This window comes from Asticcacaulis benevestitus DSM 16100 = ATCC BAA-896 (assembly GCF_000376105.1).
In the GTDB taxonomy this organism is placed as follows: Bacteria; Pseudomonadota; Alphaproteobacteria; order Caulobacterales; family Caulobacteraceae; genus Asticcacaulis; species Asticcacaulis benevestitus.
In genome coordinates, this window is sequence record NZ_AQWM01000006.1 from 57,331 (window position 1) to 114,362 (window position 57,032).

Annotated in this window: 57 protein-coding genes, 2 tRNA genes, 1 pseudogene and 1 riboswitch (2 of these 61 only partly in view); of the genes and pseudogenes, 18 read left to right on the forward strand and 42 right to left on the reverse strand. The window is 56.2% G+C overall.

Annotation, left to right across the window (positions count from 1 at the left end):
• The 6 genes from kdpA to B060_RS0109665 all read right to left on the reverse strand — a co-directional run.
• On the reverse strand, positions 1-583 hold the beginning of the coding sequence (kdpA, locus tag B060_RS0109635) for a potassium-transporting ATPase subunit KdpA (RefSeq protein ID WP_018081573.1). It extends 1,148 nt beyond the left edge of the window; the window shows 583 of its 1,731 coding nt (coding positions 1-583); it begins with the start codon at positions 581-583; its stop codon lies off the left edge, out of view.
• Positions 584-595: 12 nt separating this feature from the next.
• On the reverse strand, positions 596-688 hold the full coding sequence (gene kdpF, locus B060_RS0109640; RefSeq protein WP_018081574.1) for a K(+)-transporting ATPase subunit F: 93 nt from the start codon (positions 686-688) through the stop codon (positions 596-598).
• Positions 689-1,119: 431 nt separating this feature from the next.
• On the reverse strand, positions 1,120-2,475 hold the full coding sequence (locus B060_RS0109650; protein WP_018081576.1) for a gluconate:H+ symporter: 1,356 nt from the start codon (positions 2,473-2,475) through the stop codon (positions 1,120-1,122).
• 221 nt (positions 2,476-2,696) lie between these two features.
• On the reverse strand, positions 2,697-2,990 hold the full coding sequence (locus tag B060_RS26495) for a hypothetical protein (protein WP_018081577.1): 294 nt from the start codon (positions 2,988-2,990) through the stop codon (positions 2,697-2,699).
• Between the two features lie 463 nt (positions 2,991-3,453).
• Positions 3,454-5,067, reverse strand: a complete 1,614-nt coding sequence (locus B060_RS0109660) for a glycoside hydrolase family 43 protein (protein WP_018081578.1) — start codon at positions 5,065-5,067, stop codon at positions 3,454-3,456.
• A complete protein-coding gene (locus B060_RS0109665) occupies positions 5,064-6,329 on the reverse strand; it encodes an MFS transporter (protein ID WP_026172727.1) in 1,266 nt (421 codons plus the stop codon). The genes B060_RS0109660 and B060_RS0109665 overlap by 4 nt, the downstream gene beginning before the upstream one ends.
• Before the next feature lie 535 nt (positions 6,330-6,864).
• Between B060_RS0109665 and B060_RS0109670 the strand changes: the two genes are divergently transcribed.
• Positions 6,865-7,626: a FadR/GntR family transcriptional regulator gene (locus tag B060_RS0109670; protein WP_236621622.1), complete on the forward strand. Its 762-nt coding sequence runs from the start codon at positions 6,865-6,867 to the stop codon at positions 7,624-7,626.
• Positions 7,627-8,312: 686 nt separating this feature from the next.
• On the opposite strand, the gene B060_RS0109675 is transcribed toward B060_RS0109670, so the two are convergent.
• From B060_RS0109675 to B060_RS0109685, 3 genes are read right to left on the reverse strand one after another with little or no spacing between them, the layout of a single operon-like run.
• Positions 8,313-8,867 carry a non-canonical purine NTP pyrophosphatase gene (locus tag B060_RS0109675; RefSeq protein WP_026172728.1) on the reverse strand — a complete coding sequence of 185 codons (555 nt, stop codon included), beginning with the start codon at positions 8,865-8,867 and terminating at the stop codon, positions 8,313-8,315.
• Positions 8,867-12,583, reverse strand: a complete 3,717-nt coding sequence (locus B060_RS0109680) for an adenosine deaminase family protein (RefSeq protein ID WP_018081582.1) — start codon at positions 12,581-12,583, stop codon at positions 8,867-8,869. The genes B060_RS0109675 and B060_RS0109680 overlap by 1 nt, the downstream gene beginning before the upstream one ends.
• Before the next feature lie 8 nt (positions 12,584-12,591).
• Positions 12,592-15,252: a hypothetical protein gene (locus tag B060_RS0109685; RefSeq protein ID WP_155847781.1), complete on the reverse strand. Its 2,661-nt coding sequence runs from the start codon at positions 15,250-15,252 to the stop codon at positions 12,592-12,594.
• Positions 15,253-15,779: 527 nt separating this feature from the next.
• Between B060_RS0109685 and B060_RS27580 the strand changes: the two genes are divergently transcribed.
• The 4 genes from B060_RS27580 (at position 15,780) to fic (ending at position 17,826) form a co-directional block, all read left to right on the forward strand.
• A complete protein-coding gene (locus tag B060_RS27580) occupies positions 15,780-16,022 on the forward strand; it encodes a hypothetical protein (protein ID WP_155847780.1) in 243 nt (80 codons plus the stop codon).
• Positions 16,019-16,120 carry a hypothetical protein gene (locus tag B060_RS27155; protein ID WP_236621621.1) on the forward strand — a complete coding sequence of 34 codons (102 nt, stop codon included), beginning with the start codon at positions 16,019-16,021 and terminating at the stop codon, positions 16,118-16,120. Before B060_RS27580 ends, B060_RS27155 begins: the two co-directional genes overlap by 4 nt.
• A 19-nt stretch (positions 16,121-16,139) precedes the next feature.
• On the forward strand, positions 16,140-16,586 hold the full coding sequence (locus B060_RS24185) for a nucleotidyl transferase AbiEii/AbiGii toxin family protein (protein WP_018081587.1): 447 nt from the start codon (positions 16,140-16,142) through the stop codon (positions 16,584-16,586).
• Between the two features lie 118 nt (positions 16,587-16,704).
• Positions 16,705-17,826, forward strand: coding sequence for a protein adenylyltransferase Fic (gene fic / locus B060_RS0109710; protein WP_018081588.1), 1,122 nt, complete (start codon positions 16,705-16,707; stop codon positions 17,824-17,826).
• 198 nt (positions 17,827-18,024) lie between these two features.
• Here fic and B060_RS26500 read toward each other — a convergent pair whose 3' ends face one another.
• The 5 genes from B060_RS26500 to B060_RS0109730 form a co-directional block, all read right to left on the reverse strand.
• A complete protein-coding gene (locus tag B060_RS26500; protein ID WP_236621620.1) occupies positions 18,025-18,237 on the reverse strand; it encodes a helix-turn-helix transcriptional regulator in 213 nt (70 codons plus the stop codon).
• A gap of 241 nt (positions 18,238-18,478) precedes the next feature.
• On the reverse strand, positions 18,479-19,396 hold the full coding sequence (locus B060_RS0109715; protein ID WP_018081589.1) for a HEPN domain-containing protein: 918 nt from the start codon (positions 19,394-19,396) through the stop codon (positions 18,479-18,481).
• A 98-nt stretch (positions 19,397-19,494) separates the two neighbouring features.
• The gene (locus B060_RS0109720) at positions 19,495-20,037 is read right to left on the reverse strand and encodes an RNA polymerase sigma factor (protein WP_236621619.1); all 543 of its coding nucleotides are present in this window, start codon (positions 20,035-20,037) and stop codon (positions 19,495-19,497) included.
• A gap of 640 nt (positions 20,038-20,677) precedes the next feature.
• The gene (locus tag B060_RS0109725) at positions 20,678-20,941 is read right to left on the reverse strand and encodes a conjugal transfer protein TraD (RefSeq protein WP_018081591.1); all 264 of its coding nucleotides are present in this window, start codon (positions 20,939-20,941) and stop codon (positions 20,678-20,680) included.
• 16 nt (positions 20,942-20,957) lie between these two features.
• Positions 20,958-21,287: a conjugal transfer protein TraD gene (locus B060_RS0109730; protein WP_164468322.1), complete on the reverse strand. Its 330-nt coding sequence runs from the start codon at positions 21,285-21,287 to the stop codon at positions 20,958-20,960.
• Positions 21,288-21,458: 171 nt separating this feature from the next.
• Here B060_RS0109730 and traA point away from each other — a divergent pair, with 171 nt between their 5' ends.
• The 3 genes from traA (at position 21,459) to B060_RS0109750 (ending at position 26,764) form a co-directional block, all read left to right on the forward strand.
• Positions 21,459-24,383: a Ti-type conjugative transfer relaxase TraA gene (gene traA, locus B060_RS0109735; RefSeq protein ID WP_018081593.1), complete on the forward strand. Its 2,925-nt coding sequence runs from the start codon at positions 21,459-21,461 to the stop codon at positions 24,381-24,383.
• Positions 24,384-24,400: 17 nt separating this feature from the next.
• On the forward strand, positions 24,401-25,084 hold the full coding sequence (locus B060_RS0109740) for a DUF6118 family protein (protein ID WP_018081594.1): 684 nt from the start codon (positions 24,401-24,403) through the stop codon (positions 25,082-25,084).
• 873 nt (positions 25,085-25,957) lie between these two features.
• The gene (locus B060_RS0109750) at positions 25,958-26,764 is read left to right on the forward strand and encodes a hypothetical protein (RefSeq protein ID WP_018081595.1); all 807 of its coding nucleotides are present in this window, start codon (positions 25,958-25,960) and stop codon (positions 26,762-26,764) included.
• A 272-nt stretch (positions 26,765-27,036) separates the two neighbouring features.
• On the opposite strand, the gene B060_RS0109755 is transcribed toward B060_RS0109750, so the two are convergent.
• Positions 27,037-28,398, reverse strand: a complete 1,362-nt coding sequence (locus B060_RS0109755; RefSeq protein ID WP_018081596.1) for a caspase family protein — start codon at positions 28,396-28,398, stop codon at positions 27,037-27,039.
• Between the two features lie 32 nt (positions 28,399-28,430).
• Positions 28,431-29,273, reverse strand: a complete 843-nt coding sequence (locus tag B060_RS0109760) for a C1 family peptidase (protein ID WP_018081597.1) — start codon at positions 29,271-29,273, stop codon at positions 28,431-28,433.
• A gap of 271 nt (positions 29,274-29,544) precedes the next feature.
• Here B060_RS0109760 and B060_RS0109765 point away from each other — a divergent pair, with 271 nt between their 5' ends.
• Positions 29,545-30,417, forward strand: coding sequence for a hypothetical protein (locus B060_RS0109765; RefSeq protein ID WP_155847777.1), 873 nt, complete (start codon positions 29,545-29,547; stop codon positions 30,415-30,417).
• A 106-nt stretch (positions 30,418-30,523) separates the two neighbouring features.
• Positions 30,524-30,652 (forward strand): annotated as a pseudogene (locus B060_RS27990) (IS3 family transposase); the annotation flags it as partial.
• An 88-nt stretch (positions 30,653-30,740) separates the two neighbouring features.
• Here B060_RS27990 and B060_RS0109770 read toward each other — a convergent pair.
• Positions 30,741-31,415 carry a hypothetical protein gene (locus B060_RS0109770; RefSeq protein WP_018081599.1) on the reverse strand — a complete coding sequence of 225 codons (675 nt, stop codon included), beginning with the start codon at positions 31,413-31,415 and terminating at the stop codon, positions 30,741-30,743.
• A 33-nt stretch (positions 31,416-31,448) separates the two neighbouring features.
• Here B060_RS0109770 and B060_RS26505 point away from each other — a divergent pair, with 33 nt between their 5' ends.
• Positions 31,449-32,114, forward strand: coding sequence for an HIT family protein (locus tag B060_RS26505; RefSeq protein WP_081606827.1), 666 nt, complete (start codon positions 31,449-31,451; stop codon positions 32,112-32,114).
• A gap of 10 nt (positions 32,115-32,124) precedes the next feature.
• On the opposite strand, the gene B060_RS0109780 is transcribed toward B060_RS26505, so the two are convergent.
• From B060_RS0109780 to B060_RS0109845, 14 genes are all read right to left on the reverse strand, one after another.
• A complete protein-coding gene (locus B060_RS0109780) occupies positions 32,125-32,544 on the reverse strand; it encodes a hypothetical protein (protein ID WP_018081601.1) in 420 nt (139 codons plus the stop codon).
• 15 nt (positions 32,545-32,559) lie between these two features.
• The gene (locus B060_RS0109785; RefSeq protein WP_018081602.1) at positions 32,560-33,117 is read right to left on the reverse strand and encodes a dCTP deaminase; all 558 of its coding nucleotides are present in this window, start codon (positions 33,115-33,117) and stop codon (positions 32,560-32,562) included.
• 15 nt (positions 33,118-33,132) lie between these two features.
• Positions 33,133-34,464 (reverse strand): FAD-dependent thymidylate synthase, encoded by a 1,332-nt coding sequence (locus B060_RS0109790; RefSeq protein WP_162149132.1) that lies wholly within the window; start codon positions 34,462-34,464, stop codon positions 33,133-33,135.
• Between the two features lie 99 nt (positions 34,465-34,563).
• Positions 34,564-35,784, reverse strand: coding sequence for a tyrosine-type recombinase/integrase (locus B060_RS0109795; protein ID WP_035423397.1), 1,221 nt, complete (start codon positions 35,782-35,784; stop codon positions 34,564-34,566).
• A gap of 161 nt (positions 35,785-35,945) precedes the next feature.
• Positions 35,946-36,021 (reverse strand) — tRNA-Phe (locus tag B060_RS0109800).
• Positions 36,022-36,129: 108 nt separating this feature from the next.
• Positions 36,130-36,366: a DNA gyrase inhibitor YacG gene (locus tag B060_RS0109805; protein WP_018081605.1), complete on the reverse strand. Its 237-nt coding sequence runs from the start codon at positions 36,364-36,366 to the stop codon at positions 36,130-36,132.
• Positions 36,363-37,370, reverse strand: a complete 1,008-nt coding sequence (locus B060_RS0109810) for a ribonuclease E/G (RefSeq protein ID WP_018081606.1) — start codon at positions 37,368-37,370, stop codon at positions 36,363-36,365. The genes B060_RS0109805 and B060_RS0109810 overlap by 4 nt, the downstream gene beginning before the upstream one ends.
• Complete coding sequence (locus B060_RS0109815) at positions 37,367-37,966, reverse strand: Maf family protein (protein WP_026172731.1); 600 nt, start codon at positions 37,964-37,966, stop codon at positions 37,367-37,369. The genes B060_RS0109810 and B060_RS0109815 overlap by 4 nt, the downstream gene beginning before the upstream one ends.
• Before the next feature lie 7 nt (positions 37,967-37,973).
• Positions 37,974-38,195, reverse strand: a complete 222-nt coding sequence (gene infA, locus B060_RS0109820) for a translation initiation factor IF-1 (RefSeq protein ID WP_018081608.1) — start codon at positions 38,193-38,195, stop codon at positions 37,974-37,976.
• A gap of 169 nt (positions 38,196-38,364) precedes the next feature.
• Positions 38,365-38,883 (reverse strand): porin family protein, encoded by a 519-nt coding sequence (locus tag B060_RS0109825; RefSeq protein WP_026172732.1) that lies wholly within the window; start codon positions 38,881-38,883, stop codon positions 38,365-38,367.
• A gap of 299 nt (positions 38,884-39,182) precedes the next feature.
• Positions 39,183-39,647, reverse strand: coding sequence for a UPF0262 family protein (locus tag B060_RS0109830; RefSeq protein ID WP_018081610.1), 465 nt, complete (start codon positions 39,645-39,647; stop codon positions 39,183-39,185).
• Positions 39,648-39,730: 83 nt separating this feature from the next.
• Positions 39,731-40,204, reverse strand: coding sequence for a DUF2948 family protein (locus B060_RS0109835; RefSeq protein WP_018081611.1), 474 nt, complete (start codon positions 40,202-40,204; stop codon positions 39,731-39,733).
• Positions 40,205-41,497, reverse strand: coding sequence for a UDP-N-acetylglucosamine 1-carboxyvinyltransferase (gene murA, locus B060_RS0109840; RefSeq protein WP_018081612.1), 1,293 nt, complete (start codon positions 41,495-41,497; stop codon positions 40,205-40,207).
• A gap of 89 nt (positions 41,498-41,586) precedes the next feature.
• A complete protein-coding gene (locus tag B060_RS0109845) occupies positions 41,587-41,778 on the reverse strand; it encodes a hypothetical protein (protein WP_018081613.1) in 192 nt (63 codons plus the stop codon).
• Positions 41,779-41,936: 158 nt separating this feature from the next.
• On the opposite strand from B060_RS0109845, the gene B060_RS0109850 reads away from it, so the two are divergent.
• Positions 41,937-42,011, forward strand: a tRNA-Thr gene (locus B060_RS0109850).
• A gap of 430 nt (positions 42,012-42,441) precedes the next feature.
• Here B060_RS0109850 and B060_RS0109860 read toward each other — a convergent pair.
• From B060_RS0109860 to B060_RS0109870, 3 genes are all read right to left on the reverse strand, one after another.
• Positions 42,442-42,885 carry a hypothetical protein gene (locus B060_RS0109860; protein WP_018081615.1) on the reverse strand — a complete coding sequence of 148 codons (444 nt, stop codon included), beginning with the start codon at positions 42,883-42,885 and terminating at the stop codon, positions 42,442-42,444.
• A gap of 147 nt (positions 42,886-43,032) precedes the next feature.
• Positions 43,033-43,422: a D-Ala-D-Ala carboxypeptidase family metallohydrolase gene (locus B060_RS24195; RefSeq protein WP_023447352.1), complete on the reverse strand. Its 390-nt coding sequence runs from the start codon at positions 43,420-43,422 to the stop codon at positions 43,033-43,035.
• A gap of 1 nt (position 43,423) precedes the next feature.
• The gene (locus B060_RS0109870) at positions 43,424-44,248 is read right to left on the reverse strand and encodes a hypothetical protein (RefSeq protein WP_018081616.1); all 825 of its coding nucleotides are present in this window, start codon (positions 44,246-44,248) and stop codon (positions 43,424-43,426) included.
• A 48-nt stretch (positions 44,249-44,296) separates the two neighbouring features.
• Here B060_RS0109870 and B060_RS0109875 point away from each other — a divergent pair, with 48 nt between their 5' ends.
• The gene (locus tag B060_RS0109875) at positions 44,297-45,334 is read left to right on the forward strand and encodes an IS110 family RNA-guided transposase (RefSeq protein WP_035423395.1); all 1,038 of its coding nucleotides are present in this window, start codon (positions 44,297-44,299) and stop codon (positions 45,332-45,334) included.
• 235 nt (positions 45,335-45,569) lie between these two features.
• Here the strand turns inward: B060_RS0109875 and B060_RS24200 are convergent, their stop codons facing one another.
• On the reverse strand, positions 45,570-46,010 hold the full coding sequence (locus tag B060_RS24200) for a DUF2793 domain-containing protein (RefSeq protein WP_155847776.1): 441 nt from the start codon (positions 46,008-46,010) through the stop codon (positions 45,570-45,572).
• Positions 46,011-46,074: 64 nt separating this feature from the next.
• The gene (locus B060_RS0109885; protein WP_018081619.1) at positions 46,075-46,584 is read right to left on the reverse strand and encodes a DUF4112 domain-containing protein; all 510 of its coding nucleotides are present in this window, start codon (positions 46,582-46,584) and stop codon (positions 46,075-46,077) included.
• Positions 46,585-46,677: 93 nt separating this feature from the next.
• Between B060_RS0109885 and B060_RS0109890 the strand changes: the two genes are divergently transcribed.
• Positions 46,678-47,622 (forward strand): endonuclease/exonuclease/phosphatase family protein, encoded by a 945-nt coding sequence (locus B060_RS0109890; RefSeq protein ID WP_018081620.1) that lies wholly within the window; start codon positions 46,678-46,680, stop codon positions 47,620-47,622.
• On the opposite strand, the gene B060_RS0109895 is transcribed toward B060_RS0109890, so the two are convergent.
• The 5 genes from B060_RS0109895 to B060_RS0109915 form a co-directional block, all read right to left on the reverse strand.
• On the reverse strand, positions 47,597-48,151 hold the full coding sequence (locus B060_RS0109895) for a hypothetical protein (protein ID WP_155847775.1): 555 nt from the start codon (positions 48,149-48,151) through the stop codon (positions 47,597-47,599). The genes B060_RS0109890 and B060_RS0109895 overlap by 26 nt on opposite strands.
• 87 nt (positions 48,152-48,238) lie before the next feature.
• Positions 48,239-49,087, reverse strand: coding sequence for a 23S rRNA (adenine(2030)-N(6))-methyltransferase RlmJ (gene rlmJ / locus B060_RS0109900; protein ID WP_018081622.1), 849 nt, complete (start codon positions 49,085-49,087; stop codon positions 48,239-48,241).
• A 9-nt stretch (positions 49,088-49,096) separates the two neighbouring features.
• On the reverse strand, positions 49,097-49,894 hold the full coding sequence (locus B060_RS0109905) for a class I SAM-dependent methyltransferase (protein WP_018081623.1): 798 nt from the start codon (positions 49,892-49,894) through the stop codon (positions 49,097-49,099).
• A gap of 193 nt (positions 49,895-50,087) precedes the next feature.
• Positions 50,088-50,441 carry an MmcQ/YjbR family DNA-binding protein gene (locus B060_RS0109910; protein WP_018081624.1) on the reverse strand — a complete coding sequence of 118 codons (354 nt, stop codon included), beginning with the start codon at positions 50,439-50,441 and terminating at the stop codon, positions 50,088-50,090.
• Positions 50,442-50,455: 14 nt separating this feature from the next.
• Positions 50,456-52,126, reverse strand: a complete 1,671-nt coding sequence (locus B060_RS0109915; protein ID WP_018081625.1) for an amino acid kinase family protein — start codon at positions 52,124-52,126, stop codon at positions 50,456-50,458.
• Positions 52,127-52,318: 192 nt separating this feature from the next.
• Here B060_RS0109915 and B060_RS27160 point away from each other — a divergent pair, with 192 nt between their 5' ends.
• Positions 52,319-52,963, forward strand: a complete 645-nt coding sequence (locus B060_RS27160; protein ID WP_155847774.1) for an acyl carrier protein — start codon at positions 52,319-52,321, stop codon at positions 52,961-52,963.
• A 26-nt stretch (positions 52,964-52,989) separates the two neighbouring features.
• Complete coding sequence (locus tag B060_RS0109930; RefSeq protein ID WP_018081628.1) at positions 52,990-53,904, forward strand: DMT family transporter; 915 nt, start codon at positions 52,990-52,992, stop codon at positions 53,902-53,904.
• Here B060_RS0109930 and B060_RS0109935 read toward each other — a convergent pair.
• The gene (locus B060_RS0109935) at positions 53,897-54,661 is read right to left on the reverse strand and encodes a hypothetical protein (protein ID WP_018081629.1); all 765 of its coding nucleotides are present in this window, start codon (positions 54,659-54,661) and stop codon (positions 53,897-53,899) included. The genes B060_RS0109930 and B060_RS0109935 overlap by 8 nt on opposite strands.
• Positions 54,662-54,842: 181 nt before the next feature.
• Positions 54,843-54,993: riboswitch (SAM riboswitch) on the forward strand.
• 81 nt (positions 54,994-55,074) lie between these two features.
• Here B060_RS0109935 and metX point away from each other — a divergent pair.
• On the forward strand, positions 55,075-56,058 hold the full coding sequence (gene metX, locus B060_RS0109945; protein WP_018081631.1) for a homoserine O-succinyltransferase MetX: 984 nt from the start codon (positions 55,075-55,077) through the stop codon (positions 56,056-56,058).
• 1 nt (position 56,059) lies between these two features.
• Positions 56,060-57,032 carry the 5' portion of a cystathionine gamma-synthase gene (metB, locus tag B060_RS0109950; protein ID WP_018081632.1) on the forward strand. Its footprint extends 197 nt past the window's final position, so 973 of the gene's 1,170 nt are visible here — the first part of the coding sequence; it begins with the start codon at positions 56,060-56,062; its stop codon lies beyond the right edge, outside the window.

Consider the following 57,032-nt stretch of genomic DNA (forward strand, 5'->3'; position numbering starts at 1 on the left):
CGGCGAAAACCAGGGACAGAGGCAGGAGCACATAGAGATTGGCGCGGACCATATCGACCCAGAAGTTGCCAATGCCTGAGGCCGACTTGCGGGAAAGTCCGCGGATCAGCGCGATCATAACCGCCAGGCCGACGGCCGGAGTGACGAAGTTCTGTACGGTCAGGCCAACCATCTGGCTGAAATAGCTCATGACGGCTTCGCCGACGTAGGATTGCCAGTTGGTGTTGGTGACGAAGCTGACGGCCGTATTGAACGACAGGTCCGGCGTCAGGCCGGGCAGTTTCTGCGGGTTAAGCGGCAGCAGGTTCTGGAACACCAGCACGGCATAGAGCAGAACGAAGCTGATGGCGGAGAAGACCAGCGTGGCGATGGCATAGTCTTTCCAGCTCATATCCTTGTCGCGATCAATGCCGCTTAAGGCGTAGAAACCGTTTTCCAGCCAGCCGAGCACCGGCGACATAAAGGTCTTTTCACCCTGGAAAACCTTGGCCATGTAGCCGCCCAGCGGCACAACGCACGCCAGCAGCACAGCCATATAGAGGGCAAGCTGTAACCAGCTGTTGCCCGTGATAAATTGGGACATTGTGGCCTCGATTTAAGGGAAAATTTCGGGTTTGATGAGGGCGACCAGCAGGTAGCCCAGCAGGGCCACGACGATGACCCCGGCGCCGATATAGAGCGCGGTCATTGGCCGCTCTCCCGCAGGCGTTCGCACAGGCCCACAAAAAGGGCGCAGACGACGAAAAACGCCACCCCGCCCGCGAGATAGATAAAAGTCATGACGAAAGCCTCCTGGAGGTCTGATGGACTGCAGGTGCTTTAGACGCGATCACATATAGGTAGTGTATAAAGCCGGATCGGCCGCGTATAGATTTTGTATAGGTCTCACGCGCCCTGTGCTGGCTTCAGACACGATATCCCTGTCTGTCCCGTCAGGGGACAACCGCATAAAGGCTATGATGCGTGATAATGAACAGGGTTTTGCCGTCGGCGCCACCAAAGAGCAATTGCAACGGGCGCGACCACTCCCAGAAGCCACAGGTGACGTCCGCGCCATTTCAATTGCCGTACCTTCATCACGTCTTCCTTTGCGCGCCCGAATGATCGAGCCATGTTATGTCATCCAACAAACTGGTTCAGCACGAGAACGCAGATCAATCCGACAATGCCCACGAGCCCCTCCATCAAGGTCCAGGTTCTGAGGGTGTCCCTGACCGACAGTCCGAAATATTCCTTGAACATCCAGAAACCCGAGTCATTGACGTGGCTGAACATCAGGCTCCCCGCCCCTACGGCCAGAACCATCAGGTTCGGGTTGACGCCCGACGACGCCACTAGAGGCGCCACAAGCCCGGCCGCCGTCAGCCCTGCGACGGTCGCCGACCCCAGCGACACGCGGATGGCGCCCGCGATCAGCCAGCCCAAAACAAGAGGCGGCAGAGGCAGGGTTTGCATAACACTTCCGAGCACCGCGCTCACGCCGCTGTCGATGAGAATTTGTTTAAGTGCGCCGGCGCCGGCAATAATGAGCAGGATCGGCGCGATTTCACGCAGCGCGCTCCCCGATTTTTCCATCAGGTGTCGGAACCCTGTTCCCCGGCACATGCCCAGGCTGAGACTGGCGACCATCACCGCAATCAGCATGACGAGGATAGGATGGCTGATAAAGGCGACAAGGGGTTTGTAAGCCTCCGCCACCAGCCCTGAATAGCTGAGCGCGGTGGCGCCGGACAATAGGACCACCGGCAGGAGGGCTGTGCCGAACGCATTGAAAGCACTTGGCAGATCCTGATCGCTTACAGGGGGGCTTACGAACAATTCAGGCGGCTGAGCGGCAATTTTCCCGACCGTCATGGCAAAGGCTGGCCCCGCGATCAGCACCGTCGGGATGCCCACAGCCAGACCGTAAAGGAGCGTCAATCCCATGTCGCCCCCCAGCATGGGCACGATGGCGGAGGGGGATGGATGCGGCGGCAGGAAGCCGTGGGCCACCGACAGGCCAGCCATGAGCGGAATGGCGAGCCACACCAGTGACTTGCCCGACTGCCTGCCGAGCGAGAAAACCAAAGGCGCCAGCAACACGAAGCCAACATTATAAAACAGCGGGATGCCAACCACAAAACCCGTCAGGGCCAGGGCGAGGCTCATGCGCGATGCGCCAAAGGCCTTGATCAGCACGGAGGCTATTTTTTGCGCCGCGCCGGAATCAGCGATCATTTTACCAAAAATGGCGCCCAGGGCCAAAAGCACGGCCAGCGACCCAAGCATATCGCCAATGCCTTTTTCAATCGACTTGGGGATGGTATCCAGGGGCATCTGCAAGAGTACCGCCGCGCCAATCGACGCGATCACAAACGCCAGGAGCGGCTGCATCTTGCCCCATCCTATCATGGCAACAAGACTCAAGACCGCGATCACCACGGCCGTCAGTTGCCAGACCGTTCCTGAAGTGTCTGTGGCGATGGAGGTGATCATTCAGGCGCTCGCTATTGGAAGTTCAGAGGCGTTGCAGGCGGTTAGTATGGGGCGGCGGCAAACCGCCAGACAAGGGACCTGACGTGATGAACGGCCCCATGCCCCGATCGAGGGGATAACTTTCATGACGTACAAAAAATATCTGGCGCCCCAGTCTTTACGTCTGGAGCGTCAGACAGCCATCAAACAGAAAGGGCATGCTATCCGCTTGCCCCATAAGGTCAATCTCCACTCGATCCCTGCAGCGACGGCAATTGCACGATCGTGGTGAAAATGTTGGGCTGCGCCTGGTTGGCTATATCGGTCGCACTGATGGACGTCGTCGGTGTGGGCGCCTTGAAACCACGCGATACGATGCGGGAGGCGGTCACGACAACGACCGTGCTGTCATCGGCGTTCGCGTCTGGCGCGGCAGCGTCAGATTGCTGCGCGTAAGCACACCCTGTGGCCAGCGCAAGCGCTACAACCGAAGCTGAGGCAAATTGCAGCGAACGTTTCAGCAAATGCGTGGACATCCCCGGCATTTCACAAACCGGATTCCGGGTTACGCGTGTCTTCGTCAAAGTGGTTTCCTTCCCCTTGCCTTTTGGCAATTTTCATTTACGGCGCGCTGGCGGCTGACCGGATCTGAAGACCCGCTCGCGTCCGTTTCAACACCAGCTTCACCGGGCATTATGCCTGACCATAATGAGGGCACTTTCCAACCGCAACAGGCATTAAGACAGACATATCAAAATTGTCATAACGTGGCGCATTTACAACAAAGCGCGTCATATTACCTCTGCGAAATCCACAGAAAAGCCTTAGATTTCAAAACTCATGATAAAATGATCATTTACTTACAAATCATTAGAAGACCTGCGAACCTGTAAACCCCGGCGAAAAGCGCAAAATGCGCCGCCACTGCCTCGCCTGACGTTAAATCGCCACCCCCTCAATATAGGTAAGACATAATTCACTTTAAATCGATCAATCGGCTTAAAGGTCTTGTTCCTGATAGCTAAACCCGTCGAAATCGGCCGCCAAACCTTCGCCGGACATGTCCTGGCACGCCATCCCGACAAATGTACCGGTGAAATTCGGCAGGTCTTGCGGTCCCGCTTCATCCGACAGCTGGGACATGTCGAGCGCCTGACCGAACCACGTCCAGGCGTCATTACCGGCTTGGCGAAAGCCGAAGCGCAGCCGTTCATTGTCAACCCTGGCCACGATCTCGACAGGGCCAGGCGCCAGGGGATAAAGGACCGGCTCGGCAGGCATAACTTCCGCCTCCGGCACGCAGGACATAAGACGTACATGCCGCCCGACGCCCTCATCGTAGGTGACACAACAATAATGGTATTTGGCGGCGTTGTAGTAAACGACCAGCCCGGCCGACTGCTGAAAATTCCGCGGCTCATACTCCAGCACCGTCGCCGCATCGAAACAAAAGTCTTGCACGCGGCGGGCCACAAGCGCCTGCTCGAAATAGCTGCCCAGACTTTCACGCCCGTAAAGACGCAAGAAGCCCGGCCGCTCCGTCAGACTAAACAGCCTGCCCGGGTAAGGCGACCGCAACCATTGAAATTCAGCCGGAAGGTCGGCAGCCTCAAAATCCTGCGTGACGCTGTCGGATTCAGGCGATACCGATGCAGCTTCCGGGCTTTGAGCGACTAGCTCAGGCGTGCCCTTGCCATCACAGGTCTCCAGCCAGCCATCGGCGCGCCAGCGCATCGGCTGAAGGGCGGTTTCGCGCCCCATGACACAGTGCCGGCGACCAGGCAGCGGGCGTCCGCACAGATAGGCGATGACCCAACTGCCATCCCTTGCCTGAACAAGATCGCCATGTCCTGCCCTTTGCAGCCCGCCCTCCGGGCGCCCGCGGCTTGTCAGGACAGGACCATGCGGACAGGTTTCGTATGGGCCATAGATCTGACGTGACCGCGCCATCGTTACGGCATGCCCCCAGCCCGTCCCGCCCTCCGCGACAATCAGGTAGTACCAGCCGTCGTGCCGGAGCAAATGCGGCCCCTCGGTGAACCCCAGCTCGGTCCCGGCATAGACTATACGGCGTTCGCCCGTCAGCTTTTTTTCAGCCCGACTATAGGGCTGCAGCACGATGCCGCCAAAATGTTGCCGGTCGGGACGATGGTCCCACAGCATGTTAAGCAGATAGGACTGGCCGTCATCATCATGGAACAGGGACGGGTCAAAGCCGCTGCTGTTGAGCAAGACAGGGTCCGACCACGGCCCCTCCACCGAACTGGCCGTGATCAGGAAGTTCTGAAAGTCGCGCAGCGCCAGCCCGTTGGCGCCGCTGACCGTGGTGCGCCCGTATCTCAGCACAACCGAATAGACCAGGTGGAAAAGACCGTTGGTGTAGGTCAGGCACGGCGCCCAGATTCCGCAACCGTCCGGCACGCCCTGTAAATCCAGCTGGGAGGGACGCTGCAAAGGCCGGTTGACCAGGCGCCAGTGCGCCAGGTCACGGGAGTGGTGAATCTGAATGCCGGGAAACCATTCAAATGTAGAGGTGGCTATAAAATAGTCCTCCCCGACCCGCACAATGGAAGGGTCGGGATTGAAGCCCTTGAGAACAGGATTACGAATCATGCACCGGCCTCCGCGCTGGCCGGCCTTGGCTTGATCAGAAGCCAGAGCACGGCGGCGCCCACCAGATCCAGTCCGCCAATCAGGATGAAAAACGGTGCATAGCCGATCTTTGCAACGAGCAAGCCAATGGCCAGGGATATCAGCAGCGCGCCAAGATTGGCGGCGGTGCCGACCATGCCGGCGACCGTTGCAACCTCGCCGCGGGGAAACAGGTCCGAGGCCAGGGTAATGACGTTGACGGACAGGGTCTGGTGGGCAAAAGCGCCCACGCACAACAGGGCAATCGCCATATAGGGGCTCGCCACGTAGCCGACAAAGGGCACGCACGTCATCATGCACGCGCCAATCGTGAAGGCCCATCGCCGCGCGTTAATCAGGCTAACGCCCATGTTTTGAATCCATAAGGCCAGCGCCGGACCGAACAGGCACCCCAGGTCCGCTGCGGCGAACGGCAGCCACGCGAACAGAGCGATATGCTTCAGATCAAAGCCGCGCACCGAACTCAGATAGAGCGGCACCCAGAAAACCAGCGTGCCCCACGTCGGATCGGCGAGAAAACGTGCAATCGCCATCCCCCAGAAATTTCGCTGCCTCATTATGCGCAAGGGCGACGGCCTTTGTGCGCGGGTCTCCAACTCGCTTTCCTGACCGGCTTTTATGTAATCGTGCTCCGCCGCGGACAGCCGCTTATGCCGATCCGGCGATTGATAACAGACGTACCACAGTGCTGCCCAGATAAGCGCCAGTCCGCCGGAGATGATAAAAGCCGCCTGCCAGTTGTATTGAAGAATGGCCCAGGCCACCAGCGGTGGCGCCAGCATGGAGCCAAGCGACGCGCCAATATTGTATATCCCGCTGGCAAATCCGCGCTCCTTGGCAGGAAACCATTCCGCCACAACCTTCAGCCCACCCGGCTGTGCGATTCCTTCGGCGAACCCCTGCAGACCGCGCAGGAAGGCCAAACCCTGCCAGTTGCCCGCCAGGGCATGCGCCATCGTGATAAGGCCCCACGCCACGGCGAACAGGGCCAGTCCCAGCTTGAGCTTCACGATATCCAGTATGTAACCGGCGATCGGCTGCAGCATGATGCCAAATTGAAAAACGCTGGTGATCACCCCGTAATTCTTCTCGGTCATGTGCAGCGCGACCATCATGGTTGGCGCGGCAACGCTGAGCGCACTTCGGGTCAGGTAGTTGATGATAGTACCCAGCATGACCAGGCCTATGATTCCCCACCGGGTCATCCCTGCGTATTTCGTCATTCCGTCTCCCCTAGGCTTTAACGGCGCCGGCAAAACACAGTCCGTATCCGGCTTAAAACTATGCCAGACGGGAACCTATGTTTAATTTCGGAATTTTCGCCGTTTTCGCTGCCCTGTTTTGATTACGGCTATCACATTATGTCAGTCCTTATCAAGAGCGGTACATCAAGTTTAGAACCCTAAAAACCGCCCTACACAGCAAGCAAAGCCGCATTACGTCCCCCAGACTCACCACCAATCATACGTCAAGCGATACACTTCCGATCGAAACGCTATATATTTATCAATATTTTATTGGTAAAATGAAGAGATAACCCCAGGCGCCACATCAGGAGCAGACGCAGACAATCCCAAAAGCCGAACCTGAAACGGCGCCACCTCAAGGCTGTAAAAGTCACATAAATAGTCTTACATAATAAAATGGCACGCTGCGCTGCTGCCCACGCGCGGTCTTTTCATACCCATCAATCAAATATAGCGTAAGAGTTAAAAGATGAAGAGAGAGCCACACATGCACAAGCCAGGCCGCGAACGGTTGGCAGCCGTCAACAAGCGGGATGGGCTGGAGTCTAGCAAACCGGGTGAATTGCATACGCAGTTAGCGCAAAAGCTGGGCATAGATATTCTGGGGCGAAAGTGGCTGCCGGGCGATATCCTGCCGAGTGAAGTCGACATTGCCAATACCTACGCGATTTCAAGACCGGCTGTAAGAGAAGCCATCAGAACACTTGCCGCCAAAGGCATGGTCGAACCCAGACGCCGACGCGGCACATGCGTGACCGAGCGCGCGAAATGGAACATGCTGGATCCGGACGTCCTCAGTTGGATGTTTGCGACCAAGCCCGACGAAACGCTTGTGAAAAACCTCTTCGAGATGCGCCTGATTCTGGAGCCGGCCGCCGCCCGGCTGGCGGCGCAAAGACGAACCGATGCGCATTTGGAAGCGATGTCGAACGCCCTGAAAATCATGGGACGGGAGACGCTTTTAACAGAGGTCGGACTTCAGGCCGATATCGACTTCCACGCGGCGCTGATGGCGGCGGCGGGAAATGAACAGCTTGGCGCTTTAAACGCCTCCATCGGCGCTACGGTCGCCCTGTCAAACCGCTACAAGATCGCACATGATATTTTGGGCCGCGATCCGGTGCCGGCGCACATGGCCGTGTATGAAGCTATTTTGAACCGTGACGCAGAAGAGGCGCATTGGTGTATGCAATACCTCGTAAGACTGGCGGTCAAGGACCTGCTGCATATGGATGCGATCGAGGACTTGCGGACGGAAACGATTATCCCATAACGCCTTGAACTTGCCGCGACAGCTTTAAAGATGCGCCGTTGCAAAAGCGGAAGACAAGAGCCGCTAAACTGCGCATTTAAGGCAGTACCAGCACGTGTAGAAACTTGTGAAGGAGAAGTGGTGCTGGAGCCGGATTCAAAGCGATATACAAGAATTTGTTTTTATTGCATAAATTGCGACTTAACTGGTTCCCTACCCGCACCTCAACCCGCCTGCCGCAAGATTTAATCCACAGGTTTAATTTGGCTCATACCCACTCCGATTGGATGACCAGGCCTGCAGCAAGTTAACGCTCAGTTTAACTTATTTCCGAACAAATCACGCAATCCAAACACTGACGCCGTAAAACTGCTTTTGGCGTAAGTGAAACTGAAGGCGTCGACGCCGTAATAGCCTGCGCTCGCATAGGACGCAGGAGGTGGCTTTGGGCTGGTAACGAAGGCCTTCGCGACCGGGAAGCCGTTGAAGCTACGAGTCACGATGTCGGTCGACCGGTGGCAGTCCCTTAGTGGGAACTCGTCATGTTCGTAAAAAGGCGCTGCCCGACACGCTCAGTACCGAGGACACACGCGAGTCGAAGCTGGCAATAAACCTAGCAAATCCGATATCCATAAACAATCTTTTGAGCAAATGTGTAGACCATCTCGCTGGTCTCTTGGGCGGCGCGAACTCCGGCCGACCTAACCTCAGGTCGTTAGGAGGACCCTTAACGCATCGATGGCAAGTCTTCGCGAGGACAAGGCGTCTTTCTCGGCGTCTGGCATCTCCGCCAAGGTCCGGCTCTCACCCTCAGGAATGAAAATAGAATCGAAACCAAATCCATTTGCGCCTCGCGAAACCTGCGAGACGGTTCCCTTGACCTCGCCGGTGACCACTTCCGTGCGCTCGCCATCGCAATAACCGATGGAGGTCGAAATGAGCGCGTCAGGCGCAGCGCCGGGTGGAAGCATACGGTGCAGGATTTCGTTGCCGCCAGCCTTGAGCGCCCAGGTTATCAGCGCGCCGGGAAAGCCGTTCAGAGCGACGAGCCCCAAGGACGTGTCGTCGACAATGACCGTACGTTGCAGGCGCTGGTAAGCCTCCTTGGCCTTGAAAAGCGACACCGACTTGGTGTCGAGCGCCTGTATCTCAGTAAGGTCGATCGCGACGGCTTCGACCGGTCGACCCAACATCCGCTCAAACTCCCGGACCTTTCCGGCATTGGATGTGCAAAGTACAATCGGCACGTCTGAATGTTCCATCAATACCATCCTCGTGAAATGATCCGGTAAACACGCTCTTCGACCGACGCCAACAATGCGGCCACCTCCCGCTTAGGCAGGAACGCGTTTTTGAAACCGGCTTTTACTATTTGTAGGACCTCCCAACGGGTCAGCCCTTGGCATAGGCGCGCTGCAGTGAGATATTCGGAGGTCAAAGTTCGTCGCCCGTCACGGTGAATGTATCGATTGTCGGTGGAGATCGCAACCTCAAGACCCTCCCGAAGATAATCTCTCAGCGGGTAGACGCCACCGGGGTTTAAGATCTCGCCTTGCGGATTGGTCTGGGCGGGAAAAAAGCCGTTGGTGAACACATTGCTGTTGGGACACATCTCCATGCAGATACCTTCGGTGACGCAGTATCCTAGAAGGCGTTTATCATCGCGAAGTTTTAGCCCATGCCCAATGCGCCGGGCGTGCAACTGATAGACCGCCTGCCAGATACTAGCAGCGTCAGCGGCCTCACCGGCATGGATGGTGATGGGTGAGGACAGCACCGCGAGCGGCTTCAGAACCTCAGCCATCCATTCGGCCGGCTTCGATTCATCGCCCGATATGTCGAACCCGACCACACGGCTGTGGCCCCACCAGGTCCCTGTCACGTCCTCAGGTCGTTGCTGGAGATAATATTCGAGCAGCGCGACAGAGTCTCGTGTCGGACCTGCGCCTTTGTGGCGTTTGCCGGCAAGCAGCACGCTGGTACGCACCAGGGGCAGGTTCTGTTCCGCGACCACTGCCGTGTACGTCGCTCCCATACCATTGAAATGGATGCCGCACTTGATGAAGAGGGATGCGAGATCAAACCCGCGACATAACAGGTCCGTTGCACCGAACTTCGTCATGCCGCAACGCGTGTAACCGGTCGTCTCGCACCGGACCTCGCTGTAGATCACATTGTCGACGGCATTATCGAGCGTGAAGGCGAACGCAGCCACCAGCAGGTTTTCCGGATATTGAAAATGCTCGGAACCAAGGAGGTCCGCTCCCCAAAGATATCTCTGCAACCCCATGTCGTGTGCGCTGGCACGTGTCGATGAGATGTCTGGCAGTTCAACATATTCGCTTAAAGGGAGACGCGGGACCTTGAGACGGTCGTTTGGATCATGCTGCCAATGGCCGAGCCCTAAGCGGCCGGCCAGTTGCTCGACATTCCAGGTTGCATCCTGGTCAAGATGGTCGCAGATATGGAGTTTACGGATATTCTCCGTCAGTTTATGTGCCAATTTCTGGCGATCGAAGCCGGCAAATTTGTGACTTTCAATCAACCACTTGCTCGCCATCCGGCGTAGTTGTTCGACCTCGATCGCGGTTTTGCTTACGGCGACCTCGAACGACGTCGCCAAACTGTCTAGCGTTTCCTCCGCCCCCTCGTAGCGCTTTTTAAGCCCTTGATGGGTCGCCGGATCGTTCCAGCTGCGCAACATTTCACCGAGCTTGCTGTTGACCTCCTGAGATGTCCGTTCCAACTCCTGTCTTGCATCGAAAAGTCCACCTTTACTCCGTTTGGCCGCCATCCGTTTAGCGTCACTAGGGTTGGCTTTCGATATTTCGCTTAGCGCCCGGAAATATTGCTGTGGATGCAAGATCAGATTGTCTTGCTCAGCGGAAACGCTCGGTTGTTTTCCCATCAGAGCGGCCACTAGCGCCGTCATTTCAAAAGCGCGGATGGGATCGCCGGGTTTGCGTAGCCACGAAATAATCTTATCGCCAAGCGCAAAGCGCGGCAGGGCGTCCGGCGTGTCTTCCGCGAACAACGACGCCGCAAGCGCCAGGCAGACCATTTGCGGAAGCCTTTGGTCGGAGGCTTTTCGAAACCATTCGGCCAGGATAACGGCCAATGCCGCGCGCGCCGCTGGCGCCTGAGGGGGCAACGCTTCAACCTTGACGTCATACGCTTCGAAGTAGTGCGAGACCGTGTTCAGCGCCAGGGCATCGATCGCGGCGTAGGAAACGCATGTGCCAATATGGCAGTGAAGATCAGCCTTCGGCAACTCACGGATCCAGCGCTCCTCCCGGGAATCGTGTTCGCCGGTCACCTGGCTAAGGTATTCGCCGCGGACATAACCGGCGCCTTGCTGGACCTGCAACTTACCTCGGATTTCCGGTTTCAGGGCTGAACCCGCCCGGAATGAAGAGGTTAGACGCGACTCCGCCCTATGTTTGTCGCGGAAGGAAAGCGCTTGCTGCATTTGAAATGGCAGCTGATATATCCGCTCCTTCAGAACATATGCCTCGGCGCCCAGGTTCAAGGTCTGCTGGATGTCGCCAGAGCTTTCGGTATGGGTGAAGATGATGATCGGTGGACCATTGGTGCCAAAGACCCGGTCGATGAATTGAGACAGACGGTGAACATAGGGCGGCCCGACATAGTCCTGCCGCGAGTCGACCTCGACCAAAATGATGTCATAGTCATCAATCTGAGCTTTTCGAATTTTGCGATCCTTGCCCGCTTCGGCGAAGGTCTCAACCTTAATCCCGTCAAGAAGCGTCGCATCGAAAAAGGTCAGATCACCGAAGCCATTCGAGAACGGCGCAATGCCGGGACCCGCGACATCGAACTGATCCGACCAGTTTATCAGTTCCAGCAGGTCCTTCAGCTTTTCAGTGACATGGCCGCTTCCCTCGCTTTTTGAGACCAGACCGCCGTCATAACGGGCCGACGTCAAGGATTGGTCGATCAACAAGATTCGACGCGGTCGCCCGAGCGGTCCAGGCTTTGCCGCAAGTTGGCTCATGAACGTCACCACGCCGGTGCTGAGGAGCCGGCCGATGTCGCGGAGCAGATCATATTGTTGAAGCTTGGACGCGAGCTTCAAAACCTCTTTTGGCCTTTTACTTCTCGGTTGACGCAACCATTGGTTCAGGCGCGAACGAAGGCTGTAAGTACCAGCGCTCATGTCATTAGGCAGTCCGGCCATCAGGGTTGAACGGTCTTTATTACCGATCACTTCATATGCGCGTTCGGCCGACCGCTTGCCCAGTTGATAGACGGCGTTGACATTGCTGAGCAACTCGCGATGGCTTCCCAGAAAAGGTGTGATCAAAGCCCCTTCGCGGGCTTGCATGAAACTGAAAAGGTCCGTTACGGATCTGCGCAATTGGATAAGCCCAGTCTCGAGAGGCTGCTGGATTTGGGAGGGCGACGTCCCTGCCCTGCAAGTGGCCGCCCCCCCCAAGTCTCGCAACTCGAGCAGAAAGCTGGAAATCGCTGAACGGACGTAAGCAGGCGTAGGCGTGTCGCTTTTTGGCGCATTTCCCTTTGGCGGTTCGACCGCGCTGACATACATGGCCAGACGCGCACTGACGAACATTCGTATATAGAGCTCGATATCCTTTTTGATCGAGTAGACGGATCCCCGCTCCTCCTCCCAGGCGCCGATCGAAGCAGAATTGCCTACGAAAACCAGTCGGTGCACTGTGCCGCCTTCAAGGTCAGACGCCCCGAGGGTTTCGCGAAACGTCTGATCGTCTCCGGCAAGAAGGTTTTCGAGCGCCTCCAGAAGGCGCACAGGCGCAGCCTTGCCTGGAAACACATCTATGACCCAGACCTTTAGCGTCTTACCGTAGAGGGGGTCGATGTTTGGCCACTCCGTCTCCTTCGATAGGACTTGAACGGCCTCGTTCAGATACTGGACGAGAGTCGCTTCCTGCCTGAAACTCCCGGTCAGGGCGGGCCATGCTTCAAATATCAGATTCATTCTGGTATCTACCTCGGCTCGATCTGCCTACGGACGATGCCCGAAAGCGTAAGTGCCGTGATGGACGTTAAAAACCAGCCGAATAGAGTCGCGAGCGCTTTGAAAGTCAGCCAGAACAGACCGGCCCGGCCAGAGAAATCGCATTTGTTTGTCTGATTAAACTCTATGGCCGGCACGATCATGTCCAAGGCGTAAAGTCCGGCACTGATGCGATCACCACACGGTATTTCCGCCGCCTGCCGGGCGTTCACAGGCGGATCGACTTCAAAATAGTCTTCGGCCCCGCTGGGGGTATGCACTTCGGCACGAAACCGGTTTACGGGCGCGCCCTGAACGACCAGGACGTTGGGCCTCACCCCTACCCCCGCCAGACCGATGGCCACGCCATGGCCGAGATATTCGGATAGAAATTCCACGCCACGCTCCGTCGCGTTAACCCAGTTCCACGAGGTGCGAGAGAAAGCTATATCCCCCAGGACGCCATTGGCCTGTGCCACAAACACCGACACAAAGAGGCTGTACACAACGTACCAAACGATGGCTCGGCCGGGTCTGAGACCGAAGCCGCAAATGACCTCGTAAATCAGGTTTATCACACTGAGCGGCGCTCCCCGCAGACGTCCTTCAATCCGGATTTTTTCCATTAAGACATCGTTGGCCTCCTTCATCAGTCCGTTATTTTTGAGAACCTGATAAAGTGTGGTGTAGGTGTCGGCCTTGTATTCGGCACGCAGCGCTTTGTCGTCACTAAAGTTCGTATACTGACGTTGCAGCCACTTCAGGCGACCCTGCCACGTATCGGGTCCACTCCGGTTCAACGGCTCTTTCGAGTAGGGGCTGGTGCTGGAGCCAGGGTCCTGGCTCACGACAAATCGCCCATAGGTGAAGCCTTCAAGCGCCAGCAGAAATTTCGAGCCGTACCCGCTTCCATCGCCCGGCCCGTCGACCACGACGTTTGCGCTTGCATTGGTAAAATCGATATTATACTCGTTCGCCTTCTGCCCAGCATCGGTAAGCCTGATCGACAGGGCGCTCGACACAGATACGCCTCGTGCCCGCAGCCCTTCGTGCAGTTCGGCAAAATAGATATCCAGGTCACCGTTTATTTTCGTACCGGAAATATTCACCCGTCGTTTCGCGCTGAACGGCCGCTCGTGCGGTGCGGAGTTGCTTTTGTGGGCCATACGAAGACGGAAATTGCCATTGACGACAACATTGCGGGCGTCCATTTCGCCGAGCAGTTGCGCACCCGACATGTCGAAATCAAGGCCAATTTCTGAATTGGCTATGGTGAGCGTATCCCCGCAGAGGAACACTTCATTAGATGGCGAGGGCTGGCTGCGCATCTGACAGAAGCCCGCGACATGCAGTCCTTTTGCCTGCAGGCCGGCATCAAGGACGGCGCAGTCGAGATTGAGATCGCTCTGTATCCGCGCGCCGTCGAGCAGGAGCAGTTGGCTCAGCTCAAACCGCTCCGTTCTATTGGCATTGTCCATGTGAACATGCCGGGTTGCCAGGAGATCACCGCCAATGGTGGCCGTGGAAGCGCTGATCGGTCCAAGAACAGACGCGCCGCTGAAATCAACACTTCCGTCGATCTTTGCCCCATTGAGCTGAATGCTGCCGCTACAATGGAAGCGCTCAATCGTCTCTACGCCCGACTCGCAGCCATCGGCACCGCAAAACAGAGCATTGCTGCCGACGCGAAGATAGTCCGCCTGGATATCGCCATCCACCTTTGCACCGCGCATATTCAACGTATTGCCGACCGTAACGCCGGACAAATCAATCGTACCTGTGGCTGAAAACGGCTCTATATGGCCCTTCTCAAGCCGACGGGCGCAAATAGCCAATTTGCCGCTGATCCGCGCGCCATCCAGGTCCAAGGAAAAAACCTCTTCCTTGGTCACATGGGCGCCGTGCATTTGCACAGAACCATCAATATTGGCCCCGGACAGGTTCACGCCGCCGATTGCCGAAAAACGCGGGAACAGCCTCAGGTCCCCGCCGGCCGTGATGCCCGCCAGGTCGAGCGCATAACGGGAACGCTCCTCATATTGTATGAAATGACCACGGGCCGGTGTGCATACGAGCTTCGCGTTTCTTGCCTCAATACCGTCCTCGATATGGGCACCTCGCAGGGATATGCGGCAGCAGCCCTGGCCTTGCGCACCCTTGACCGTTCCGCACGATCTCACTCCCTCCACATCCAGTTGCGAACCGATAATGGCATCGTTTGCGCGTAGGTAGGACAGTTGGGAATTCCGAAGGCACAGGCGGCGGATCCGGCACGATAACATGGATATCATGCAGGGAATGTAACAGTCTTCCAGGGACAACCTCGGCAGAGGGTCGCCATTGGCGAAACAGCCGTTATCGAGCCAAAGCTCCCCCACGATGTGGGCGTTGTGAACCTTAATGCCGCTGCCCAGAACGCGTATATTGCGCGACACGCCGTCTATTGAAACCGGCAAGCTCATCAGAATGCGTTGCAAGATTTCGGCGCGAATGCTGACCTGCGGCACTTCGTTTGAGCCTCGTGGATACCTTACGGCAACGCCCTCTTCGATCGCTTCCACCAGCTCAATTTCAAAAACTGACAATTTTGGCGCCATAACCCCTCCGATCCCTGAAGAAGTTAACCATAGGCCATTCTGCAATGCACCCATAAAGAACGCCGGCACATGAGAGACACCACCTAGTGTTGCATATCAGCCAAACCCGGATTGGCTTTAAGGATCAGATTATCCACCGAGAGACCTGGTCGTTTCCACGACCTGTAACCAAGGAGTCGGATTGCAACGTTTATCGCATTCTCAGACATGGGGCGCTCGCCCGTTCGTATTGACGGGAACTCATATTTTTCCTCTCCCGTGATTACACGTATCGCCAGTAAAATCGCCTTAGACTGTCGTGACAGCGGGACAACGTTCTCGATCCCCACCTTCATCTTGGACGCCGGTATCCGCCAGCAGTAGTTGTCGAAATCAAATTCGGGCCATTCCGCATGCCTAAGTTCCCTTGGTCAATATGCGCGGCACTTTCGACTATAGTATTCACAATAGGTGGGTCGGCACTCTTTTGTTGCATTTTAGTGACCGGCAATAAAAAGTGGCATTTTCAACTTGTTAACCACCAGCCTTCTGATAACATCGCTATCTGCAATTGAAGAGATGTTTGAGGGTGATCTGAGGAAATGGCGGCGGTAGACGATCAAGATTCATCGGAGCGGCAGGGGAGCACGCCAACGGCAGACCTGATTGCTGAAAAAGGCTGGCGACGTAAACTCGAACTGATTTTCGACAATCAAGACTTTATCGCGATGCTCGCTTTCATCTGCGCAGCCATCATGTTGGTCGTCGCCCATAAGCGCCTGTTCCTCTATTGGCGGAACGCGCCCAATTGCCGGTCATGTCTCATCTGGGCCCAAGCAAGGTGAACCTAGGCTCTGGCGATCGGGCCCTGGCCGTGGGCGGCGCCTATGTCGGAAAATACCAGTTGATCCTGCCCAAGGAGTTGGTCGCCAATGTAGATTAGGCCCCAATATCAAGACCAGGTGAAACTGCTGCTCGAGATCCTGCCCTTCGTGGCGGAAGAGGCGTGTTTCGCGCTCAAGGGTGGGACGGCTATCAACCTCTTTGAATGGGACCTCCCGCGCCTGTCTGTCGACATCGACCTGACCTATTTGCCGACTGGGCGCCGCGAAGAGGCTTTGGCCTCGATATCGGAAGCCCTTGGCCGCATTAAGACTCGGATTGAGGACAAGCTAAAGCCGACACGCGTTACGCTCGTCCCTCAAAAGGATGGCCTGGAAGCCAAGCTTCACCGCCAGCGGCTCCGCACGCAAATCAAAGTCGAGGTCAACCCTGTTTTCCGAGGCCACCTCCTGCCAATTCGGTCCACATCATGTTCGGAAAAAGTGCAGGGCATGTTCGGCCGATTTGTCGAAACTCCGGTCGTTAGCCGCGGCGAATTGTTCGGCGCAGTGGCTAGGACCGCCTAAAATATCGACACATCTTTTTCATACGTCGATATAATTCGATAATTTCGACACATCCTGTTGACGTGTCGATGGTATCGACATAACTTGACGATGTGTCGAAATATCAGAAAAAATGAACATGACTGCAAAAATTTGGCATCCCGAACAACCCTATAATGATCTGCCTCTTTTGCCGCCCCCGGTCGAGATTGTCGAAACGCGCGCCGTGCTTAAGCAGTGTATTGCCGCCCGCGCCGCTTTGGGGGAACTAAAACAAGCGGCAGAGCTAATTCCCAATCAGGCCGTGCTAATCAACACGCTTCCCTTGTTGGAAGCGCGCGCCAGTTCGGAAATTGAAAATATCGTCACGACAACAGATGAGCTTTTTCGCCATGTTAACCGCGACGACGCATCGGCCGATCCAGCGACCAAAGAAGCATTACGCTATCGCCGCGCCCTGGCAGAAGGATTCAAGGCTCTAAAAGGCCATCCCTTGACGACACGAACAGCCGAGCAGATTTGCAGCCTGATCAAAGGCGTAGATATGAGTGTGCGCCGAGTACCGGGCACCAAGCTTGAAAACAACGCTACAGGCGAGATCATTTATACCCCGCCCGAAGGTGAGGGCAGATTGCGCGACATCCTCGCCAACTGGGAACGGTTTCTGCACAACGAGACCGACATTGACCCGCTTATCCGCATGGCGATTGGCCACTACCAGTTTGAGGCGATCCATCCGTTTACGGACGGCAATGGCCGGACGGGACGCGTAATCAACAGCCTTTTTCTAATTGAAGAAGACCTCCTGACCCTGCCGATACTGTATCTCAGTCGTTACATCATCCAGAATAAGCCGGACTATTATCGGCTCTTGCTGGCGGTAACGAAGTCTCAGGCTTGGGAGGACTGGATTCTATATATCCTGAAAGGCGTCGAGGAGACGGCGATATGGACTATTGCCAAAATCGCAGCGATCCGAGAATTACAACAGGATACGGCGGTGTTTGTGCGCCATCGCCTGCCTAAGATTTACAGTCATGAATTGGTCAGTCTCATATTTGAACAGCCCTATTGCCGGATCGCCAATGTAGTCGAAGCCAATATCGCACAAAGGCAAACAGCGTCGGTCTATCTGAAACAACTCGTCGATATCGGCGTGCTCTCTGAAGTGGAAACCGGCAAGGAAAGGCTGTTCATCCATCCAAAGCTGATGAGGCTATTAACCCGTGACGGCAACGATTTGGGCCGATATGACGGATAGCTCCGAAGTCAGGTGACACGTCCAAACGTTTAATAAGCCGAGCCGTTATTAAACGAAAACGCCATTTCGTTTAAGAACGAGTCTGGCATTAATTCGGTCGTTCGGGGACATTATATAACCTACGAGTAATATAATTTTTTACAATATAACATATACATTATTGAAAGTCCCTAAAATCTGGAAATGCCGGGTCGGTATTCATTTTCCGAGTTCTCGCAGATCACGCCATCCGCCTGGGTCCGCAATCCACTGATTGACGCTCGACTCACGCCACCCGGCGCCGTGGACACTGATCTTCAGTTGTGACGGAAATGTTCCCTCGGTGATCTTGCGATAGAGGGTCGATCGGCTGAGACCTGTGCGGTCCAGGACGGTTTTCAATCGTATTATACGGTCGGCTTGGGACATCATGGACTTCTCCAATTTCACACGAGATGCGCAGGCACCTGATAAGAAAATTGATAGAAATCTCGTGGAAATTCAAGACACAGGAGGACCAGATGGGGCTCCCTGTCCTCACATGTCCCTCCCTGACCTCCAAAAGGGTACAATGTCGTAGAGTATCGTAGAATTGCAAAGGTAACATTGCCGTGAAACATCTTCCCACAACGTCCCACCTTTACATGGCCTACCTTAGACGGCCTGAGTTCAGCTATATCGGCTGAGTGTCCAGCCCGGCGAGATGTCGTTCGCAGGCGACTTTGACAGCTTCCTGAAGGATCGACACCCGTTCCACCAGCCAGTTGAGTTCTTCATCCGTCACCTGATAGGCGGCAGAATATCTGGCCTCGACGTAGGCCCTGCGCAAGCGGTCGAACGCCTGACGATGGAGCCGGTTCTCGGACGGCCAAATGCCTCTCAGATGGTCGTCGAGATTTTCGGCCTGAGAACGCAAAACGGTGATCCGATGACTTTTCGGAGAATACAAAGTCACCGTGAGAAGTAGGCAGTGATAAAGACGCTCAACTGTCTGGTGAAGGTCGAATGCGGCGTCCTTTTGAAAGCCACGCTCCATTGCGACCTTGGCCAAATCAAACCGATTGTTAGCGCTGGAAAACCACTGGTCGAAATACCCCTGTGCTTCTGCCCCAATCTCAATCGACGTCAATGCTTTGGGCTTGGCGAACGGATGTCCCGGCGCGTCGTAAAGCAGGATACCATCCCGGGCGATGTCCGAGAAGAACGGCCGCCCTCTAGCCAACTGATCGTTCACGTCGTCCAGACCGTGCACGATGAAGTTCACCGGCGTCTTGATATGCTGGGTAACCGTCAGTTCCTGGATGAAGTGCTGATCCGCCTTGTCCCAATAGGTGTGCAGGTCGGTAAAATCTTGGCCATTGACGACGACCAGCAGGTCATAATCGGAGCGATAGCCACTCAGGCGATCTTCGACCCAGTCGCCACGGGCATACGAGCCAAACAATATGACCTTGAGGATGCGCCCTGCCTTGCGCTTTTGGGAGAGCGCTGTCTTGGTCGCATCCTCAAACTCGTCGAACAGGATCTTTACGACGCGTTGCAGTTCGCGTCGTTTCGTATCCGGCAGGTGGTCGAGTTTGTCGGTTTTCATGGCGGTCTCTGTGTTAGATTCTTTGTGCACCACTTCGCTTAATGGATCAATGCAGTGGTATTTCATTCCTGTCGTGCAGGTGGCCAGACTGCACAGCCTTAGGCGTCGTCGCACCGTAAATACCCATCCGTCAGGGCGCAGGCGCGCGCTGGGACGCAAGTTTCTTCGTCCACAGCGTTGCAGAACATGACCGTTGCTGTGACAAGACGCTGCATGGCTTTGGCTGGCGACAGCTTCAGGTGTTTTGCGATCTCGCTTGTCGTCAGGCCCTTGACCCGTCGCATAAGAAAGACCCGACGATACAGTGACGGCACACGATCAAGAGCACTGAGTAAAATGTCATTATCCGCCCGCCGTTCCGACCGTTGCGGCGCATCGACCGGTGTCGGTGCGATATAGGCGTTGATCGACGGCTGGAGGCGTCTGACCTTCTGTACCGCAATGTCAAAGACGAGGCGCAGCATGTTGCGGCGTGGGTCTGTAATGTATTCCCAGTGGTCACAGCTTATCAGCTCGAACTCTGCCTGCGAGACAATGCGCCGCGCCGCTCCCGTGCTGTCGCTCAACCGCCTTGCCAATGACATGTATTCCGCCTGGTGCGGTGACACATAGTCATGAAACCAGCAGAGCTGCCGTCCCATAAGCGCTTCCGTGAACCAGTGTGGTCTTGTGCCTTCCATACCCATTGCCTTGACCTCCATAAGGCCTGCACTCAGGTGTCAGGCCCGCATCTGCGTTGGTGACGGGGGAGTTGGAAAACCGAGTAAGCCCGATCCCTTTGGCTTTTAGCACTTGCGTGCCTGGACATTCGCCAAAAGCTCCCCCGTCATGAGATTCAACGCGCGATCTACCGGACAGCAGACGGGCATTATCCGCACACTGTAGTGGCAAAATCTTACGGCTCATAGCGGAAGTGCAATCGTTTTGGACGATCAACAAACCAGCTTACTAACGGGGTTTCCACGCCCCAGAGCTGCATGCGGCAACTCCAGAATCAACCATAACGCAAGTTGGCCGCTGCCGCAATCGGAACTGCCCGCATTCATTTTGACACCGCGTCACCGTGGCGCAATGACATCACCGCCTCCCCTGTCATTCATTGTCCGTAAGCGGGCAGTCTCCCGCTTACGGACATGGTGGCCCCTTGTCGGGCTGGCTGTCGTGGGTCAAGCCCTTTACCGTAGGCGGATTTACCGGCTCTATCGGTAAATCCGGGGCTTGAGGCGCGACAGACGGCCCGGCACCTCACAGGCAGTTTCCAAGAGACTGACCTGCGGTTCTTTACCGTCGACGCCGCTCATAACTTCGATGCGCGTCACCTGCCCTCGCCGCACTCTCTTCCGCCTCGGTGTCAAAGGCCCGCTTTCCCGTTCTGCGCCAGACCTCGATATTGGCTGGCCCTTCCCCGCCCTTGAGCTTCGCAGCCAGGGTGAGGAACGCCCCGTACAAAACCGCACGATCATCGCTGGTCAGATCGTCCAACTTTGCCTTGATGACCAGGCCACCGAGCTCGATCAGATGACGGGTCCGTTCGCGTCGCTTCATCACCCACTCTCGCGTGTCAGTTCTCGCTTGGCTTAAGTTCAAACGGTTGCGCAAGGCCGTCAGCTTCTGCTGTCGCCGCAGGGTTCGATTCAGGTCTGTCGCTAGCTTCCCCCTCACCGCCTCCCCTAAAAAACGCTGCCCCCACTTTGCGCAATCCCTCCTTCCGTTCAGCCTTGGTGTCTTTCACCATGGCCAGCAGTCCACCGGCCAATGTGTCGATGTCGAGCGTGTCGGCACCAGTGGCGATGACCAGCTCGCCCAGTTGTTTTACCTTTCTGTCTTTCAACGTTCTGGCGCGATCGTTCAGTGCCTTCAGTTCCGCATCGAAGTCCCTCGGTTTACGCATAGCTGTCTCCGTCATTTGAACTTGAGACCATTATAGGATAGGCTGCCTGGATATGCTCCAGTGTTACCGAGACCGGGTGAGACAGCCCGGTCCATCCCGAGATTTAATCTTGGGAGGGCGCGCTTATACGTCGTGCCGACGTAGGCTTTTAGGCGTAATTGGTATGTCGCCATGGCGATATATCATCTCTCCGTCAAAGTGATTTCCCGAGCGGCCGGCTCCAGCGCCGTAGCCTCGGCTGCCTATCGTTCGGCCTCGCGGCTGTACGATGAGCGGCTGGATCGCGCTCAGGACTTTACCAACAAGACCGGCGTCGTTCATTCCGAGGTCATGCTCCCCGACAACGCACCACCCGAATGGTCGGACCGTGAGCGGCTGTGGAACGACGTCGAGGCCTTCGAGAAACGCAAGGATGCCCAGCTCTCCCGTGAGGTCGAGTTCGCCATTCCGCGTGAGATGAACCAGCAGCAGGGCATCGACCTCGCCCGCGACTTTGTTCAGCGTGAGTTTGTCGATCAGGGCATGGTGGCTGACCTCAATGTGCACTGGGATATCGGCACCGACGGCCAGGCCAAACCGCACGCCCATGTCATGCTGACCATGCGCGAGGTCAGCGAAGACGGCTTTGGCCCCAAGGTGCGCGACTGGAACCGCGTCGAGTTGGTCGAGCACTGGCGCGAGGCCTGGGCCGAGCATGTCAATCAGCGTCTTGCCGAACTCGATATCGACGCCCGTATCGATCACCGTACACTCGAAGAGCAAGGCATCGACCTGGAGCCACAGGGCAAGATCGGCGCAGCGGCACGGCGCATGGAAAGCCAAGGTCTTGAGGCCGAGCGCATCGAGGATCACGCCGATATCGCCTACCGCAATGGCGAACATATCCTCGCCAACCCGAAGATTGCCTTAGACGCCATCACCCACACCCAGGCGACCTTCACCAAGCGCGACCTGGCCATGTTCGTGCATCGCCATTCCGACGGCGCCGATCAATTCAACGCCGTCATGACCGCCGTACGGCAATCGCCCGATCTGGTCGAACTGGGCAAGGACGGGCGTGGCGATGAGCGCTTCACCAGCCGCGACATGATCGAGACTGAACAGCGCTTGCAACGGGCGGCGGACCTGATGAAGGCGCGTGAGCATCATCGCGTATCAACCGCCAACAGAGAGATGGTTCTAGGCCGCGCCGAGGCGCGCGGCTTCACCCTGTCAGGTGAACAGAATGCCGCATTGGCGCATGTCACCAAGGCCGATGGACTCAGCATCGTTGTCGGCTATGCCGGCACCGGCAAGAGCGCCATGCTGGGCATAGCTAAAGAGGCGTGGGAAGATGCCGGCTACACCGTCAGAGGGGCTGCCTTGTCCGGCATTGCTGCCGAGAACCTCGAGAGCGGTTCAGGGATTGCGACACGCACCATTGCCAGTCTGGAGCATCAATGGGGCAAGGGCCGTGAAGTTCTTACAGCACGTGATGTCCTGGTGGTCGACGAAGCCGGCATGGTCGGCAGCCGGCAGATGGAGCGCGTGCTGTCCGCCGCGGCCGAGGCCGGGGCCAAGGTCGTCCTGGTGGGTGATCCCGAACAGCTCCAGGCGATTGAGGCTGGTGCGGCGTTCCGCTCGATCCATGAGCGCCATGGCGGCGTCGAGATCACCCAGGTGCGCCGTCAGCACGAAGACTGGCAGCGAGACGCCACCCATCAGCTCGCCACTTGCAAAACGCAAGTTGTGCTAAATGCCTACTACGATCATGGCCATGTTCACGAGGCGGAAACGCGCGAGGAGGCTCGCAAAGACCTGGTCGAGCGGTGGGACAAGGATCGGATTGATAACCCCGAAGCCTCACGGCTGATCCTTACCCACACCAATGACGAGGTGCAGGTATTGAACGCCCTGGCGCGCGAGCGACTTAAAGCCAGAGGTGAGTTGAGCGACGACGTTGAGGTTAAAGTCGAGCGTGGCGATCGCACCTTTGCAGCCGGAGACCGGGTCTTGTTCCTCAAGAACGAACGCGGGCTTGATGAGCATGGCGGCGTGAAGAACGGCACCCTGGGGAGGGCGGAAGTTGTTGAGCCAAACCGCATGTCTGTACGCCTGGACGATGGCCGGTCGGTGGCGTTTGCCCTGAAGGACTACAATGCCATTGATCACGGCTACGCCGTCACCATCCACAAGTCCCAGGGCGTCACGATTGACCGCGTCCATGTTCTGGCCACACCCGGCCTTGATAGCCATTCGAGTTATGTCGCCCTCTCCCGCCATCGTGACAGTGTCGACCTGCACTATGGCAAAGACGACTTCGACGATCTGAACCGGCTCGGCCGTACCCTGTCGCGTGAGCGGTCGAAGGACATGGCGCTGGACCACGACGGCGCCAAAGACTTCGCCGAGCGGCGCGGCATCAGTTGGCGCGAACGTGTGGTCGAGATCATCCGCCAGGTGCCGGACAAGGTGCGCGGTCTGTTTGACGGTTTGGACCTTGGCCAGCGATCCAAGACACCACAACTAAAGCCTAACGATTACCGCGAGGACCGCGACGCTTTGCGCCGCAGCGCCATCCAGCGCCATGCCGGGGCGGTCAACGATATCTTCCGTATGCACGACAAGGATCTCCCGGTTCTGCCGCACCAGACGACCGCCCTTGAGAAGGCCCGTGAGGAGTTGAATGGCTTTGATAAGCACGCGTCACATGACCTGGAGCAAGCCTATCAACGTGACCCGTCCATGGCCGCCGAAGCGGCGGGCGGCCGTATCCAGCGCTCAGTCCAAACCTTGCAGTTGGAAACCGAGATCAGGGCCGCCCCCGTGAAACGGGCCGATCGCTTCGTCGATGACTGGACACGGATGAACGCACGCCGGATCGGGGCGGAACGGTCTCGTGACACCACTACGGCCAACCGCCTCCGCGATCAGATGGGCGCCATGGCCAAGTCATTGGAACGCGACCCGCAGATGGAGTCGCTCCTGCGCAATCAACGCTTAGCCCTGGGCCTCAGTCGTAGCGGCACCGGATGGGATATGGAGCGGAAACTGTCGAGTGAGCTTGGCGCCAGCATCGGCCTTGAGCCTTCACGCGGCATCAGCATTGGAATGTAGCAGAAAGGAAAACAGTCATGACTGAGAATACGGATATTGAAGCAGAGCCAAAATCTCCGGCAGAAGCGTTCGAGGACTTGCGCCGCGAGGTGGCGTTTATGCGCAAGGTGATCGAGCGCATGGCCGACGACCACCGCGCAGCGCCCAATTACAGCGAGACGCTCGGCAGCATGGCGGATTGTCTGACGGCGGCATCGGCGTCATTGGACTGGCTGACACAGCGCCCCATTGTGAAGACGACCGCTGAGCAAATGGCGCAACAGATGAGCAAGGCCGGGAACGAAGCGCGCGCCGCTGACCAACAGACCATCGCGGAGGCGGCGAAAGCCTTAAATGACACCAACCACGACCTGTCCAGTTGGATTGCGAGCGCTCGAAAGGCTGACGATCAGGACCGTGAAGTCTTGCGGTTCAGTGCCATTGCGGTGGGCGTTGGTGCTGTTGTCGCCATCGTACTGACGATGGCATGTTTGAGGCTATTCCCCGAGCATGGCGCGGCTTGGCTTTTAGGTAAAGATCGGTTGGAGGCTGGCCAGCAATTGATGGCTTCGGCCGATCCAGACCAATGGGCCGCAATACAGGCAGCCGTCAACCTGGAACGCGACAACCATCAGCCAATCGTTGAATGCCAAAAGAACGCTGAGCGTACAGGTAAAGACCAGCGATGCCGTGTGACGGTGAAGGCAGCTTCCAAGCGATAGAATGTATTGCCATGCATAGACCAATGTCGTTCGGTTAACTGTATCGGCAATCGCCAGTCGGTTCTATACCAGCCACGCTTGCCGTTCAGTCCGTTAAAATGGCCATAACATCATGTACCTCGTGCCCTAATGGCCGTGACAAATGCCTTAACTACCCCTAGTTGTTGTCAGTTCTCGATGGAAATTAACATACAAGGCCCTGATCGGATGACCGAAGAGAAAAAGAAGACAGAGCCACCCTTAGCTTTAAGTATGAGCTTTGATGAGGCTTTGGCGCGATTCGCGGTTACGAAGCCTTTAGAGGTTTCCGATAGCGTTGAACGTGCCAAAACAAAAAAGCCGCCACAGGATTTTACCCCGCGACGGCCGGTTAAGAAAGCTCCTCTACCCATTAAGACAGAGCCGAAAGAGCCTAAAGCTCCTACGGATTCCTAGAGCCGCAGCATCGGGGGTGTTGGCACACGAATTCCAATTTTCCGAAGCGGATGCGTGTGTAGGCGCGGACGATATGGCATGCCTTGTAGGCCATGGCAGTTAGTTCCCGATGACGTCATGTCATCAAGAGCGTTGCAAAGATTGAAGACTTGGTTTACCGTCGCCGCAGGGACAACGAGGCTCCAAGTCTCCTTTTCCGGTGGTCGCTCTCTACACCATGTAGGCCACCAGAACCCGAATTTTAGGCCGCAGACCCTGGCAGGGGTTTTGCGGCCTTACTTTTTAGGCCCTTACATATTCGGTTTACCATGCTTCGCTGCGGAGTCAATCGGCCAATTGCTTTTTCCGCTTGTAGTTTTCCGCTTTATCCGCTTCTAGATTGCTAATTCCAATAGCGCGTGCTATTTGGCGTCATTAGCAATCAGCGGAGAGATCTAAATGGCAGAGGCAACGACTAGAGTAAGAAGCCCAACCTACCCTAGCTTTTCGGTCGAAGAGGCCATTGAGAGGGCGCAGAAAATTCATTCAAAGGACCGTCGTAGCCAAATCAGCAGAGAGGTTGTCGCTGCCCATATGGGCTATAGTGGATTGAATGGGGCTGCCGATAAAGCCATTTCCAACATGATGCAGTATGGCATGCTGGAAAGGGTTTCTAAGGGTGAGCTCAAGCTTACGGAACTCGCAGCGGACATATTGCACCCGGACACTCCAGAGCAATATAGAAGCGCATTGCGCCAAGCGGCGTTCATGCCGCCATTGTTTCAGACTCTGAGAACCCGGTTTAGCGAAGACCAATTTTCCGATGCTGCGCTGAAGTCATATTTGATGAAACAGGAGTTCGCAGATGGGGCAATCAACCCCGTGATTAGGTCCTATACAGATAATTGCGCCTTCTTAAAGCGAGAGAACGCTTACGAAAGTGATGGTATTGGCGAATCAGTAGATGTAGAATCGCCCGATCAGCGCAATGAAATGATCGTGACGCCAACTAGGGAGGTTGCCTACACGCCATATCAGGCCGCACCCACGAGTAGCAGCATAGGAGTTCCGGTGATGGTCGGTGAACAAGTACTTTATTCCGAGGTCGCAGGCCCTTCAAACTATCTGAAATTGATCGCTAGCGGCGAGCCAAATGAAGATTTGATTGAGGGGATCGAGAGTTATCTTTCCCGTCTTAAGAGGCGGATTCAGGCGTCAGCCAAACTAGCAGCCAGTCCCCCCGAAAGACAACTGGACCTAGACTAAGCGGCGGCTAAAAAGGTTGATAGGAAGTAAGGCCCGCTACGGCGGGTCTTTTTATGCCCGCCCTTCGTATTGGGTCAAGCACGTATATAGGCCCCAAAAATTTCCTGACTGGTATGCGTTTTAAATGCTCGCGTTGCTGCCATTTATGAGTTTACGGCCTAGCTGCCACTTGATTACCCTAAGGTTCGAAATAGCACCACTCGATGCCTGAACCCAGCCCATGTCAACGTCTTGCAATCCGTTGCAGTCGGTGGCCGCGTCCGACGTTTCAGTTATTTTGCAGAATATGTTTGAATTTCCTGGTCAGTGATTTGAGGAACCGCGCCGCAAACGAACGCCGAGAGGCTGACTGTTCGCATCCCTTTTATTCCTATACCTTTTTGAGGCAAGAAGTCCGCTTTAGGGTAGGCACGAGCAATCTGTGTAAGCAATATAGCCTCGTCGTGATCGTCGTAGCGCATTACATTACGGTTGACATTGCCATACCCGCCAAATTGGTTTTTCCACGTGCTGAGAGGCAGGATAAGCACTTCACTGATGCCAAATTCATCCGCTCTGGAACTTACGAAATTGGCGAAAGTTTGGGCGTACGCCCGCCGCTCAATCTCTCCAGCCCCTTCACACCACAAAACCCTAAGCTGTTTCCTTTTGCCCTTTGGCGAGATTGCTTGTGGCGTAAGAATTGACTGTTGCTTGAGAGCATTATCAACTTTGAGATTAAGCGTCGCTGCCGAAACAGGAGCAGGATGGCCGAGGTAAAATCCGCCTCCGAAAACCGATCCGGCCCCATTGAGATTAGGCTCGTCTTCCTCTGCGTTGGCAACATGCAGATCTGTCAGCCGCTTATCAGCGGTTAACATGATCGTCGCGATGTCACCCCCGCGCGTAATTTCTTCCGACAAAATCCGCCCGTAAGTATTGGTGTCTGAAGCGGTTTTCGTCGGGAGCGTACGGTACTGAATTAATATATTGCGCCGTGTGCGAGGATTAACGTCTTCATTGCTGTCGGAATTTTTGAACGCGTAACTGTCGATGAAAGGATTATTCCGGCAATTGTCTAACGCGATTACGACAGCAACGTCTTCCCGTTCAGTAAGCGAGTTGAAGAGCTCTGATATCGGATTGGCCACGAGATTAGCTGTGGCGACCTGCGCCCGCGTTGTATTTGATTTCCACGCGGAACTGATAGCGGCCTTATCAGCTAGGACGGGCATCAAGAGAATGTGTCCATAGCTCTGAATGCCGTGACCAGTAAAATAGACGAAGACAATTGAACCTTTCGGTAAGGTCTTCGTCAGCGCTCCAAAGTCGGTCAACTTCTTAGAAAAACCATCCTTTTCAAGGTTGCAATACATATAGATCTTAAAGTCCTGCTTTCGCAATGCCTGTTCAACGTCAAGAAGGTTGCGCTCAGGCTGCTCATCCTTACAGGTCTGGTCGAGATCGTCGTAGAACGGCGATGTGCCGAGCTGATCAGCTGGATCTGGTATATTGTTTCGATTGTAATCCCAATCGCCAATTAGCAAGGCGACTTTAGCTGGGGCAGGTGTTTGAGCGTAGCCGCCCCCCGTGAGTAAAAGAGAGGCCAGCAAGGCGCACGTCGTCACCAAGGTGCCGAGAGTTAAGTGTCGCATGTCTTTGTCCCACCAGGGAGTTGCTATGAGATTTATGAAGGTGTAACCGTGTACATCCGCAATTGTCCGGCGACTGTCGCGTCTGCAAGGATCGTTTCATAACTGACCCATGCAAACCCGGCGTCACCCCACCAAGTATCCCACGAGTTCATTATTTCGAAGGCGCCCTTGGTATCATCGTAACCAGTAATCAGCATGGCATGCCCGCCGACAATGGGACTATTCACCGCTCTATAGACCTTCCCCTCAGGTTTGGCCCATTGCAAGAAATCCCTTCGCACCTGAATGCCTAGGATAAGCGGCACACCTGAGGCTAAAGACGTTTTCGCGTAAGCCAGATCGGTTGCCACTTTCCAGCCACTGATGACTCTATTGCCGCGCGCGACGTTATCTTCGTCCAGCTTCGGTAGGCGTGAGCACGTCGCTGGATCATAATCAAATGCAACTTTTGGCAAGATACCAAAACCCTGCAAGTAAGAGAGCGCGGTTTCGATATACATGCCGGTGCCGCAATTGATAGGCCAATGATTTGTTACACTATCGATCAGCATTCCGCGGTTATAGACGAACGACGGACTAGTCAGTACAACGTTTTGATTGCGACGGTTAAGCAGGCAACTGGCCAATCCGTAGCCTACTGACCATCCAACACAAGAGCCTTGTTGCCCCTGATTTCCAACCGGCGGGGCCAATGCGCGTACGGAAGCGATCGGCGGGTTCACCCCCTTTGAACCAAGGGTCTTTGGCAATCTCGACATCTCATCCGCCGGGAGAAAGTTTAAACCCAAGGCGGGCGTAGGATTTTGAGCGGATGCCTCACTGAATAGGCCCGCACCAACCGCCGCCATCGATGCGACGAAAAGACGTCGTTCCATTACCGCCTCCAAGTTGTGTGAAATTCTGAGCATTATGTAACTTCAGATTATAGAGGCAACAATATTTGACACTGGTTGTAAAGCTGCGAAAAATAACAACGTTCCTACAATTAACTCTTTTTTGCTAGATATGACAAATTTAACACAACCTATAAACGCATAATTGACCGCATGAAGGTGCGATACAATTATCACACGAAAATTTAAACGGTGAAAACCTATTGCGGTTAAACCAAAACTCACAAATGCTGGCAGACACATGGAGGCTAAAATGACGATGAATTGGAAAATTGTTGTAGCGGCGACAACAGCGATAACAACCCTGACGGGTTGCCAGGCTTTCAATTTCGCACCGCCAAATCTGGCCCGCGAGTATCTGGAGACGGATAACAAACTCTGCCGCGTGCCACCAACGACCATAGAAAGTTCGCTGAAGTGCCTGGATGTGTTGCAGGTCGGATATCACAAAGCGGCCGATCAGCTTGCCAACGGCGTTCAAATCCTCGACCTGCCGATCATCGCTTTCGGGTCAAGTATTCTCCACTCGTCTGTTTTCTCTAAAAACCAAAAGGGCGTGAAAGACGGCTCAGTCGCCATTGCGACTCTGCTCGCCGGACGTCAATACTATCAAGTGGCATCGAGACGAGTAACGCTGCTTAAAGCGGCCGCATCTCTACAATGTATAGCCGGTGTCGGAAATAAGCTCCGCGGCCTTGATGACCTTCACCTGAAAACATGGAAAGAGGCCTATGCCTGGAGCGCGTCCCAAAGCACCCCCGTCGCCATTTCAATAAATCATTATGCGCCAATGGTAATAAATGCTCATATTGAAATTGGAAACGCAGTCGATTCAACGCAAAACAAGCTCCAACAACAGTGGGCAACGCCAACGGAACCCGCCTTCGCGGATATGAACGCATACTACAAAGCCGTGTCCGCCGAATTAAAATCTAACGAAGAAAGTGCGCGAAACGCTGCGCTGACAGCCACAAGCGCTTCTATTAATTCGCCTATGGGATTTGCGCCTCTAAGCAACGGAGGCAAAGACAGCACCTATGCTAACCTTATCTCAGACGAGGCTTTCTTGCTCAATTTGAGTAACCTACACATCTCACTGGACGAATGTCAGAAACTGAGTGAATGAGGGCGTCGAGAACGCCCACACATCTTGCCGATTACACTTCAAATGGCCAAAGGTATTGAACCGCACCGCGCTTGCCGGCGGCCCTAACTCGCGAGTGGATAGGGGTATGACAAAAAACACAACGAACGAAATTTCCATTGAGATCCGCGTACGATCTGTACGGATGGTTCTCCAGCATGAAGCCTCTACCCCTTCGCGATGGACAGCCATCTTGTCGGTTGCTCAGATGATCGGATAAGCGCCAGGCACTCTGAACGAATGGGTCAGGAAGACGGAGGCCGATACCGGCAAGCGCCCTTGAAAAGGCCAAACTTGGAGACCTGCTAACCTTGCTCTTTGGCAATTTTTAGAACGTCTATGTTCTTGAAGTAGGGCGATCTGAAGAACATCCATAAAATTTCCAAAATTGGGATAGCAAACGATACGCCTGTTAGTAGCCCCATGAATGCGTCTTGGTTGGAAGAGAAGCATTTAGGCTGGTAAACAATCCACAAGCCGAAGCACGTGCTCCACTCAGGTGACGATTTAAAGAGAGTCCAGATCAGCAATCCGATCACAATTAGAAAAAAATAGCCAAATCCGAGCTCTGTTAGGACTTTCAGAGCGATTTTACGTCTGGGAAGCGGACAATGCCAACCTACGTGATACTGAGCAATTTCCTTCGCGGTTCGGTCGCCACATTCATCATTCAGTATTGATTTGATAATACTTTTCTCGAGCGTTGTGAACCTCATCATGTTTGTATATGCCTTCGATGCGCGAACAAAAAAATGCCCGATTACTATCAATAGCACCGCGAGCGCCCCGACCGATGGCTTGTCGGGAAATTTTTCGTGGGACAATACCAGTGCAAGTGCACCAGTCATCAGAGACACTGCCCACGCGACAGTGGTGTTAAGGTAAGAGACATTTGTGGCAGCAGTTGTAGCCAAGGATGCGTAATATTTATCTTTTATCCAATCCTGTATAGTTCCATTTTGTGTCGGATTGTTTGCCATATGAATCACCAGTGCAATTTTGAGTGAGGCTAAATGAATTCAGAACCAGAGATTGATCTTGATTGCGCTTTTTGTCTAGAAGGCAAAAGTGGATGCCTTGAAGATAGTTTGCTGCACGCGTTCGGGGCACCGCGTTTCCGACGGATTTTGTGGGAAAATAGCCTGTTTTTTTGCGTGCCCTCACTAGGGCCAATAACTTTTGGTCATGTTATGTTGGTATCGCGCAAGCACTACGATTGCTTACGAGACACACCAGTTGACGTCTCTCAAGACCTAGTCAAAGCTGCACTAGAGGTAAGAAATCGCCTTCAGGCCAAATTAGGCTGCGAGGTTTTGATATTCGAAAACGGAGAAAAGACGGGTGAGCAAAGCAAGACGTGCATTTCGCACGTGCATATTCACATAGTGCCAATGCCGCCTTCCGTAGGTGGCCGCAAAGCTTTGGCCGATACTAGTTTTACGTCTTATAAAGCGCCAACGGCCGGATATCTCAGCCGCCTGCCCCGCGATCAAGACTACTCCATCCTAATAGATGATGAAAATAGTGGAAATATTTATGTCGATAAATCAATTCCATCGCAGTACATGAGGAAGATCTTAGCTGAGATGTGGGGCGTACCTGAGCAATGGAATTGGAGAGACAATCCAAACCTAGGTGCTCTGAAAAAAATGATCGATGAATTGTCAGATTTTTTGTAGATAAATTTTTCTATCTTAGAAAATTTAATTTTTCTAAGCTATCAAATATTTCCTTCGCGGTTGAAATTCCAGTTAAAGCTGTAATTCCTATATTTTCCAACCTTTTAGAGGTTAATTCATCAATACCTATAGATGTTGCAAACACGTATTTAGTTATAGGGATTTCCATATACTCTTCTGCAAACTCTTTGTGTGCCGGCAATGTTTTTATAAAAACCCCCATATTCTTTAGTTTGAGTTTGATTTCAATGAAAATTTTTTGCCTCGAGTATCCACCTAGGGTCGGCGAAAATAGAATGTCGGGCTTGAACTGATTAGTAAATGGCTGCATTTCGGCGGTAACATATTCGACAGATACGTCGCCATGTTTACGAAGAAGACTGGCTAACTCCGTCACGAGCTCCAACTCAGGGCTTCTGTTCTCTTCCATCTTGGCTTCCGAACTTTAAATATTAAACAGTCTACCGGCCAAAGTGGAATGCGGTCCGCTGCCTTTCCAATGTCCAGCCGGGTCCTTGCCCTCGTCGTGCGCGTTGTCAACAGCGCATACTACCAAATGGGCAATGCGCATGCCCGGGACCAGTAGGATCTCTTTCACCGCTCGCGTCTCAATTTCCAGAATTAGCTGTTGAGGGCCATCGCGCCCAAACCCGGCACCGACAAAGTGACTTATCGCCACGCTTACTCCTAGACGTGCCAGATCAGAAGTACCAGCTAGGAACGCACAGAAGCCGTTAGAAACGCTTATCGATTCCATCGTATAAGACAAAATTACTTGGTCTTTTTTGACCAACATTTTGCCATCTACCAAAGGCTGTCGAATAATTTCTGGATACTGCTCTTGTCTATCGACGGCCATACGTTCGACCGGATCAACCAGATAGTAATCCTCGGCTAGGCGCAAGCCGATACTTGAGTTCGAAATAAGTTCCGGATCTAGCGGTTCGACATAAATATTTCCCGAACCTATGGCTTCAATCAAGTTTTGCTTTGATTGGATCATGTTCCGCTCCTGTTCTTATGGAACTGTTTCGATTTTCCTCTCAACAATATCCTGATCACCCCGCCGAATATCAAAGTCATCGCTGTCAAAATCCGCGAATACCGCCAACTTTGGGTGGTGGACAGTTAAAGTACGGGCCATTTGCTGAGCGACCCATCGCAAAGTGGGATGCACAGTTTTTCTTGAGCGAAGCTCAGATACATAAACCATTTGCGGCAAACTATATCTCAAATGGCATGACACATTCATTCCCAATGGCAGGTAATATTGAGCCTCTTCGTCTCCGAATTGCAGTTCACTGCGCAGGGATTGCAATTCCCGGATCTGATTTGCGACAAAATCTTTAGCTGACTGTTGAATGCCTTTGGGCAGTTGATCAAAATACCAATTGTGAAAGCCTAATCGGTCGGTTAATAGCGGAAATGCACAATAGCCGTTGCGATGGCGCTGCAAGTCTCTGAATGAGCCAAAATCGAGCAAGAATTTACAATCGTAAGATCCAAATCGCTGTAATTCTCTAGGAAGCTGGGCGCTTCTCGGACGTTTTGATATCTCAAACAGAACTGTTCGCTCTAGTTCCGAATTATTGATGTCCATCGAATAAATAAACTCAGAATTCGACGTGGGAACATCCAACGCAGTGTCATATGCCGATTTTTTCGCAGCGTTTAAATTGTACTCTAATACTTCTGTTTTTTCTTGATGAGAAAAACTGCTCGGATACTTATTTTGCAATGCTTCAATGCATTGTCCGGCAATCAATTGAACCTCAGCCAAAGGATGATGCGCTAACAGAGCAAGGTTCTCAGCAGCTTGCCGGAAATTCGTGGTCCAAGAAAATTGCGTCGAAGTCCCTGCAGGTAAGAAGCCCCTTGCGATATCGAACGCTTTAGCCTGTATGGCTTTTTGCCATACCGTTTCCTTCTGACCTGGCTCACGGGGGAACCGTTGGCTGAGCTCTTCGATCAGCGGGGCCTGCAAATCCAAATAAAAGCGTATCCACTTTTTCTGAACCTCTCCGCACCGCGGGTCATCAATAGGGCTCACCAACTTCTGCTGCGCAAAATCGATATACCGCGTTGAGGATTCTTGACCAGAGTAAAGGGGATTATTCTGAAAAGCTTTGCAGGCCAGCATCGAAGCCCCTTCAATGAAGAGGGTAGTCACGCCACAATCGCCAATTGAAGCGTGGCCGTAACCTACGTAATAGCTTTCCATGAATTTCTTCGCGCCACGTTCAGCCACCTTCACAGCGTGTGCGTCAACACTTTCACCTGATCGGCTATAGAGCGCTTGCAACATAGCAAGAGCTTCCGGTTCGAATTCATCGAAAACGCGTATCTTCATGTAGTTCACCATTACGTATGCCCGCCGGCGGCTGTGCCGTTTAGAATCAAAGATTATATCACCATTGCTGAAGGTCTTCCAGACTGACTGACACAGCCCCTATCTTGCTAAAATGTGCCCTTTTGTCGAGCTGCCCTCGCGCAATCTGTCCAAATAATCTGACCACCATTGCGCCATAGCCACTCGCTCAGCCCAATATTGGCCCCGGTTGTAACTGCCGCGCACCTTGTTTTTATCCTGATGGGCCAGCGCCGCTTCAATCGCGTCGGGCTGCCATTTCCCCGACTCATTCAACAAGGTACTGGCCGTACTTCTGAAGCCGTGGCCGGTCATCTCGTCAGATGTATAACCAAGGCGTCGGAGCGCTACGTTTATCGTATTTTCAGACATGGGGCGATCGCCCGTTCGTATTGACGGGAATGCATATTTTTCCTCACCCGTGATTTCACGGACCGCCAGTAAAATCGCCGTAGACTGTCGAGAAAGCGGGACAACGTGCTCGATCCCCATCTTCATCTTCGATGCCGGTATCCTCCAGCAGCACTTGTCGAAATCAAATTCGTGCCATTCAGCATGCCTGAGTTCCCCGGGGCGCACAAAGACATGCGGAGACAAGCGAAGGGCTGCATGGGTGGTCATGTGCCCCTCAAAAGCTTCAATATCCCTCAAAAGCCCTCCCACTCCCTCTGGCGTGAGGATAGCGGCACGATGAACGACCTTAGGAGATTTTAGTGCACCGCCGACATCCGCCGCAGGATCAACCTTGGCACGTGCCGTCCATATGGCATATTTGAAAACGCGGCTTGCGAAAGATCGCGCACGTTTTGCGCTTTCGTAATTGCCTCGTTTTTCAATTTTCTTGAGGGCCGAGACAACTTCATAGGGTTCAATTTGTGCAATCGGACGGCTCCCCAAGTCTTTTTCCAGGAGCGAAGCCAACCAATTCGTTTTCTTTCTGGTTGCCTCGGCGATACCATCAGCTTCCAGCTTCTCGATATATTCTTTGGCGACCCCCATGAACGTACTGTTCGCTAAGATTGAGGCAGCGATCAATTGCCGCTTGCGTTCGAAGCTCGGATCAACACCCGTCGCAAGGACCTTTTTAGCCTCGTCGCGCCGCCCCCTTGCAGCCTTCAGACCGACGTCTGGATAGCTGCCCAGGCTGAGCATTTTTTCCCTACCCATAAACCGGTATCGAAACCGCCACAGTTTGCTCCCTGATTTAGAGATTACCAGGAATAAGGCGCCCCCGTCGGCAAGTTTGTAATCCTTGTCTGAATTGGGCTTAGCGGCTTTGATAGTTAGATCGGAGAGAGACATGTGGGTAGCGTCCAAGGCGTCCTCGGCGCTACCCACAAATTGTACCCAAAAATCGTCGGATCTTCTGGTATCTCGTGGGACGCCACAGGACTGTTGAGCCCCACAATACCATATTCTATAAGGGTTTGCTAGATTTTGGGGGATGTCTTGGGAAGAGGGAATGGTGCCTGGAGCCGGATTCGAACCAGCGACACGCGGATTTTCAATCCGCTGCTCTACCAACTGAGCTATCCAGGCCTTCAAACGAGTGACTTTAAATCAGCGTCACCTCGGTCGGGAGGCAGGTCTATAGGTGAGCTAAATCGGCTTGTCCAGCCGAAAAAGGTAAGGATTTCCGAAAAATAGTCATTCATCCCCATCATCGTAGGGCAGATGCAGCGAAGCGGGGGCTGCGCCCTCGTCTTCCTCGCTGACGGTAAGGCCGCCGGCACCATCAATTACATAGTCGCCCTTCAGCCAATGGACCAGATCGACATCGGCGCAACGCTTGGAACAGAACGGCGCATAGCTGGGCGCGACGCTGACCACGCCTTCGATGGCCTCGCCATAGGGCTTCTGGCAGCGGGTGCATTTACGGATCATACAATAACCTCGGACTTGGCGGCCGCTTCCAGACGCAGGATCGCCGACAGCGGATCATGGGAAGCCGCCAGCAGCGGACGGATAATATCTAGTTTGCCAGCCGGCGCGCGCAAGGTCAGCAAGCGCCCTGGCTCGCTCTGTGCGCGCTTCACGGCCTCGCGCAGCAACCTGTGCGCGGCACGCAGGTCAGGCTTGGCGTCCATTAGCGGACAGGCGCCCCACGGACGGACAAATTCAAGCGTGCCGAACTTGCCAATGGGGCCAATGATAAGGCGATCGGCCTCAGCGCCGAAGCCGGATTGCAGAAGCTGGCGCAGACGATCGGCGTCATGGCGCTTGCCGATCAGGTCGATCACCACCAGACCCGCCAGACCGGACAGGCGCAGACGGCGGGCGATATCGCTGGCCGCGCGTTCATTGCAGGCCTTGGCGAAGGCCTTGGGCGTGGCCACGCCCTCCCCGCCGGCTGAATCGACATCACACGCGATCAGGGCGCGGGTGCGTTCGACGCTGAGATAGCCGCCTTCGGGCAAAGGGCCCGATGGATTGAGCGCCGCGTCTTCGGCCTCGTCCAGCGCATCCGGATCATCGACGGCTTCAACAGGCAGGTCACCGAAAGCGGCCGTGGCGCGGGCCAGCAGGCGCTCTCTCAGACTCAGCACCGGTGACAGGCGGCGCAGCGAACCTTCGGCAGAACCGATCAGATTGGCGCGGGCCAGTTTGTCTTGGCGGGCCTCGGCGATGATGGTGACCTCAAGGGCGGCACCTTCATCGAGCTTTGCCAGCGCCTCCTGCGGGGCATCCAGCACCGCTTCGGCGCCATCCGCAAGGGTTAGGAAGGCGACGCCGCCGGCCTTGCTTTTCAGACGCGCTACCGAACGCACACCGAGCAGATTGAGCGCGGCGTCCTGGTCATAACCTTCGAGATAGATATGAGGCCGGCCATCAAGGCAGATGGCGCCGCGCGCCAGTCCGAAGCGGCTCTCGTAGTGGAGCGTAATCACGCCTTAAGACCCGCGCCTTCGAGCAGGCCCGAACCTTCGAGAAGACAGCGTGTCTCGTAGAGCGGCAATCCCATGACGCCGGTATAACTGCCAACCAGATGGGTGACAAAAGCGCCAGCGAGGCCCTGGATGGCGTAACCGCCTGCCTTGCCAATGCCTTCGCCGCTGACCAGATAGGCGGCCGTATCGGCGGCGCTCAGGCGTTTGAAGCTGATGCGCGTCTCGACAAGCCGTGATGACAGCTTGCCCGTCGGGTTCACCACCGCCACACCGGTATAGACGCGGTGACCACGGCCAGACAGCAGCTTGAGGCAGGCGGCCACATCCTCGGTGGTTTCGGCCTTATCGAGCACACGGCGGCCGACGCAGACCACCGTATCGGCGGCCAGCACAAAGCCGGGCGTCGAGCTGGCTACGGCCTGAGCTTTCGACACAGCGAGACGCAGCGCCAGTTGCGCTGGTGTTTCATCTTTAAGGGGAGATTCGTCTAGATCCGCCGCAACGATCTGATCAGGCACAAGCCCGATCAGAGCCAGAAGGTCGCGACGGCGCGGGCTGGCGCTGGCCAATATGAAAGGAGCGCGCTCAGCCACGATATCAGGTTTACTTGAAGCGGTAGGTAATACGACCCTTGGTCAGGTCATAAGGCGTCATTTCGACCAGAATGCGGTCGCCTGCCAGCACACGGATGCGGTTCTTGCGCATCTTGCCCGCGGTGTGGGCGATAATTTCGTGGCCGCTTTCTTCCAGCTTCACGCGGAACGTCGCGTTGGGAAGCAGTTCGATCACAGTACCCGGAAATTCTAAAAGCTCTTCTTTTGCCATACGGCCTCTCTGTTGTGACGCGGCAGTCTCATAAAGACTCAAACGGCGCCAAAATATGCGATTGCGCCCTTTATACCCAAAGGCCAGATGTGGAAAGCCCTAAAACGAAAGCGCCCCTTGCCACAGGGGCAAGGGGCGCATGCGATGAAGCGTTCCAAGGAGGGGGAAACTAGAACTGCTTCACGAGGCTGAGGGTAGCCGTATCAGCCGTACCCTTATCGCTCTGGAAGTCCGAGCGCGTGTAATCGGCGCGCACGGCGTATTCCGGATTGATGTGGTACTGGCCACCGACACCGTATTCGAGGGCCGTACCCTGCTCAAACTTACCCGCCGAGGCCGGGGCCTTCAGGTCGGTATCGGAAACGCCGACACGACCGATCAGGTCAAAGCTCGGCGAAACCGGCAGATAACCTACGCCGTAGACGGCGGCCTTGTTGGTCAGCTTGAACTTGTTGCCGGCAACCTTGTCGTCGTTGGTGCCGAAAGCGGCTTCACCTTCAACGCCGAAGTGCGGGGTGATCTTGGTGCCGACGCGGGCATTGACGCTGCCGAGATTGGTGCCGGTCTTGTCATTGTCGGTTTGCGAATAACCAACCGAACCGTACACCTTGCCCACGTCCTGAGCGGAAGCGGCGGTGCCGATAGCCAGAGTAGCGATAGCAGCGGTAGCGATAAGAAGGGTCTTCATAATATGTGCTCCAAAGTTGAACTGGTCACGCATCGGGGAGGATGCGGGCCGACGATCATGTTGTCGTCTGGAGCTAATATGGCGATGCGAACGGGCCTTCGTGGGGCGATTACAGGGTCTTTTTGAGGTCTTTGCGGCCGATTAAGGCCATATGAACACGGTCCGGCCCCGTACAAGGCGAACCGCGTTTTAATCGTCCGCATTCAGACGTAATTCAGCCCTATTGATGAACCAGTATGAATGACAAAAAAGTAATGAAAACATAAGTCTAGGCAAAATGTGCCCATCAGGGACCGATCTTAGCTGCGCACCAAGGCGTTCACAAGTGTGAATAGACGCCGCCCTGTCTCGCGGTCAAGAGCTACCTTGCCCTTAAGGCGCTCAGTCAGAAGCTCAGCGCCTTCATTGTGGACACCGCGACGCCCCATATCGATCGACTCGATCTGTGCGGGCGTGGCGTTTTTCAAGGCTTCGTAATAGCTCTCGCAGATCATGCGATAATCGCGCAGCATGGTTTTGAAGGGGGCCAGGGACAGCATGATCTTGCGGGCGAAGTCAGGACCGGTGATATCGAAGACCAGCCGGTTGTCTTCCAGAGCCAGCCGCAGATCGAAGGGGCCTTCCGAACCGGCTTCGACGGCGCCTTCAGGCTCGAAGCTGTTCTTCTCAATCAGATCAAACATCGCCACCTTGCGCTCGTGCTCGACCTGATCGGAAGGGGCGCTCAGAGAGGCTTCGTCGATATCGATACGGGCAAGGCGCATGTCATGTCTTTCAGGCAGTTAGGCAATCAGGTCAGAACGCAAAGGATGCGCGACTCACTCTGTTTTGGCAAGCGCCCTAAACCTCAGAGTTCGTGAAGCGGCGTGCTCTTGGCGCGGCGCGGCGCGGCCAGATCAAGCAGCAGGACATCGAGACACTCGACCTCAAGACGGATATCCTTGTCCGCCCCGCCGGCAAAGCGCAGCGTCAGGGCGAAGGCGGGCGCTTCCAGCGCTTCGGCGGATATATCAAGCAGGCTCAGCGCACCGAGGGTTTGCGTCAGATCGATGCCACGCCGTTTGATGGCGGTGACATCGCTGATGCGCAGAACCGACGGCGCTCGCAAGGGCGTGGCACCACCGGCTTCGTGGCAAAAGCGATTCATACGCAGAGTCAGATGGCGGCCCGTGGGGTCATAGGCGATATCGCCGACACGCAGAGCCCCATCCTGCACAATGGCGGAGATCGCCGGCAGGTCATCGGCCTCATGCGCGATCAGGCGCAGAGGCTTGGCAGGCACCTTACCCCATCCCAGCACATTTTGGCCAAACAAACCCATCTATTCGTCTTCCATGATGGGCTCATCACCCTTGAGACGCTTGATCACCGCGCCACAGGCCGACAGCTTGCCTTCGAGATTTTCAAAGCCACGATCCAGGTGATAAACGCGATTGACGATGGTTTCGCCACGCGCCGCCAATCCGGCGATCACGAGCGAAGCCGAGGCGCGCAGATCGGTCGCCATAACCTGTGCGCCACGCAGCTCGCTGACGCCATGGACGCGGGCCTCATTGCCGGTGACGCGGATATCTGCGCCAAGACGGCCCAGTTCCGGCACGTGCATAAAGCGGTTCTCGAAAATGGTTTCGCGGATCACGCTCTCGCCCTCGGCAAGGGCCATCAGCGCCATGAACTGCGCCTGCAGATCGGTGGCAAAACCGGGATAGACGTCGGTCGTGACATCGACGGGGCGGATCTTGCCCGAACGCCGGATAGTGACGGTATTATCGCCGCGCTCAACGTCGCAACCGGCTTCGACAAGCTTATCGAGCAGGATGGAAATAAGTTCGGGCCGTACCTTGGTCAGGCGCACTTCGCCGCCCGCCATGGCGCCGGCCACGGCATAGGTACCTGCTTCGATACGATCGCAGATGACCGACCAGTCGGCGCCCTTGAGGCTGGTGACGCCTTCGATAACGAGGGTGCTGGTCCCTGCTCCGCTCACCTTGGCGCCCATGGCGTTCAGGCATTCGGCGAGATCAACGATCTCGGGTTCGCAGGCGGCGTTCTTCATCACGGTCGTGCCGTGAGCCAGGACGGCGGCCATCAGGGCGTGCTCGGTGGCGCCGACGGAGACGAACGGAAACTCGATCTCGGCACCTTTCAGGCCACGCGGCGCCTGGGCGAAGACATAGCCTTCGTGCATATCGATATGGGCGCCGAGCGCTTCCAGCGCCTTCAGGTGCAGATCGACCGGGCGGGCGCCGATGGTGCAGCCGCCGGGCAAGGACACCTTGGCGTGGCCGGTGCGGGCGATCAGAGGCCCCAGCACATTGAAGGAGGCGCGCATCTGGCGCACCAGATCATAGGGGGCGAAGGCCGAGGTAATTTCAGGGGTGTGCAGCAGGGTCTGCGGACCGTCCGGCCCATCCGATTCGGCAATCTGGGTGCCGAAGCGTTGCAGCAGGCGGCCGAGCAGGCGCGTATCGGCCAGACGCGGCATATTCGTGAGTCGCACGGGTTCGGAGGTCAGCAGCGACGCAGCCATCAGCTTGATGGCGGAGTTCTTAGCGCCTGAAACGGGGATGTCTCCGAAGAGCGGGTGGCCGCCCTCAATAGCAATGCGATCCATAATGTGTCCGTGACTCGAAACCAATGTCCGCAAACTGCGGATAGGCGGTTCTACATGACATTAGGCCCTGCGCAACACCCCGTCCGTCTTTACACGTCGTTTTGAACCGGTTTTTCGGCAATATCACCGTCGCTCCCGGTTGATGACACGCTGGCCGGTGCATTGGCGGCCTTCCGCCGGCGCAGGTTTTCACGCAAGGCCGCCTGCAAGCGCTCGGCCTTGATCTCGGCGTGAGTGCGCTGCGTACGTTGGGCGGCTGGTTTTTCCGGGGTATCATTCATGACGGGATGACATTTCACTTCGACTTGCAGGCTCTGACTTAAGAAATCAGGGGATTAATTGCAAGCACGGCGATTTTTCGCGTTTGTTCGTCACTTTTCGCTTTGTCTTCGGCAAAACTTTGGCTATAGCCCCGCCCTCGGTTACTTTTTGTAGTCGGGCCGCGTTAGCTCAGTGGTAGAGCGCATCCTTGGTAAGGCTGAGGTCGAGAGTTCGAGTCTCTCACGTGGCACCAGCGGGGCCCCTGTTTTAAAGACAGGGGCCCCGACCACTTTATCCCGACATTTTTAGCTTTGGCTCAATATGAGATCGCCGACGGCGAAACTGACATTGATGCCCGCCTCGACCGACTGCGTACCGCCGATCAGATCAAGTCAGCGCGGGTGCTTAACGCCGCAGATCGCTGGTGGCCTGGTAAAGTTCGGTATCGAAGCCGCACATATGGCGCAGATGGTTCGAGGTCTCCATCTTGCGGCGGAAGGTCGCTTCGCTCACCTGTGTACGAGCGGCTTTGACAGAGGCCGGGGGCGGATGAAGTTGAAATCAAAGCGGAACATAAGCGACTCCTCGTCACAAGCTGAAACATAGCGTAACAATGCGGCGATAGCGCGGCGATATTCGTCTTTGGCCTTCACAGCAAAAAGACGATAAAAAGCCCTGTGATGTTATCGCTTGAGGCCGATGTGCGGGCCGCGATCACCAAACCACCAGGCCAGGGCGCTCGAAGCCGCGAACGTGACCGCATTGACGAAGGTCAGGATCACCGCCTCCGAGGTCGACGCCGGCAGTTTGGACGCCATGGCGCTGAAGAATAGTACGGTAAAGATCAGCCAGATCAGCACCGTCAGCACAGGACGCGCCAGACCGCGCACCGCCTCGACCCAGGGATAGCTGCTGCCGATACGAGCATCTGCGTCAATAGAGGCGCGTAAACCCGTCCATGAACCCTCCAGAGCGCTTCTTTCCAGTCCCTGCGCACCAAGCTTCAGTTCGTTTTCGGTTTCCTCGGCACGGCCTTTGATCTGCAGGGCCTGCAAATCGGCCTCATGCGCCCACAGGTCTTTTTCGTGCGCCATTTCCAGCGTGCGGTCCTGGCGTTTCTCGCGCATCTCGAAAATACCGACCAGACGGCCAGCGCCTGAGCCGAGGGCGCCGAACAGCCCCCAAGGGCACCGCTGCCGGTCAAGGATAGGATATCCATCGTGTCATGCCTCCATTGCTGTAATCCCATTGCGCCGGACGGGTGCGCGGCGGGGTCAGCCGCCGACGATCCAGGTGCAGAAAATTCGTGCCGTAACCGAAACCGGTAAATCCCGCCGCCAGAGCTTCTTTGCGCAAGGCGCCGCGGCCCGGTCACCCCATCCCGCCACGTCGATATCGACCGCGAGAGCAACGCGATGCTGCGACAAGGGCGCCCCGCCGACCACTGCGTTATGCAAGGCGCAGCGTCGTGCTGAATTGATGCGTAAAGGGAAGCCGATCCTGACACGTACCGCTTCCAGCGCATCGAGAAAATCCGGATCGTGATAATATTCACCGCCGCAGAATTTACCGCAACGGCAGGCCAGTTCGAGCGGCGTGAAATGTGGCCACACCCAGCGATCAGGCTTGAAGGCCGAGGCTTTCGGATAAAGTCCCCGCTCCATGTCAGCCCACCAGAAGCGCCGGCGCCGTGCCGGAAAGGGCGGTGTAGACCTGCGCGCTTTCATCGGCCGGCAAGGCGGCATAGGTGAAGGCGCGATAATAGCCGGTCCCGGTCGCGGACGTCGCGGACGCCGAATCGTGCCCCATGGCAGCGCTCACGGCCATATTGACCGCGGGCGCTGCATTGAAAGCCGCCGCCAGCCAATAGATGCCGGCGCTCAAGGGCTGCGAAATGGCCAGCGCCAACGCGCCTGCCGTCGTGGTGGTCAGTGTGCCGGCATCGACGACCAAGCCCCCCGGAGGCCCCTGATTATCGGCATAGATACCCAGGCGAACATTCCCGCTCGGCCCCGTCGTCACCCGCACATTCAGCGCCACGGCTGTCAGATCATAGGGAACAGCCACCGGCACGACATAGAGCCGGTTGGCGGTCACCGCGGCATTGCTGGTGGTCGTCATGCCGATAGGCCCGACGCGTTTGCCGCCCGCGCCGAGCGTGCTTTTCATCGGCCAGGCCGGCGGCTGAATGCCCCAGCGCGCTGAAATCTTGCCATTGTCGGCGGCGGTCAGGGCGGTCGTACACGCCGCACCATCGGGCGATACCTTGAGGCGAAGCGTGTTATCCCCGAGCAGGCCCAGAATGGCGCGCGAGCTATAGCCCTTCTGGAGGAGGATTTGCGCCGTATCGCCATCGTTTTCCTTGTTAAGGCCCAGGCTGATATCGCCGCTGCCGCCCTCAGACGCCGGTTTGGCGCTTAGCAGGGCCACCGCCCCTTTGACGGCCAGCACATTGTAAGCGATGGGGTGGACGCCCCCACTCGACGGCATCAAAGTGCCAGAATGGTCATTGTGGACCAAGCAAGAGAGGAAGCGTCCGTGGAAAAGTTTAACATCGTTGGTCTCGATTTGGCAAAGAATACGATCCAGGTTCATGTGGCGGATTTCAAGGGCGCCGTTCTGCTTCGTCGTAAGATTTCCCGTAGCCAGTTGCTTCCCTATCTTGCGGGCTTGGAGCGATGCATTGTCGCTATGGAGGCCTGCGCCGGCGCCCACTGTTGGGGACGGGAGATCGCGAAGCTGGGACATGAAGTCCGCCTGCTTCCAGCCGTTTACGTCAAACCATTCGTAAAGCGACAGAAGAACGACGCGGCCGATGCCGAAGCCATTTGCGAGGCAGCGATGAGGCCGACCATGAGGTTCGTTGCAGTCAAGAGTGACATCAAGCAAGCGGCGTCTATGATTTTCAAGGTCCGGGATTTGTTTGTCCGCCAGAAAACTCAGTTGATAAATGCTCTTCGAGGGCACATGGCTGAATTCGGGATTTACATTCCTGCTGGTCCGGCCCACGTCGGCAGCTTGATCGCCAGGCTCGATGATCCGGCGTGCGACCTGCCAGAGCTGGCAAGGGCGACCTGCGCGCCTCTAGTTGAGATGTTGGGGCAGTTAAAAACCAAAATTAAACAGCTGGATGCGGAGATCGCACACCGTGCCAAAGAAGATGATATCGCGAAGCGCCTGATGACCATTCCCGGGATAGGACCAGTCATCGCTACGGCCCTTGAGGCGTTGGCTCCGCCTTCAGCGAGTTTTACAAAGGGCCGCGATTTTTCGGCATGGTTGGGACTGACGCCCAGGCAGAATTCTACGGGTGGCAAGACGAAACTCGGCAAAACATCCAAGATGGGCCAACGAGATTTGCGCCGATTATTGATCATCGGCGCGGCATCCGTTGTCCGATGGGCTGCCCGCCATGGCGCTCCCGAGGGATCTTGGCTAAGCCGTATGTTGGGCAAAAAGCATCCCATGCTTATTACGGTTGCACTTGCCAATCGAACGGCTCGTATAGCCTGGGCGTTGATGACGAACGGTGGGATATACAGTGCCAATGGTCCATTGGGCGTCAGTGCGAAATGAAATTTAGTCGGTGACATGGGCACATGATCAACGACTAAATAATGTGGGCAGGGTCAAAGGAGATTAAGGACAAGCGGTCGACTAGACAGGTCAGGAGACTCAGACGCCGGAGGTGCACATCGAGTGCGGGTAAACGTATTGGACCAGATCTGCGAACTTCCATAAGGGCCCGCGACGTATGAAGGTCGCATCTTGAGGCCGGACACACGTCAGCACCCGACCATATTGTTCATGATCAACAGAGATTTTGCTTGCATTTTAGGGGGCGTCCACACACGTCCGGCGCGGTGCCGACGCCAAGACCCGTCAGGTTCGACAACTGTCGCAGCACGTCCTCAAACGGCGCCCAGCCTGTGGCGGTACGGATCAGGAAGATGTGCTCGTCGCGGATATGGACGATGGCGCCCTCCGGAAAGATCACCACCTCCCAGGTGCCGCCCTCCGCGCGCAGAAAACTGCCGGCCGTGAAAAGGCTCCAGAAGGCGCCCGTCGGGCTGGCCGGGAGGATATAGCTGTCGCCATCAAGCGGACTGGCGGGTTGAGCGGCTGTGGTGCGGCTCATCACCTGCGCCTGCACCAGCGCTTCCAGTTTCATCAGCCCGGCGTTCATGACGATGCGCTTCTGGCGGTGGTCGCCGATCAGCGGCAAGAATAGTCTCGGGGTCGTTTCGCTCACGGCTCACCTTCGCTTTCAGGGTTAGGCCCGAAAGCATGAAGGCTTGGAAGACAGTGGGGATTATTTAACCCAGATAAACGATGCGCTTCTTGCCCTTGGTGGCGCGCATATCGGCAACATGGCCCTGATGGCTGCCGTCGCGCATGGCATCCGCCGCCGTGCCTTCAACATAGGTCGTCAGCTTGATGTCCTTCTGGATCAGGTGCGCGGCGTAAAGATGCCCCTGAAAGATGGCGTCAATACCGCCGGGTATAAGGCCAAGCAAGGCGCCGGCGCCGGGTATCATTTTCACCACATCCTCGACCGTTGTCAGGCCGCTGTCGATCAGCAGAATAACCAGCGAGGTGGCCAGCGTGCCAGCGGTGACCCGTGCGCGCAGACCTTGCGTGAGGAGGATAAGCCCTGCCCCCACCGAATAGACCGTCGACAAACCAGGGATAGGCAGCAGCGCCAGTATACCGTCGAGGCCAATGATATTGATGGGGCCAATGCCGATAATTCGGTCTGACAGGCGCTTGACCGTCTCGACCGTGTCATAGATACGATTGATATCGTCGTGTGTTTTTGCCAACATGCCCCTTGCCCCCCGAAACGAGACTATTTACCCTGTTTTTAAGGTGCGGTGCGAACACCGTTCTTGTCAATACGGATTAGAAAACACCGCCCGATGCGCCTGTTCAAGCAGCTTTGTTCGTTCCTATGTATCTGTATCAGCCTGGCAGCCGTGGTGGCGGCCAGCCTCTGTGTAACCAACTCTCATCATGCCTATTTCTATCTGCTCGATATCTTCACCCTGCCCGTGCTGTCCGCCACTTTGGTCGTCACCTTGGCCTTTTACTGGGCAAGGCAAACGTGGGCCGGGCATATTGGCGTACTGGCTGTGCTGATGGGCTTGTGGGCGCTGGCGCCGCAGGCCTTCATCACGCAAAAACCCGCCGATAAAAGCGTGCCGCCCGTCAGGCTGATGTTCGCCAACCTCTACATCATGAACAAGACGCCGGAGCATTTGAAAATCTGGATCGATAAGGAGAAGCCGGACATTATTGCCAATGTCGAAAACTTCCGCATCACCGCCGAAAACCTGACGCCGCTGTTGAAAAGCCAATACCCTTATCAATACAGAGACTGCGATGCGGTCGTGTATTCGCGTTATCCCATTGCAGGTGATCGTCATGGAAAGACGCGCTACAGTTTCGATCAGGTCGATATCCAAACGCCGCAAGGCCTGCTGCATGTCGCCATAGTTCACCTGTGCCAGCCCACGCCCCTGGATCATACCTGCCAGGTGTCACAAACGACGCGGCTGCGCACGGACTTAAGGCCGGAACAAAACGCCAGGACCGTGATCGTCGGCGATTTTAACAGCGATCTCAGCGCCTATCTGCTGCAGGACTTCGCCCGCGAGCACAACTTCCGCCCGCTGGCAGCACCAACCGGCACCTGGCCAGCCCTACTGCCCGGTGTTTTCCGCATCGCCATTGATAACGCGTTCGCCGGCTCAGGTTTAAGCCTGCAAAGACGCAAGGTCGGTCCGGACAATGGCTCGGATCACCGGCCGATCGTCATCGATATCTACCCGGCGAAACTCACCCCTTCTTCACAGGCTTCCTGACCGCCGAAACCGCCTTGGCGATCGGCTTGGGCTCAACCTTCAGCGTTTCTTTTACAGCGCTCTCACTGGCCTTCACGGCGTCTTCAGCCGCCACCTTCAAAGTGCCCGCTTCCACCACGACTGCATCGGCGATAGCCACCGGCGCCTCAATCACCCGGTCCAGCACGACCTCGGGCTCCGGCATGGCCTGAACCGCTTCGGCAACCGCTTCTTTGGCGGCTTCGACCACGGGCTCTGTGACGGCTTCAGCGGTCTTGACCGCCTCGTCCTGAAGGTTAGCAGCCGCCCCCCACACGCCATTAAAACCAGGCCACCTACCGGCCAGCGGCATATCCTTAAGCAGGCCTTCGCTCTTGGCGAGGTTTTGCGTCATCGCCCAGGCGCTTAAGCCAAAGCTCGATGCTGCCCAGAACGGCACCCACATCGGCGACAGCGCGCCCACCCAGAAGTTCATCACCTTCTCCGATGCCGCCTTCATCTCTTCGGGCGTGGCGACGGGCGGGAATTTCGGCGTTTGAAAATCGGTCATGCTCAACATCTCAGCCTCTGTATGGTGCGGGTTAATATTGCGGCGCAACATAACACATCGCACCGGACTCGCCAATCAGGCGTATGATCACAATATCCTGACAACCGCCTTGCCGTCAGCCTCACCAAAAGTCCTAACCACGTCCTCGGAAATGGTTTTGAACAGGGGCAGGAAACCCGCCGGCGGATTGATCGCCACCAGAGCGCAGCCGTTCATCTTCATCGGGTTCCACAGCAAGCGCAGACGCAATTCCGACACCAGAATTTCAGGCGCGCCCTCCAGATCGCCTTCGCTGACCTCGCGCTCCATATGGCGCAGCCACGAATCGAAAGTCTCCAGATCTTTGAGCGGCAGCCAGATCAGAAAGCGCGCCTCTGGCCGCAGGGTCAGGACGGCGTGGACCGTTTTGGTGATGCGATCATAGTCGTCCGCCTTCTCAAACGGCGGATCGATCAGGTAAAACAATTCCTTGTCGTCCTGCGACGCCTCGACGGCGATAAAATAGCCATCCGCCTTGACCGCCTGACCGCGCGGCTCGATGCGCTCCTGTAACAGCTCAAAATCATCGGGCCGCAGTTCGCAGCCGACATACTCATCCCCCGTGCGCTGGTGATCGAGCACAAGCGTCGGCGATCCCGGATAGATACCGACGCGGTCCTTGAACCCCGCCTTCAGGTTCTTGGCCCTGACATAATCAGCCAATGGCTTGAGGCTTTCCGGTACATCGCGGCTCATCAGGTACTTGATGCCAGCCTCGGCTTCTTTAGAGCGCGAAAAGTCCGGATTGGAAAGATCATAGTAGCCAGCGCCGGCATGGGTATCGACCACCATCAGCGGCTTGTCGTCCTTGCGCATCAGGCGCAGCAGGGTCAGGACCGCGGCGTGCTTGGCGAGATCGGCGAAATTTCCGGCGTGAAAACCGTGTCTGTAATTCATACGCCAGCCTTAGAGCGGCGCGCGCTTCTGTGCAAGAACAAGAAGACTGTGACCGAACAGCCCCGAACGTTCGACGATCAGGTTCGGAAGCGGATATACAACATAACGCTTGATCTGCGCCAGTGCACCGCTCAGGGCGCGTGTCACTACATTCCGCCCGAAAATTTTCACCATAGTACGGCGTATGCCCAGACTGATAGCCACCCCGTAAGGCGGCGGAGATCCTATATAGCGAACGTCGAAGCCCGCCATTTCCATCAACCGTGTCAGGCTCGACTTGGTAAAATGGTTGACGTGCTCCGGGAAAACCATGACCTGCGAATTCACGCCACGCACCTGCCGATCGAGCGAATTAAAATTCGGAACGCCAATCATGACCAATCCGCCCGGCTGGATCTTGCCGTGCAACTGCTTGGCAAAAGCGAGTGGTTCCAGCAAATGCTCCATCACGTCGAACATAGTCAACAAGGCAATGCTATCATCGGCAAACTGAGCCAGGTCGCCATCGCGGACATCGATACCAAAGAGCGCCGTCGCCGTTGCGCGCGACTTGGCGCTGATTTCGACGCCCACGGCGTCAAAACCGAGATTTGACAAGGCCTTCACGGTCGAACCGGCTCCCGCGCCATAGTCGACTGCCAGACCGGACTGCGGGGCGTCGCTCACCGAGGCGACGAACTTTCCCACCATTCCCATCTTGTCGGCAATGACCGCTTCATAGTCGGCCGGATTGTCGGAGCCATAGGCGTAGACTATAGCCGAGCCATAATATTCGTTTAGATAATCATTGGTCAGGCGCGGCGCCATATAAACGAACCCACAGCCGTCACACCGACAAGCAGCGCGCTCAAGGCCCTCAGCCTTTCCCAATGGCAGCACGCTATGATTTTGGCTTCCGCCACACAAGGGGCAGGCGGTCACGGTGCTGTCCGGATGATCATAGCGCATAGCACTTCGTATTGTGATTCTTGCTTTTGTCGAACAGTTTGCCTGCTGCGCTTTACGCCTCAAGTCCCAATTCTTTTCGTGTCTTCCTGGGCAAGGCACTGGCGATGATGTCGTAGGACGCCCGCACATGGTCCATAAGATCCGCATACGCGATATGAGTGGCCTGAATCCACGTCATGCCACGCGAAGCCAGATAGGGCGCAGGCCGGCATCCCTCGGCATCGCTCAAAATTTCGAACCCGATCGGGGTCACCTTGAAACTGACCGAAAGCCCTGCGCTGTCACTCCAGCCGGCGATAGCAAACACCTTACCACCTACCTTCCAGACATCCGCCTCGCCCCACTGCACCACATGGGTCGAGTGCGGCAAGGTCGCGCAGAAGGCGTTGAAGGCGGCGGTGTCCATTTTATGTCATGTCGCTATTTCAGGGGCATCTCGCGGGCGATTTGCAGCGTATCGGCCAGCAGCGATTCCGAGGTTGGCCAGGCGCCGGCGCCCTTGCCCGTCACATACCACGTCTCATCATTATCCAACTCGATGATGGCGCGGTTCTGTTCACCACGGGCACCGACGAGATAATGATCGGCATCGAGCACTTCCAGCTTCATCGAGCCTTGCAGGCCTTCCGGCGTCGGGTAGGCGCGCGCCACATAGCGCAGGCCCTTGCCCGCAGGAATAATCAGCGAGTCCTCGGTGATCTGGCCCACTTCAATATGCTTGGGCGACTGGCCGGGGAAGGCGATGTCGCGCAGAAGTTTCAGCTTGGCGCCGACATCGGTGCCGTCGAGATCGGCGGTGGAATCCGGCTCGGCGAAGCCCAGACGGCGCGCTTCATCCATGGCGGCGTCGAAGGTCTTGCCGGCTTCGACCTGATCGATGACAAAGTTCGACGTGCCGTTGAGCACCCCGGCCAGCGACTTGACCTTATGGCCGGCGGCGACGGCGCGTTTGAGCGCCTCGATGATCGGTGCCCCCCCGCCGACCGAGGCCGAATAGGTCAGCATGGCTCCGGAAGCCTTGGCCGCCGCGCGCAGCTTGTCCGCCGAAGCTGCCACCGCCTGCTTGTTGGCGCTGGTGACCGACACGCCGGCTTTCAGGAAGCCTTCGAGCAGTGCGGCCGAGGGCGATACGCCGGTGCCGATATCGACAAACACATCGACATCGTTGCGCACGAACGAACGCGCATCAGAGGTGAACTTGGCGGCCAGCGGATGATCGCGGCGCTTCGAGGCATCGCGCACCAGAATGCGGTCGACCTCGATCAGTTCCGGCCATTCCAGGCAGCGCTCGAGGAATTTCGAGCCAACCCCGCCGGCGCCCATGACCGCGATGCGGATCGGGCGCTTGAGGACAGGCGCCTTGCGATAGGCGGTCGTGGTGCCGAGGGTGGTTTCGTACCCCTTGGCAAGGCCCGCGACCTGTACCGTCAGGCCGTTATCGGCGGCGAAGCGCATGGCCTTGCCCTGCACCACAGGGAAGGCGATCTTGAGGGCTTCGTCCCAGCTTAAGGATTCGTAGGGGCGGACGGAATCGCCGACCGTGGCCGGATCGCCGTCATAAACCGCGTCCACATCCTTGATCAGGCGGGCATCGACGCCGAGCGCCTGGGCGATATAGACCGCCGTCAGGTCGGAACCGCCGCGGCCAAGCAGCACCGGCTCGCCGGCAGCATTTTCAGCCACATAGCCCGGCACCACGACCAGATCGACCTTTTCCAGATCGTTTGTCAGAACTTCAGCCCTGATCGACACAGGTGTGGCGTTGAGGTGCTCCCCCTCGGCGATCAGTCCGATCTCGTTGGCCGAGCGGAACTGCGTCACGATGCCCGAACGCTCAGCAGCCATGGCCAGCAGGGTGGCGGCGCGCATTTCGCCGGTCTCCACCAGATGCGGTGTGGCCGAAGACACCGAGGCCTGCGTGTAGCTGCCAGCCAGGCGCAAAAGCTGATCGGTCTGGCCCTTGAAGGCCGAGACCACGGCGATCACCTTGTGGGCGTCACGGACATAGCGATAGATTTCCGCCACGGCGCGTTGCAGAGCGCTTTCGCTCGTGAGAACCGAACCACCGAATTTAACGACGAGGACAGACATAATTCACCCGTTTCAGACCAATTTGCACGGTCGCTATAAGACTTTGACGCCGGAGCCAAGAAAAAACGTCTTTAGCGTTGAGATTCTTAAGCCCGGTTTCAGCCGCAACCTCTTTGTCAACTTGACAAAATGCAGCACCGGGTATGTCCTGCCCGTATGCCGGAATACGCTAGGATCATTCATGATATAGATTTGGACGATGATTTCATCGACGTTATTATAACGCTCGAAAAATCCCTCGGCGTTAAATTTCATGATGAAGCTTTTGCGCGCATTCGCACCTTGGGTGAGTTGCATGATCTGGTTTGTCAGGAAGCCGAGAAGCTTAACAGAGGCGGCAACAAATGCGCGACCAGCATGAGCTTTTATCGCCTTAAAGCCGCCATTCAACGCACCGGATTGCCACGCAGACTTTCACCATCAACACCGTTGCGAGCTTTGACCGACCTTGATTATAAAGCCGTCACCCGCCGGCTCGCAGGATGGTCAGTCGCGCATCTATCTATAAGTGCCTTCGGATGCCTGATAGCTGTAGTGCTTGTTTTAGCGATAAATATCCCTGTGTTTTTGGCATTCGGTGGTTGGGCGTTTTTAACAGGCTTATTGAGTGCCATCTTTCTGCTTGCTATCGCCGCGCGCTTTTTCCCGGCCCGCTTGCCTGAGCAAAAGACGGTCGGCGAACTGGCTTCCAGTCTGGCCGCCAAAAATCTGAAACGACTTGCCGAAGAGGGCGCGGCCCTTGCACCGCAAGCTGTATGGAAGGCGCTTACTCAAATCGTGGCCGATCAAATGGGTGTTGAACCCAAACGCCTGTCCCGCGAATCCCGCTTTATCTGACAAGCACTTACCGTTATGAGCGGTTTATGAATAACCGTCCCGCCCTTCTGCAAGCCTATGGCCTTCTGATCCTCACCAGCCTGATCTGGGCCGGTAACAGCGTGGCGGGCAAGATCGCCGCCGGTCACATAGATCCCATACTGCTGACGGCTTTACGCTGGTCGATCGCGGCGCTGATCATCACCGCGCTGTCGGTCAAACACCTGAAAGCCGACTGGCCGGTTATCGTCAAACACTGGCCGCTCCTGATGGCCTATGGTGTCAGCGGTTTCTCCCTGTTCAACATCTTCCTGTATTCGGCCCTGACGCAAACCAACGTCATCAATGTGATGATCGAACAGGCCGGCATCCCCTTCATCATCTTCTTAGGCAACTACCTGCTGTTCCGCACCCGCGCGACGGTGGCGCAACTGATCGGCTTTGCCCTCACGCTGTTCGGCGTTATCCTGACTGCCACCCATGGCGACATCGCCCAGTTGCTGCGCCTCCAGTTCAATATTGGCGATATCATGATGCTGCTGGCCGTGCTGATCTATGGCGGCTATTCTGTCAGCCTGAAATGGAAGCCCGTCATGCACTGGCAGAGCCTGCTGGCTATTCCCTGCATCGGCGCGGCCATCACGTGTGTGCCGGTCCTGATCTGGCGCTACCTGACGCACCCCTTCCCCGCCCCCGATGCCACCGGCTGGGGCGTGGTCGTCTACGCCTCCGTCTTCGTGGCCCTGATCGCCTCGGCCACCTATATCGCCGGAATCGAGCGGATCGGCGCCAACCGCGCCGGCCTGTTCATCAACCTGCTGCCGATCTTCGGTGTCTTCCTGGCGGTCATTATCCTGCGCGAACCCCTGCACACCTATCATCTGATCGCGCTTGGCCTGGTCAGCGCCGGCATCTTCCTGTCGGAGTGGAGCCGGCTTAAAGGCGCTTCGAAGCCTACCTAGAGAGCTCCGTCGGGCGGATAAGAGTCGGGTTGATAACAGTCGGACGAATACGCGTCGGACGAATATGCGTCGAACGGACAGGGTATTCGAGGCGATCTGGACGCGTCTGATATCTGCGTACAGGCTTGCTATTCAGTTGGGTCAATATTTCACGGCGCATCTCGGCATATTCCGGGGTATCGGGTAACAGATCACGCAACGTGACTTGAACCTGCACCCTGTTCATCTGTCGGCCGCGCGTACGAATGGCATCGGCGCAACCGCTCACAATCCAGCTATACAAGTTCGACCGGCGGAGCAAAGCGCGCGTCCCGTCACTCTTAACAATCATATGACCGGTACCGTATCCGGACGATTCAGCGAAGCAGGCGACGTCCATATCGATGGGATCGTCACGATCCATGCGGCTGAGCGACACGACACGAGGCATGGACGCATAATTGATATAGCCCTCAACGCTTGGGCCATCGTCCATCGCCTGCCTGACCAGGGATGGATCAATATCAACGCCATCATGTTGCAAGCTGACGATCGTCATTTCAATGGCCTGAAGCTTTGCCGAACGTATGCGGGCGCCTATCGAAGGCGCGCCAGGCGTTACGGGGGGAAATTGCGAGTCGGTGGGCTTCACGACGGCCCCCATACCCTTTTCTCGCATCTTTTCCGATGAGGACGGAACCAGACCGACCGCAGCAATGGCGATACCAGCACCTGCGCCCAGCACGCCAAGCGCAATCCACGCATATTTAAACGGCATATCCCCTCCTGACACCTATAAGAAGATACCGTAAAAAGTTTAAGGCGAGCTTGATAATATCGGTTAACACAACCCAGAACTGTGCATTTTCTCGCGCATTCCGCGCCGAAAATCAGCTCTATGCCTCACGCGCCCTAAGCATACATCTTGACGGGACAGCACTTTTTCCGCATAAGCGAACCACTCATCGAGACCAGCCGAGGGAAAGGCCCGACGACGCTGGGGCAACCGCTGCACATGCAGTATGGTGCCAACTCCTACAGGGCTGCCCAAGCAGTTCGCATCTCTTCGATGCGAGTTGCGGAAAGCATAAAAGCCCTGACAGATGAGAGGATGACAATCCCCGTGCGAAAGTGCGGAGCGGTGTCTGCTCTCGACTGGTCCGGTGAGATTTTGTAGCGACCGGACACACCATGAACGTCATCAATTTCACCGCGCCCGACCTGATCGGCACCGATATCACTGCCCCCCTGCCCGCCGATTTCCGACTGCAAAGCGGCATGAAGCTCGAACAGACGGACGTGGTGGCGCGGCTCTATGGCCCGAAGGATGCGCCCGTGGTTGTGGCCGCCGGCGGCATCTCGGCCGGTCGTGTGCTGTTCGCCAAGGAAGACGCTACCGATACCGCGCCCGGCTGGTGGGAAGGCGTCGCTGGCCCCGGCGAAGCGCTCGATCTCAACCATTATCGCGTGCTCTCCATCGAGTTCGCCCCGCGCCTGCCGGCCTCGCACATCTACACCATCACCACCCATGATCAGGCCAGGCTGGTGAAGTTGCTGCTCGACCAGATCCATGTTGATAAGATCTATAGCTTCATCGGCGCTTCTTACGGCGCCATGATCGGTCTGGCTTTCGCAGAATTGTATCCCGATGCGGTCGAGCGCCTGTGCGTTATCTCGGCGGCGCACCGCGCGCACCCCATGGCCACCGCGTTCCGCGGGCTGCAACGCCGCCTGTTGAAATTCGGCGCCGAAAACGGCAAGCCGGCCGAAGGGATTTCGCTGGCCCGCCAACTGGCCATGACGACCTATCGCTCAGACGCCGAATTCTCCGAGCGATTCGATGGTCCGCCGCCCGCCATCGCCGGCGACTACTATGTCGTCTGCCAGTACCTGCGCGCCCGTGGTGACGCCTATTCCGCCACGGACGTCAACCGCTGGATCTCGATGTCAGACAGCCTCGACCGCCACCGCGTCGATCCGGCGAAGATCAAGGCCAAGGTCTTTCTCGCCGCCGTGCCGACCGACCGACTGGTGCCCTATGGCGACATGAAGCTGCTGGCCGAAGCTCTGCACGACAGCGTCTTCATCGACTTTCCCTCACTTTATGGTCACGATGCTTTCCTAAAGGAAATCAAACTTGTGTCCGATATCGTTCGCACCTCACTAGAAGCATAAAATGTCCAAAAACTATCTCAAAAACGCCAAGCTCGGCACCAAGGTCATCAATATCGGCATCGATTCCGATCCGGCGCATGGCGCGGTCATGCCGCCGATCTATCTGACGACCAACTACACCTTCGAGGGCTTCGGCAAGAAGCGTTCCTACGACTATGCCCGCTCCGGCAATCCGACGCGCGAAATCATCGCTGAGGTTATCGCCGAGCTGGAAGGCGGCGTTGGGGCGGTCATGGTGGCTTCAGGATTAGCGGCGCTCGATCTGCTGTGGCAGGATCTGCCCGGCAATAAGCGCGTTGTCGTGCCGCACGATTGCTACGGCGGCACCCAGCGCCTGCTCAATGCCCGCGCCAAACAAGGCCTGATCGATCTGGTCTATGTTGATCAGGGCGATGACGCCGCTATCGAAGCTGCCCTTTCCGAGCCGACCGCCCTGCTCCTGCTGGAAACGCCGTCCAACCCCCTGATGCGCCTGATCGATTTAGAGAAGCTGATCGCGCTGGGCCACAAGTGCGGGGCGAAGGTGGCGGTCGATAACACCTTCCTGTCGCCCGCCCTGCAAAACCCGATCAAGTTCGGTGCTGATTTCGTTGTCCATTCGACGACCAAATATATCAACGGCCATTCCGATGTCATCGGCGGCGCGCTCGTCTGCACTACCCCAGAAGACGTCACCACCTATCGCTGGTGGGCCAACTGCGTCGGCGCCACGGCCGCGCCGTTCGACAGCTACATGACCCTGCGCGGCGTCCGCACCCTGTTCGTCCGCATCCGCCAGCAGCAACAATCGGCGCAGGCGATCGCCGAATATCTGGCCGGTCATGCCAAGGTCAAAGCCGTCCATTATCCCGGCCTGCCGTCGCATCCCCAACACGAACTGTCCAAAAAGCAACAGGCCGGCCCCGGCGCCATGATGAGCTTTGAACTGGCTGGCGGTGTCGAAGCCGTGAAACAGTTGTTCGATGTCATCGAGC

Bases quoted from the DNA above. Each gene is read 5' to 3' on its own strand.
- kdpF (WP_018081574.1), bottom strand. From the start codon at position 688: ATGACCGCGCTCTATATCGGCGCCGGGGTCATCGTCGTGGCCCTGCTG.
- B060_RS0109650 (WP_018081576.1), bottom strand. From the start codon at position 2,475: ATGATCACCTCCATCGCCACAGACACTTCAGGAACGGTCTGGCAACTG.
- B060_RS26495 (WP_018081577.1), bottom strand. From the start codon at position 2,990: ATGTCCACGCATTTGCTGAAACGTTCGCTGCAATTTGCCTCAGCTTCG.
- B060_RS0109660 (WP_018081578.1), bottom strand. From the start codon at position 5,067: ATGATTCGTAATCCTGTTCTCAAGGGCTTCAATCCCGACCCTTCCATT.
- B060_RS0109665 (WP_026172727.1), bottom strand. From the start codon at position 6,329: ATGACGAAATACGCAGGGATGACCCGGTGGGGAATCATAGGCCTGGTC.
- B060_RS0109675 (WP_026172728.1), bottom strand. From the start codon at position 8,867: ATGGAACATTCAGACGTGCCGATTGTACTTTGCACATCCAATGCCGGA.
- B060_RS0109680 (WP_018081582.1), bottom strand. From the start codon at position 12,583: ATGAATCTGATATTTGAAGCATGGCCCGCCCTGACCGGGAGTTTCAGG.
- B060_RS0109685 (WP_155847781.1), bottom strand. From the start codon at position 15,252: ATGGGTGCATTGCAGAATGGCCTATGGTTAACTTCTTCAGGGATCGGA.
- B060_RS27580 (WP_155847780.1), top strand. From the start codon at position 15,780: ATGGCGGCGGTAGACGATCAAGATTCATCGGAGCGGCAGGGGAGCACG.
- fic (WP_018081588.1), top strand. From the start codon at position 16,705: ATGACTGCAAAAATTTGGCATCCCGAACAACCCTATAATGATCTGCCT.
- B060_RS26500 (WP_236621620.1), bottom strand. From the start codon at position 18,237: ATGATGTCCCAAGCCGACCGTATAATACGATTGAAAACCGTCCTGGAC.
- B060_RS0109715 (WP_018081589.1), bottom strand. From the start codon at position 19,396: ATGAAAACCGACAAACTCGACCACCTGCCGGATACGAAACGACGCGAA.
- B060_RS0109720 (WP_236621619.1), bottom strand. From the start codon at position 20,037: ATGGGACGGCAGCTCTGCTGGTTTCATGACTATGTGTCACCGCACCAG.
- B060_RS0109725 (WP_018081591.1), bottom strand. From the start codon at position 20,941: ATGAAGCGACGCGAACGGACCCGTCATCTGATCGAGCTCGGTGGCCTG.
- B060_RS0109730 (WP_164468322.1), bottom strand. From the start codon at position 21,287: ATGCGTAAACCGAGGGACTTCGATGCGGAACTGAAGGCACTGAACGAT.
- traA (WP_018081593.1), top strand. From the start codon at position 21,459: ATGGCGATATATCATCTCTCCGTCAAAGTGATTTCCCGAGCGGCCGGC.
- B060_RS0109740 (WP_018081594.1), top strand. From the start codon at position 24,401: ATGACTGAGAATACGGATATTGAAGCAGAGCCAAAATCTCCGGCAGAA.
- B060_RS0109750 (WP_018081595.1), top strand. From the start codon at position 25,958: ATGGCAGAGGCAACGACTAGAGTAAGAAGCCCAACCTACCCTAGCTTT.
- B060_RS0109755 (WP_018081596.1), bottom strand. From the start codon at position 28,398: ATGCGACACTTAACTCTCGGCACCTTGGTGACGACGTGCGCCTTGCTG.
- B060_RS0109760 (WP_018081597.1), bottom strand. From the start codon at position 29,273: ATGGAACGACGTCTTTTCGTCGCATCGATGGCGGCGGTTGGTGCGGGC.
- B060_RS0109765 (WP_155847777.1), top strand. From the start codon at position 29,545: ATGACGATGAATTGGAAAATTGTTGTAGCGGCGACAACAGCGATAACA.
- B060_RS0109770 (WP_018081599.1), bottom strand. From the start codon at position 31,415: ATGGCAAACAATCCGACACAAAATGGAACTATACAGGATTGGATAAAA.
- B060_RS26505 (WP_081606827.1), top strand. From the start codon at position 31,449: ATGAATTCAGAACCAGAGATTGATCTTGATTGCGCTTTTTGTCTAGAA.
- B060_RS0109780 (WP_018081601.1), bottom strand. From the start codon at position 32,544: ATGGAAGAGAACAGAAGCCCTGAGTTGGAGCTCGTGACGGAGTTAGCC.
- B060_RS0109785 (WP_018081602.1), bottom strand. From the start codon at position 33,117: ATGATCCAATCAAAGCAAAACTTGATTGAAGCCATAGGTTCGGGAAAT.
- B060_RS0109790 (WP_162149132.1), bottom strand. From the start codon at position 34,464: ATGAAGATACGCGTTTTCGATGAATTCGAACCGGAAGCTCTTGCTATG.
- B060_RS0109795 (WP_035423397.1), bottom strand. From the start codon at position 35,784: ATGTCTCTCTCCGATCTAACTATCAAAGCCGCTAAGCCCAATTCAGAC.
- B060_RS0109805 (WP_018081605.1), bottom strand. From the start codon at position 36,366: ATGATCCGTAAATGCACCCGCTGCCAGAAGCCCTATGGCGAGGCCATC.
- infA (WP_018081608.1), bottom strand. From the start codon at position 38,195: ATGGCAAAAGAAGAGCTTTTAGAATTTCCGGGTACTGTGATCGAACTG.
- B060_RS0109825 (WP_026172732.1), bottom strand. From the start codon at position 38,883: ATGAAGACCCTTCTTATCGCTACCGCTGCTATCGCTACTCTGGCTATC.
- B060_RS0109830 (WP_018081610.1), bottom strand. From the start codon at position 39,647: ATGCGCCTTGCCCGTATCGATATCGACGAAGCCTCTCTGAGCGCCCCT.
- B060_RS0109835 (WP_018081611.1), bottom strand. From the start codon at position 40,204: ATGGGTTTGTTTGGCCAAAATGTGCTGGGATGGGGTAAGGTGCCTGCC.
- murA (WP_018081612.1), bottom strand. From the start codon at position 41,497: ATGGATCGCATTGCTATTGAGGGCGGCCACCCGCTCTTCGGAGACATC.
- B060_RS0109845 (WP_018081613.1), bottom strand. From the start codon at position 41,778: ATGAATGATACCCCGGAAAAACCAGCCGCCCAACGTACGCAGCGCACT.
- B060_RS0109860 (WP_018081615.1), bottom strand. From the start codon at position 42,885: ATGCGCGAGAAACGCCAGGACCGCACGCTGGAAATGGCGCACGAAAAA.
- B060_RS24195 (WP_023447352.1), bottom strand. From the start codon at position 43,422: ATGGAGCGGGGACTTTATCCGAAAGCCTCGGCCTTCAAGCCTGATCGC.
- B060_RS0109870 (WP_018081616.1), bottom strand. From the start codon at position 44,248: ATGCCGTCGAGTGGGGGCGTCCACCCCATCGCTTACAATGTGCTGGCC.
- B060_RS0109885 (WP_018081619.1), bottom strand. From the start codon at position 46,584: ATGTTGGCAAAAACACACGACGATATCAATCGTATCTATGACACGGTC.
- B060_RS0109890 (WP_018081620.1), top strand. From the start codon at position 46,678: ATGCGCCTGTTCAAGCAGCTTTGTTCGTTCCTATGTATCTGTATCAGC.
- B060_RS0109895 (WP_155847775.1), bottom strand. From the start codon at position 48,151: ATGACCGATTTTCAAACGCCGAAATTCCCGCCCGTCGCCACGCCCGAA.
- rlmJ (WP_018081622.1), bottom strand. From the start codon at position 49,087: ATGAATTACAGACACGGTTTTCACGCCGGAAATTTCGCCGATCTCGCC.
- B060_RS0109905 (WP_018081623.1), bottom strand. From the start codon at position 49,894: ATGGCGCCGCGCCTGACCAATGATTATCTAAACGAATATTATGGCTCG.
- B060_RS0109910 (WP_018081624.1), bottom strand. From the start codon at position 50,441: ATGGACACCGCCGCCTTCAACGCCTTCTGCGCGACCTTGCCGCACTCG.
- B060_RS0109915 (WP_018081625.1), bottom strand. From the start codon at position 52,126: ATGTCTGTCCTCGTCGTTAAATTCGGTGGTTCGGTTCTCACGAGCGAA.
- B060_RS0109930 (WP_018081628.1), top strand. From the start codon at position 52,990: ATGAATAACCGTCCCGCCCTTCTGCAAGCCTATGGCCTTCTGATCCTC.
- B060_RS0109935 (WP_018081629.1), bottom strand. From the start codon at position 54,661: ATGCCGTTTAAATATGCGTGGATTGCGCTTGGCGTGCTGGGCGCAGGT.
- metX (WP_018081631.1), top strand. From the start codon at position 55,075: ATGAACGTCATCAATTTCACCGCGCCCGACCTGATCGGCACCGATATC.